Origin of the sequence: Vreelandella arctica, from assembly GCF_037070215.1 — a bacterium.
Lineage (GTDB): Bacteria > Pseudomonadota > Gammaproteobacteria > Pseudomonadales > Halomonadaceae > Vreelandella > Vreelandella arctica.
Genome location: NZ_JBANSN010000001.1, coordinates 229,814 through 286,390, shown reverse-complemented (window position 1 = coordinate 286,390; position 56,577 = coordinate 229,814). Strand labels below are relative to the sequence as shown.

Annotated in this window: 55 protein-coding genes, 5 tRNA genes and 1 riboswitch (2 of these 61 only partly in view); of the genes, 25 read left to right on the top strand and 35 right to left on the bottom strand. The window is 53.7% G+C overall.

Going from position 1 to position 56,577, the window contains the following annotated elements; genetic code table 11:
- The 6 genes from V8L70_RS01295 to V8L70_RS01270 all read right to left on the bottom strand — a co-directional run.
- On the bottom strand, nt 1–838 hold the 5' portion of the coding sequence (locus V8L70_RS01295; protein WP_336268570.1) for a zinc-binding metallopeptidase family protein. 128 nt of this gene lie to the left of the window's left edge; 838 of the gene's 966 nt are visible here — the first part of the coding sequence; it begins with the start codon at nt 836–838; its stop codon lies beyond the left edge, outside the window.
- Between the two features lie 156 nt (nt 839–994).
- Nucleotides 995–1,726: an oxygen-insensitive NADPH nitroreductase gene (gene nfsA / locus V8L70_RS01290; protein WP_176301958.1), complete on the bottom strand. Its 732-nt coding sequence runs from the start codon at nt 1,724–1,726 to the stop codon at nt 995–997.
- 169 nt (nt 1,727–1,895) lie between these two features.
- Nucleotides 1,896–2,876 carry a lysylphosphatidylglycerol synthase domain-containing protein gene (locus V8L70_RS01285; protein WP_336268568.1) on the bottom strand — a complete coding sequence of 327 codons (981 nt, stop codon included), beginning with the start codon at nt 2,874–2,876 and terminating at the stop codon, nt 1,896–1,898.
- A gap of 5 nt (nt 2,877–2,881) precedes the next feature.
- Entirely contained in the window at nt 2,882–4,093 is a 1,212-nt protein-coding gene (gene clsB, locus V8L70_RS01280; protein WP_176301956.1) for a cardiolipin synthase ClsB, read from the bottom strand.
- The gene (locus V8L70_RS01275) at nt 4,084–4,872 is read right to left on the bottom strand and encodes an endonuclease/exonuclease/phosphatase family protein (protein ID WP_348534231.1); all 789 of its coding nucleotides are present in this window, start codon (nt 4,870–4,872) and stop codon (nt 4,084–4,086) included. The genes clsB and V8L70_RS01275 overlap by 10 nt, the downstream gene beginning before the upstream one ends.
- 143 nt (nt 4,873–5,015) lie before the next feature.
- The gene (locus tag V8L70_RS01270) at nt 5,016–5,495 is read right to left on the bottom strand and encodes a metallophosphoesterase family protein (protein ID WP_336268597.1); all 480 of its coding nucleotides are present in this window, start codon (nt 5,493–5,495) and stop codon (nt 5,016–5,018) included.
- A gap of 253 nt (nt 5,496–5,748) precedes the next feature.
- Here V8L70_RS01270 and V8L70_RS01265 point away from each other — a divergent pair, with 253 nt between their 5' ends.
- Nucleotides 5,749–6,516: a class I SAM-dependent methyltransferase gene (locus V8L70_RS01265; protein WP_176301955.1), complete on the top strand. Its 768-nt coding sequence runs from the start codon at nt 5,749–5,751 to the stop codon at nt 6,514–6,516.
- Between the two features lie 73 nt (nt 6,517–6,589).
- Here V8L70_RS01265 and V8L70_RS01260 read toward each other — a convergent pair whose 3' ends face one another.
- The 6 genes from V8L70_RS01260 to hemA form a co-directional block, all read right to left on the bottom strand.
- Entirely contained in the window at nt 6,590–8,269 is a 1,680-nt protein-coding gene (locus V8L70_RS01260) for a methyl-accepting chemotaxis protein (protein ID WP_336268567.1), read from the bottom strand.
- Between the two features lie 109 nt (nt 8,270–8,378).
- Nucleotides 8,379–9,134 carry a HesA/MoeB/ThiF family protein gene (locus V8L70_RS01255; protein ID WP_336268566.1) on the bottom strand — a complete coding sequence of 252 codons (756 nt, stop codon included), beginning with the start codon at nt 9,132–9,134 and terminating at the stop codon, nt 8,379–8,381.
- Between the two features lie 4 nt (nt 9,135–9,138).
- Nucleotides 9,139–9,639 carry an Lrp/AsnC ligand binding domain-containing protein gene (locus tag V8L70_RS01250; protein ID WP_336268596.1) on the bottom strand — a complete coding sequence of 167 codons (501 nt, stop codon included), beginning with the start codon at nt 9,637–9,639 and terminating at the stop codon, nt 9,139–9,141.
- A 178-nt stretch (nt 9,640–9,817) separates the two neighbouring features.
- Nucleotides 9,818–10,678 carry a peptide chain release factor N(5)-glutamine methyltransferase gene (prmC, locus tag V8L70_RS01245; protein ID WP_336268565.1) on the bottom strand — a complete coding sequence of 287 codons (861 nt, stop codon included), beginning with the start codon at nt 10,676–10,678 and terminating at the stop codon, nt 9,818–9,820.
- Entirely contained in the window at nt 10,678–11,766 is a 1,089-nt protein-coding gene (gene prfA / locus V8L70_RS01240) for a peptide chain release factor 1 (RefSeq protein ID WP_008957335.1), read from the bottom strand. Before prfA ends, prmC begins: the two co-directional genes overlap by 1 nt.
- Nucleotides 11,763–13,076, bottom strand: coding sequence for a glutamyl-tRNA reductase (gene hemA, locus V8L70_RS01235; RefSeq protein WP_336268563.1), 1,314 nt, complete (start codon nt 13,074–13,076; stop codon nt 11,763–11,765). The genes prfA and hemA overlap by 4 nt, the downstream gene beginning before the upstream one ends.
- Nucleotides 13,077–13,331: 255 nt before the next feature.
- On the opposite strand from hemA, the gene V8L70_RS01230 reads away from it, so the two are divergent.
- The 9 genes from V8L70_RS01230 to V8L70_RS01190 all read left to right on the top strand — a co-directional run bounded on the left by V8L70_RS01230 (nt 13,332) and on the right by V8L70_RS01190 (nt 20,744).
- Entirely contained in the window at nt 13,332–15,167 is a 1,836-nt protein-coding gene (locus V8L70_RS01230) for a tetratricopeptide repeat protein (protein ID WP_336268562.1), read from the top strand.
- 69 nt (nt 15,168–15,236) lie between these two features.
- Nucleotides 15,237–15,884 carry a lipoprotein insertase outer membrane protein LolB gene (lolB, locus tag V8L70_RS01225; protein ID WP_101145631.1) on the top strand — a complete coding sequence of 216 codons (648 nt, stop codon included), beginning with the start codon at nt 15,237–15,239 and terminating at the stop codon, nt 15,882–15,884.
- A 9-nt stretch (nt 15,885–15,893) separates the two neighbouring features.
- Nucleotides 15,894–16,748, top strand: a complete 855-nt coding sequence (ispE, locus tag V8L70_RS01220) for a 4-(cytidine 5'-diphospho)-2-C-methyl-D-erythritol kinase (RefSeq protein WP_101145632.1) — start codon at nt 15,894–15,896, stop codon at nt 16,746–16,748.
- Nucleotides 16,749–16,840: 92 nt separating this feature from the next.
- Nucleotides 16,841–16,915: transfer RNA gene (locus tag V8L70_RS01215), tRNA-Gln, on the top strand.
- 58 nt (nt 16,916–16,973) lie between these two features.
- Nucleotides 16,974–17,915: a ribose-phosphate pyrophosphokinase gene (locus tag V8L70_RS01210; protein ID WP_009287569.1), complete on the top strand. Its 942-nt coding sequence runs from the start codon at nt 16,974–16,976 to the stop codon at nt 17,913–17,915.
- Between the two features lie 96 nt (nt 17,916–18,011).
- Nucleotides 18,012–18,653: a 50S ribosomal protein L25/general stress protein Ctc gene (locus V8L70_RS01205; protein WP_101145633.1), complete on the top strand. Its 642-nt coding sequence runs from the start codon at nt 18,012–18,014 to the stop codon at nt 18,651–18,653.
- 154 nt (nt 18,654–18,807) lie between these two features.
- A complete protein-coding gene (gene pth / locus V8L70_RS01200; protein ID WP_101145634.1) occupies nt 18,808–19,395 on the top strand; it encodes an aminoacyl-tRNA hydrolase in 588 nt (195 codons plus the stop codon).
- Nucleotides 19,396–19,499: 104 nt separating this feature from the next.
- Entirely contained in the window at nt 19,500–20,591 is a 1,092-nt protein-coding gene (gene ychF, locus V8L70_RS01195) for a redox-regulated ATPase YchF (RefSeq protein WP_007113453.1), read from the top strand.
- A 76-nt stretch (nt 20,592–20,667) separates the two neighbouring features.
- Nucleotides 20,668–20,744 (top strand) — tRNA-Met (locus tag V8L70_RS01190).
- A gap of 80 nt (nt 20,745–20,824) precedes the next feature.
- Here the strand turns inward: V8L70_RS01190 and V8L70_RS01185 are convergent.
- Nucleotides 20,825–22,144, bottom strand: coding sequence for a M18 family aminopeptidase (locus V8L70_RS01185; protein ID WP_101145635.1), 1,320 nt, complete (start codon nt 22,142–22,144; stop codon nt 20,825–20,827).
- A 139-nt stretch (nt 22,145–22,283) separates the two neighbouring features.
- Here V8L70_RS01185 and V8L70_RS01180 point away from each other — a divergent pair, with 139 nt between their 5' ends.
- Nucleotides 22,284–24,404 (top strand): carboxy terminal-processing peptidase, encoded by a 2,121-nt coding sequence (locus V8L70_RS01180; protein ID WP_336268559.1) that lies wholly within the window; start codon nt 22,284–22,286, stop codon nt 24,402–24,404.
- Between the two features lie 101 nt (nt 24,405–24,505).
- On the opposite strand, the gene V8L70_RS01175 is transcribed toward V8L70_RS01180, so the two are convergent.
- The 4 genes from V8L70_RS01175 to V8L70_RS01160 form a co-directional block, all read right to left on the bottom strand.
- Nucleotides 24,506–24,871, bottom strand: a complete 366-nt coding sequence (locus tag V8L70_RS01175) for a metalloregulator ArsR/SmtB family transcription factor (protein ID WP_336268558.1) — start codon at nt 24,869–24,871, stop codon at nt 24,506–24,508.
- Nucleotides 24,872–25,106: 235 nt separating this feature from the next.
- Nucleotides 25,107–25,182 (bottom strand) — tRNA-Asn (locus V8L70_RS01170).
- Nucleotides 25,183–25,249: 67 nt separating this feature from the next.
- Nucleotides 25,250–25,325: transfer RNA gene (locus tag V8L70_RS01165), tRNA-Asn, on the bottom strand.
- Between the two features lie 58 nt (nt 25,326–25,383).
- Nucleotides 25,384–25,459: transfer RNA gene (locus V8L70_RS01160), tRNA-Asn, on the bottom strand.
- Between the two features lie 181 nt (nt 25,460–25,640).
- Between V8L70_RS01160 and miaB the strand changes: the two genes are divergently transcribed.
- From miaB to lnt, 5 genes are all read left to right on the top strand, one after another.
- On the top strand, nt 25,641–26,984 hold the full coding sequence (gene miaB, locus V8L70_RS01155; protein WP_336268557.1) for a tRNA (N6-isopentenyl adenosine(37)-C2)-methylthiotransferase MiaB: 1,344 nt from the start codon (nt 25,641–25,643) through the stop codon (nt 26,982–26,984).
- Nucleotides 26,985–27,081: 97 nt separating this feature from the next.
- The gene (locus V8L70_RS01150; protein ID WP_101145637.1) at nt 27,082–28,161 is read left to right on the top strand and encodes a PhoH family protein; all 1,080 of its coding nucleotides are present in this window, start codon (nt 27,082–27,084) and stop codon (nt 28,159–28,161) included.
- Nucleotides 28,158–28,658: an rRNA maturation RNase YbeY gene (gene ybeY / locus V8L70_RS01145; protein ID WP_101145638.1), complete on the top strand. Its 501-nt coding sequence runs from the start codon at nt 28,158–28,160 to the stop codon at nt 28,656–28,658. Before V8L70_RS01150 ends, ybeY begins: the two co-directional genes overlap by 4 nt.
- 150 nt (nt 28,659–28,808) lie before the next feature.
- Nucleotides 28,809–29,708, top strand: coding sequence for a CorC family transporter (locus V8L70_RS01140; RefSeq protein ID WP_101145639.1), 900 nt, complete (start codon nt 28,809–28,811; stop codon nt 29,706–29,708).
- A 63-nt stretch (nt 29,709–29,771) separates the two neighbouring features.
- Nucleotides 29,772–31,253 carry an apolipoprotein N-acyltransferase gene (gene lnt / locus V8L70_RS01135; RefSeq protein ID WP_336268556.1) on the top strand — a complete coding sequence of 494 codons (1,482 nt, stop codon included), beginning with the start codon at nt 29,772–29,774 and terminating at the stop codon, nt 31,251–31,253.
- A 117-nt stretch (nt 31,254–31,370) separates the two neighbouring features.
- Here lnt and V8L70_RS01130 read toward each other — a convergent pair whose 3' ends face one another.
- On the bottom strand, nt 31,371–32,432 hold the full coding sequence (locus tag V8L70_RS01130; RefSeq protein ID WP_336268555.1) for an NAD(P)-dependent alcohol dehydrogenase: 1,062 nt from the start codon (nt 32,430–32,432) through the stop codon (nt 31,371–31,373).
- Nucleotides 32,433–32,680: 248 nt separating this feature from the next.
- On the opposite strand from V8L70_RS01130, the gene V8L70_RS01125 reads away from it, so the two are divergent.
- Complete coding sequence (locus V8L70_RS01125; protein WP_336268554.1) at nt 32,681–33,610, top strand: AraC family transcriptional regulator; 930 nt, start codon at nt 32,681–32,683, stop codon at nt 33,608–33,610.
- 14 nt (nt 33,611–33,624) lie between these two features.
- Here the strand turns inward: V8L70_RS01125 and V8L70_RS01120 are convergent, their stop codons facing one another.
- On the bottom strand, nt 33,625–34,050 hold the full coding sequence (locus tag V8L70_RS01120; RefSeq protein ID WP_336268553.1) for a VOC family protein: 426 nt from the start codon (nt 34,048–34,050) through the stop codon (nt 33,625–33,627).
- A 133-nt stretch (nt 34,051–34,183) separates the two neighbouring features.
- Between V8L70_RS01120 and V8L70_RS01115 the strand changes: the two genes are divergently transcribed.
- On the top strand, nt 34,184–35,068 hold the full coding sequence (locus V8L70_RS01115; protein ID WP_336268552.1) for a LysR family transcriptional regulator: 885 nt from the start codon (nt 34,184–34,186) through the stop codon (nt 35,066–35,068).
- Nucleotides 35,069–35,097: 29 nt separating this feature from the next.
- Nucleotides 35,098–35,331, top strand: coding sequence for a DUF3820 family protein (locus V8L70_RS01110; RefSeq protein ID WP_022522550.1), 234 nt, complete (start codon nt 35,098–35,100; stop codon nt 35,329–35,331).
- Here the strand turns inward: V8L70_RS01110 and V8L70_RS01105 are convergent.
- A complete protein-coding gene (locus V8L70_RS01105) occupies nt 35,328–35,675 on the bottom strand; it encodes a hypothetical protein (protein WP_336268545.1) in 348 nt (115 codons plus the stop codon). The two genes, V8L70_RS01110 and V8L70_RS01105, sit on opposite strands and share 4 nt — an antisense overlap.
- Before the next feature lie 120 nt (nt 35,676–35,795).
- On the opposite strand from V8L70_RS01105, the gene V8L70_RS01100 reads away from it, so the two are divergent.
- On the top strand, nt 35,796–36,563 hold the full coding sequence (locus V8L70_RS01100; protein ID WP_336268544.1) for a DUF1499 domain-containing protein: 768 nt from the start codon (nt 35,796–35,798) through the stop codon (nt 36,561–36,563).
- A 41-nt stretch (nt 36,564–36,604) separates the two neighbouring features.
- Here V8L70_RS01100 and V8L70_RS01095 read toward each other — a convergent pair whose 3' ends face one another.
- The 5 genes from V8L70_RS01095 to V8L70_RS01075 form a co-directional block, all read right to left on the bottom strand.
- Nucleotides 36,605–36,967: a ribbon-helix-helix domain-containing protein gene (locus V8L70_RS01095; RefSeq protein WP_008957361.1), complete on the bottom strand. Its 363-nt coding sequence runs from the start codon at nt 36,965–36,967 to the stop codon at nt 36,605–36,607.
- 121 nt (nt 36,968–37,088) lie between these two features.
- A complete protein-coding gene (locus tag V8L70_RS01090) occupies nt 37,089–37,658 on the bottom strand; it encodes a DJ-1/PfpI family protein (protein WP_008957362.1) in 570 nt (189 codons plus the stop codon).
- 115 nt (nt 37,659–37,773) lie between these two features.
- Entirely contained in the window at nt 37,774–39,873 is a 2,100-nt protein-coding gene (locus V8L70_RS01085; protein ID WP_336268543.1) for a methyl-accepting chemotaxis protein, read from the bottom strand.
- A gap of 59 nt (nt 39,874–39,932) precedes the next feature.
- Nucleotides 39,933–41,078 (bottom strand): ABC transporter substrate-binding protein, encoded by a 1,146-nt coding sequence (locus V8L70_RS01080; protein WP_336268542.1) that lies wholly within the window; start codon nt 41,076–41,078, stop codon nt 39,933–39,935.
- 328 nt (nt 41,079–41,406) lie between these two features.
- The gene (locus tag V8L70_RS01075) at nt 41,407–42,021 is read right to left on the bottom strand and encodes a flavin reductase family protein (RefSeq protein WP_008957365.1); all 615 of its coding nucleotides are present in this window, start codon (nt 42,019–42,021) and stop codon (nt 41,407–41,409) included.
- A 109-nt stretch (nt 42,022–42,130) separates the two neighbouring features.
- On the opposite strand from V8L70_RS01075, the gene V8L70_RS01070 reads away from it, so the two are divergent.
- The 3 genes from V8L70_RS01070 (at nt 42,131) to V8L70_RS01060 (ending at nt 43,834) form a co-directional block, all read left to right on the top strand.
- Complete coding sequence (locus V8L70_RS01070; protein WP_336268541.1) at nt 42,131–43,078, top strand: D-2-hydroxyacid dehydrogenase family protein; 948 nt, start codon at nt 42,131–42,133, stop codon at nt 43,076–43,078.
- A gap of 86 nt (nt 43,079–43,164) precedes the next feature.
- The gene (gene arfB, locus V8L70_RS01065) at nt 43,165–43,581 is read left to right on the top strand and encodes an alternative ribosome rescue aminoacyl-tRNA hydrolase ArfB (protein WP_101145656.1); all 417 of its coding nucleotides are present in this window, start codon (nt 43,165–43,167) and stop codon (nt 43,579–43,581) included.
- 31 nt (nt 43,582–43,612) lie between these two features.
- Entirely contained in the window at nt 43,613–43,834 is a 222-nt protein-coding gene (locus V8L70_RS01060) for a DUF1289 domain-containing protein (protein WP_336268540.1), read from the top strand.
- An 11-nt stretch (nt 43,835–43,845) separates the two neighbouring features.
- Here the strand turns inward: V8L70_RS01060 and V8L70_RS01055 are convergent, their stop codons facing one another.
- The 7 genes from V8L70_RS01055 to V8L70_RS01025 all read right to left on the bottom strand — a co-directional run bounded on the left by V8L70_RS01055 (nt 43,846) and on the right by V8L70_RS01025 (nt 51,740).
- Nucleotides 43,846–44,910, bottom strand: a complete 1,065-nt coding sequence (locus V8L70_RS01055) for a proline racemase family protein (protein WP_176301921.1) — start codon at nt 44,908–44,910, stop codon at nt 43,846–43,848.
- Complete coding sequence (locus tag V8L70_RS01050; protein ID WP_336268539.1) at nt 44,910–46,100, bottom strand: alcohol dehydrogenase catalytic domain-containing protein; 1,191 nt, start codon at nt 46,098–46,100, stop codon at nt 44,910–44,912. The genes V8L70_RS01055 and V8L70_RS01050 overlap by 1 nt, the downstream gene beginning before the upstream one ends.
- A 173-nt stretch (nt 46,101–46,273) precedes the next feature.
- A complete protein-coding gene (locus V8L70_RS01045) occupies nt 46,274–46,852 on the bottom strand; it encodes an NnrU family protein (protein WP_336268538.1) in 579 nt (192 codons plus the stop codon).
- A 141-nt stretch (nt 46,853–46,993) separates the two neighbouring features.
- Nucleotides 46,994–47,962 (bottom strand): magnesium transporter CorA family protein, encoded by a 969-nt coding sequence (locus tag V8L70_RS01040; protein WP_336268537.1) that lies wholly within the window; start codon nt 47,960–47,962, stop codon nt 46,994–46,996.
- A gap of 167 nt (nt 47,963–48,129) precedes the next feature.
- Nucleotides 48,130–49,554: a sensor domain-containing diguanylate cyclase gene (locus tag V8L70_RS01035; RefSeq protein WP_336268536.1), complete on the bottom strand. Its 1,425-nt coding sequence runs from the start codon at nt 49,552–49,554 to the stop codon at nt 48,130–48,132.
- 63 nt (nt 49,555–49,617) lie between these two features.
- On the bottom strand, nt 49,618–50,997 hold the full coding sequence (locus tag V8L70_RS01030; RefSeq protein ID WP_336268535.1) for an SLC5/6 family protein: 1,380 nt from the start codon (nt 50,995–50,997) through the stop codon (nt 49,618–49,620).
- Nucleotides 50,987–51,094, bottom strand: a riboswitch (TPP riboswitch). Its footprint overlaps the gene before it by 11 nt.
- A 43-nt stretch (nt 51,095–51,137) precedes the next feature.
- Complete coding sequence (locus tag V8L70_RS01025; RefSeq protein WP_336268534.1) at nt 51,138–51,740, bottom strand: peroxidase-related enzyme; 603 nt, start codon at nt 51,738–51,740, stop codon at nt 51,138–51,140.
- A 190-nt stretch (nt 51,741–51,930) separates the two neighbouring features.
- Between V8L70_RS01025 and V8L70_RS01020 the strand changes: the two genes are divergently transcribed.
- Complete coding sequence (locus V8L70_RS01020; RefSeq protein WP_336268533.1) at nt 51,931–52,623, top strand: hypothetical protein; 693 nt, start codon at nt 51,931–51,933, stop codon at nt 52,621–52,623.
- Nucleotides 52,624–52,723: 100 nt separating this feature from the next.
- Here V8L70_RS01020 and V8L70_RS01015 read toward each other — a convergent pair whose 3' ends face one another.
- On the bottom strand, nt 52,724–54,223 hold the full coding sequence (locus V8L70_RS01015) for a CoA-acylating methylmalonate-semialdehyde dehydrogenase (protein ID WP_336268532.1): 1,500 nt from the start codon (nt 54,221–54,223) through the stop codon (nt 52,724–52,726).
- Between the two features lie 277 nt (nt 54,224–54,500).
- On the opposite strand from V8L70_RS01015, the gene V8L70_RS01010 reads away from it, so the two are divergent.
- Nucleotides 54,501–55,556 (top strand): zinc-binding metallopeptidase family protein, encoded by a 1,056-nt coding sequence (locus V8L70_RS01010; protein ID WP_336268531.1) that lies wholly within the window; start codon nt 54,501–54,503, stop codon nt 55,554–55,556.
- Nucleotides 55,557–55,560: 4 nt separating this feature from the next.
- Here the strand turns inward: V8L70_RS01010 and V8L70_RS01005 are convergent, their stop codons facing one another.
- On the bottom strand, nt 55,561–56,571 hold the full coding sequence (locus tag V8L70_RS01005; protein ID WP_008957379.1) for an alpha-E domain-containing protein: 1,011 nt from the start codon (nt 56,569–56,571) through the stop codon (nt 55,561–55,563).
- A 4-nt stretch (nt 56,572–56,575) separates the two neighbouring features.
- Nucleotides 56,576–56,577: a 2-nt sliver of a circularly permuted type 2 ATP-grasp protein gene (locus tag V8L70_RS01000; protein ID WP_101145667.1), read on the bottom strand. Its footprint extends 1,480 nt past the window's final position; just 2 of its 1,482 coding nucleotides fall inside the window; its start codon lies off the right edge, out of view; only part of the stop codon is in view: it crosses the right edge, with 2 bases visible at nt 56,576–56,577.

Sequence of the window (56,577 nt, the reverse complement as noted above, 5' to 3'; positions counted from 1 at the left end):
CGGTGAGCGCCGCTGCCACGTAAATCAAGCGATCGGCATCTGGCTCCGCATATGGCTCCCACTGATGACTGGGCAGCTCTGGTGAAGAGAGATTGGATGCTGCAAAGCTATCGGCGATATCGGTTAAATGCAGCAAATGCGCGGCCGTCTCGGCCCAATCCTCATGGGGGTGTGCAGATGCGTAAGTGGTTAAATAATGCTCTTTCCAATCAGGGGGCGGTCCGTTTTGATAGTGACGTTGGAGCGCAGCGGTGTAATCCTGGCGCTCGTCACCAAACATTTCCCGGAAAGCAGCAAGAAAATCTTCGCGCAGGCTAAGCCGCCACCAAAGCATATGCGATATTTCATGGCGCATGTGGCCAATCATGGTGCGGTAAGGCTCTTCTAACGCCTCACGCCGTGTTGTCACCAGAACAGGATCTACCTCGGCCACGCTGATGGTGACGACACCTTCAATGTGCCCCATGGGCACGGGCTTTTTGCCTTCCGCTAGAAGATGAAAAACCGGCGGCGCGCCTGGGTCTTCGGGGCGGAACCAGTGCCAGCGGCCCAGGTTATCCAGCACCCAGCGCTTCGCCGCTTCGGTTTGGGCCCAGTTCGGAATCGCGTTAGGAAGGCTGGGATCGGGCGCCAGCGCAGTCATCGCACAAGAGCGGCAAAAAGCGCCTTGTTCGGGGGCTATCCAATTACAACCGATGATGTCTCGATTAATACAGAACGGCGGCATAGGCACAAAAGCCCGGGCCTGGGGATCATAGGCGACGGGGACACCGTCAGCCGTCGTAAGATTGTCGAACCAAAGAGAGCCGGAACCGACGGGGTTAGCAAATACGCGCATGCGGTGGAGCTCCTGAAAACGAGGAAAAGAGATCATCAAATAAACTGTTGAGCTTTCTCTTCTCCTAAATCCTAATAAAAAGTGCTGCGCTTATTTATTCATTGCAATACTGTTCATTTCAAAGCCATTTCTTTTCCAAGCTATTTCATTTCAAGGCTACTTCATTTCAAAGCCACGCTTGATCAAGAAGTCACGCATATGCGGGCGCAGCTTGGTATCGAAAAGTGGCTTGAGATTATGCGACCAATCGGTATTTTTATTACTGCTGCTACGCGCTTGATAGTAAGCCTGCATAGTGGCATCAAAGCGTTTCACCTGCTCACCGTCTTCAGTGTAGTAGTCTTCTTTTAGAACCGCTTCCACTGGTAGGCGCGGTTTTACTTCAGGATCATGGTCCGGGTAGCCAAGACACATACCAAACACGGGATAAACATGCTCAGGTAGGCGTAATAGATCACTAATTGCTTGGGGATTATTACGTATGCCGCCGATATAGCAGATACCCAACCCTTCAGATTCAGCCGCCACTGCAACGTTTTGCGCCATCAGCGCCGTATCTACCGTCGCTACTAACAGTTGTTCAGTCATGCCGCGCACTACGTTCGCACCCGTCTTCTCAGATGCCTCAGTAGGCCGTTTCATATCGGCGCAAAACACTAAAAAGTCGGCACAGGTCGCAATGTATCCTTGCCCTCCCGCCAGTTCCGCAATCTGTTCGCGATTAGCCTGATTTTTAACATGGATAACGGTATATGCTTGAACATGGCTGGACGTAGCAGCGCCCTGCCCGGCCTTGATAAGCTCAATGAGCAATTCCCGTGGGATCTGGCGGTCGCTGAATTTACGGATCGAACGGTGGGATTTAAGTAACTCAATAACGTCGTTCATGGTACCTCGTCTTGGCATATTGGCTGTCGCTAGTAAGCGCTAAAACCACCTAGCATAACTCCCTTATCCTATCGGCTATGCCAAAACCTCACCAGTTTTTGCCAGCATCGAATGCCAATCGCTCTTCTGCCGATGGTTGCACCATAGCTACCTTTTAAGCGCCCTCTTTTTAGTGTCGTGACTCTGATTCTCTTTGTTGTTTCTTGCTCCAGCGCTCCAGCAGTAGATACACCATGCACGCCAGCCCCAGCGGGAACAAAAAATAGAGCGCGCGATAGCCGATCAAAGCAGCAATAATCTCGCTCGTTGACACTTGATGTTGCAACAAAGCGATGAACACAGCTTCAAGCACACCCAGGCCTGCGGGAATATGGGTCACCACCCCCGCAATACTGCTGACAAGAAGAATACCGAGAATAGTAGGATAGAAAACGCCCTGGGGTAGCAGTAGGTAGACAAGCGCGGCCATCAAGGACCAATTAGCTGCGCCTAACAACATTTGGAGCAGAGCTAGTCGTAGCGAAGGGAGAACGATTTCATGACCCCGCCATAGCCAGGTGCGTCGCCGTGAATAACGACACGCTGACAGATAGAAAAGGCAAACAAGCAATAAACCCGCCCCAATAAACTGCAACCCTAGCGTGCCAACTTGCCAGTGCGCAGGCAACTCAATCAGCCTAAGCGTAAATAGCGTTCCGGCAAGCAGCATATAGCCCAGCCAATTGGTGGTTAAGCTCACACTCAGCACACGCGTCACGGTCGCCACTTTCAAGCCAAACTTTGTGTATAGCCGATAGCGCAAGGCAATGCCGCCAACCCAGGCGCCCAGGTTGAGGTTAAAGGCGTAGCATACGAAGGCTAACGGCAGCACCTCCTTGATCGGCAGCTCATGACCGGTATAAAACTTGCCGAGCAGATCATAACTGCTGAAGACGGCAAAGCTTGTGGCAGTAATACCAAGCCCCATCATGACCAGGGCAGGACTATAGCCGCGCAGCGTTTCGATGACGGCCTGCCAGTCCATGTTCCGGACCAGTGAAAATAATAAGATCGCGACCACCATAAAGAGCAGCAAAGTGACGCCATGCTTCAGCCAACGCCCCCAGGCATTGCGCAGTTTAGCGCTCGCTTTTTTGCTGTTTGACTGCATCCGGCTCACTCCTCTGCACGCTTGTGTTTGTGCTTCCGAGACCTGGGCGCCAACGTTTCCATCCGAGCCACATGAGCGGGTAACCATCCCATTCGCCTGGGAAAATGACGCAGGAAATGAAAACTCACGAACATAAGCGGCGCCCGCCACCAGCGGCCTTTTTCCGCGACTTCGGTTGTTATCCTTTTACAATTGCTCTCGATAAGCTCAGATAGGTGTTTATGGATCTGTTGGTTGAGCCCAGCGTCGCAAACGAACAGATTGGCTTCCAGGTTCAGTGACAGGCTGAGTGGATCGAGATTGCTTGACCCCACCGTTGACCATTCATGATCAACAATCGCGATCTTTCCGTGTAAAGGGTGCTCGGTATACTCGAAAATGCTAATGCCCTGCTGCAACATATAGCTGTAAAGCGAGCTGGAGAACATTCTAGCCCAGGGCATATCGGGACGACCCTGCAAGATCAGCGTGACGTTAACGCCCCGTCGCGCCGCGTTTCGCAATTCATGAAAAAGACGATAACTGGGAAAGAAGTAGGCATTAGCAATGACTAGATGTGACTTTGCCGAACGAAAAGCCTGGAGATAATGCTCTTCGATATCATTACGGTGAAGGCTGTTATCACGAATAGCCAGACGTATAGCGGCGCTGCCAGCGGGGGAAGGCAATGCCCGAATCTGCGGCAGTCCCTGTACCGCTTGATGCTCTACCAGTAGCGCTCCAGCCGCATCACGAATGTCCATTACAATCGGGCCCCGCACTCGCAAGCCATAATCTTGCTTGCCCATGACATATTTGTCGGGCAGGTGATCGGCGCCGAAGTTGATACCACCGATAAAAGCCACATCGCCATCCACCACGACGATCTTTCGGTGAAGACGGCGAAACAGGTTAGTACGCATACCGAACAAGCGCGGTTTGGGGTCATAAACATGCAGGTGAATGCCAGCGTCTATCAGCTCTGTTATGTAGTCGTTGTCCAGATCCGCTGTCCCATAGCCGTCTACCGTGACGTCAATACGTACCTGCCTAGCGGCAGCGTCAAGTAGAGCTTCCTTAAGCTCCTGTCCTACTTCATCATTGAAAATGATGAAGGTTTCAATTAATACTTCTTCGCGAGCCGAACGAATGCAGTCAAATACGCTATTAAAATACTGACTTCCATTGATTAGCAATTCAGCTTCGTTACTCTCCGTCCATTGGAAATTCACAAGCATATCTCGGCAATGAGGGGTACGTGATCAGACAGGTGAGTCCAGGGTTTTCGAGACAATGCGCGGGGATTACGCACTGAAACGTTACGCACATAGATACGATCAAGGCACAATAGCGGCCAGCGCGCCGGAAACGACTTCGCTGGGTGACCATAATGGTGCACGAATGCTTCAAACAGCCCACATTCCGTCAGCACATGGTCTGCCTGACGCCGCCAGTCATTGAAGTCTCCCGCGACAATAACCGGCTCGTCATCCGGCAAGGTGTCGAGCAGTTCACACAGTAGCTTCATTTGCGCTAGGCGATGTCCCTGCCGTAACCCGAGATGAACGCAAACGGCATGCACCCCACTGTGGCCGGGCACATCCAGTTGGCAATGGAGCAGGCCACGTTTTTCGGTGTCCCGAATGGAGACATCCTTATTGTCGTACTGCAGTATCGGGTAGTGGGATAACAGCGCGTTGCCATGGTCGCCATGAGGGTAAACAGCGTTACGACCATAGGCAAAATCTGGCCATAACGTGTCAGCGAGGTATTCGTACTGGGGCACGCTGGGCCAGTCATGAAAGCGAACCGCATGTTTTTGGTGCTCGCCTATCACTTCCTGGAGAAAGACTAAGTCTGCGGATAGGGTCGTTACCGCCTCACGCAGCTCCGGCAGGATATGACGTCGATTAAATACATTGAATCCCTTGTGCACATTGAGCGTCATGACCTGTAACGACGCGACAGGCGTAATAAGTCGTGTCCCCTTTGTTGCAGACTGTTCCTTGGCGCTCACCAAACACTCCCCTTCTGCTCCAAGACATGGCCCGTAGGGCAACCCATCAAGGAAAAGCGTAGCAGGAGAGCCTTGGTCTTGCCTTTTACTGGCCTCTTCTTGAAGCCAATGGCAATCTCTGGAGAGCAACGCGACAGAACAAATTACAACAAATGTATTATCGCCCCGCGTATACCGCGTTGATCAATCCATAATTTGCCTAACGTAATGGGAAGCTTAAACCGACGCTTTCCCGCTGCACCTGGATTAAAGAGCAACTTTCCTGACTGGGTTTCGTTGCGAGATTTGTGAGAATGGCCGTGCAGAACGGCATCGCAAGGAGTCGATGGGTCAAAATCCGCTAAACGATGAACAAGGTGCAGATGATGGTCATTAACCATAATATCCTGATGCACTGGCAAGCTCCCCGCCCATGCAGCCGTGTCGATATTGCCCAGCACGCAGTGAACCGGCGCCAGAGTTTTCAGGTATTCCAAGATCGCTTTGTCCTCTTCTTTGCTGCCCACGTCTCCCAAGTGCAAAATTAGCTCGCACCCCTGCAGCAGGACAAGTGCTTCATCACGCAACAACCCGTGAGTATCGGCAATAAGTCCGACGGGAGAAGCAATGTTGTAACTCGGCATTGATGAGTTCATTAATACGGTTTTCTCGCTTTTTTGCACTTTATTATCGTAACAATTTCGTCGCTTTTATTGATAGAACGCTACGTAACATTACTCAAATAGATCATATTTTTAAATCAACAGAAATATCGCGATGTAATTGTTTTAGTTTTTCGTTATCTATCTAATAAGTTAAGCAACAGCAAGCTATACTATGCTGGCTATCATAATATGACTGCCCTTGATGGAATAATAACGACGCCAGGAAGCCGACATGACCAATATTTCTCCAAACGCACCCAGGCAAGAGTGGAACGCCAATGGCTACGCCCAGAATGCTAATTTTGTACCTAAGCTAGGCAGCGAAGTCGTCAAACTGTTAGCGCCTCAACCTGGTGAACGCATCTTGGATCTTGGCTGTGGCGATGGCGCGTTGACAGAGCGCTTAGTGCAATTAGGGGCCGATGTACTAGGGATTGATGCTTCAGAAGAGATGGTGGAAGCAGCACGACAGCGTGGCATTACCGCGCGCGTGGTCGATGGTCATCAGTTGCCCTTTGATCACGAATTTGACGCAGTGTTTAGCAACGCGGCGCTGCACTGGATGCTTGATCCCCAGGCTGTCTTGGCAGGGGTTAAGCGGGCGTTGAAACCTGGGGGCCGGTTTGTGGCCGAGTTTGGTGGCCATGGCAACGTAGCCGCCATTTGCACCGCGCTGATTGCCGCCCTGCAGTTCCGGGGCATTAGCGCGCGCGGGCGCCATCCCTGGTACTTTCCTACTACACATGAATACGGCCGTATACTGGAAACAGTAGGCTTCAAAGTAGAAAGCATTGAGCTAATTCCTCGCCCCACTCCTTTGCCTACGGGCATGATTGGATGGCTTGAAACGTTTGCCAGCCCATTTTTACATGGGCTTGATGAAGATGTGCGAGAGGCCGTGCTGGAAAATACCTTAACGCTTTTAGGCCACAGCCTACGGGATGAGCAAGGAAACTGGACAGCCGATTATGTCCGTCTACGCGTTTCAGCCCGCGCATAAAACCTGACAAGCATCTAAAAAAAGCCGCCGATAGTAAACGTTCACTGTCGGCGGCTTTTACTTAAACCAAGACCTAGAATTCATCCCATTTGTCAGCGGTGGCCTTTTTGCTTTGCGTTGTTTGCCGGTGTGGCGTTGCTTCAATGTGCTGATTAGTGTCCTGCTCTTGCGTAACATGATGGTGAATTAGCGCACCATTGCTACTGGCACTCTCATCAATGCGGAAAGTAGCCATCAAACCGGCTAGTTCGCGGGCCTGTCTCTCTAAAGAGCTTGCGGCGGAGCTGGTTTGTTGAACGAGAGCAGCATTTTGCTGGGTTCCCGAGTCCATTTCAGTAAGTGCTGCGTTGATCTGTTCAATGCCACTATTCTGCTCTCGCGTCGCGGTCGAAATTTCACCCATCAATGTGGTGACTTGACGAATTGCATCCACTGTTTGATGAATAGTCTGCCCACTGCGCTCCGCTTGTTCGGCACCACCGTTAATTTTCGTGGTGGTTTGCTCAATCAAACTACGAATCTCTTTGGCTGAGTCGGCACTGCGCGTCGCCAATGAACGCACCTCGCTGGCCACCACAGCAAAGCCGCGACCTTGCTCCCCGGCACGCGCCGCTTCAACCGAGGCATTAAGCGCCAAAATATTGGTTTGGAAGGCGATAGAATCAATCACACCGATAATATCGTTGACTTGGCTCGCGCTAGCGGCAATCTCACGCATTAGTTGCACCGTACGCTCTACCTCTTCACCACCTGACTCCGCAGACTGCGACGCTGCGACTGAAAGCTGATCAGCCTCTTGGGCCGTTTCAGCATTTTTACTCACCGTCGTCGACATCTCCTCCATGCTGGAAGCGGTTTGTTGTAATGCTGAAGCCTGCTGTTCGGTTCGCGAAGAGAGATCGTGACTTCCCGCTGAAATATCACCCGCACCACTGAAGACTCGCTCGCTGCTGCCTCGTAATGCTATTACCAGCTGTTTTAACTTCTCCTGCATAGCCGCCAGGCCACTGAACAACTGGCCAATTTCATTACGGCCACGATCCTCTATGTGCCCTGTTAGATCGCCATCGGCAATCCGAGCAAAATACGCACTGGCGTCGCGTAGTGGCCTTACAACGCTACGCATCATTGCCCACCTAATCACCACCGCCGCCAGGAGTGAAATTACTAGCAGGGTAATGGCAATGACACCAATCACAGTGGCTAAGTGGTTCACCTGTTGAAGGACACTAGCGCCGCGTCCTTCGGTATAGGCAATAAATCCACTCATGGCTGCATCAAACTCAGCGCTTAAAGCTCCCAGCTCTTCTTGGCGGCGCTGAATTTGAAAAGGAGCGGCCTCAAGCAATGGGGAAATACCCTCTGTCACAAAGGCTTCATAAGCGCTGATAATGGCATCACGATGTGGTGCCAAAGTGCCTTCAGGGTTGATTGGCACAGCACGAAACTCATTAAAACGTGCCTCTGCTTCAGCGACTGCCTCTACCGCCATGGCAAGGCTTTCCTGCCCTTTTTCGGGGTTGCCTTGCGTGCTAAAACTCGCCGAGCGGTCTAAGAAGGTTTGCGCTCTTAATGAGTGCACTTGTGTGCGGTTGGCTAAGTTGGTGAGTCTTACGTTGGTGGCTGTCAGTTCCTCAAGTGCTTGAGAGCTGTTGTGATTCGCATAGAACCCAAGCCCGCTGATCAACCCAATCATCAGCACCAGCAAGGCTAACGCGGCAGTCAGACTCCATTTAATAGAGAGGTGCTTCATCCGGTGATCCCTTTTTCATTTATAAGTCATTCAATTAGGTATCGGCGAAGCTCAAGACAACTGAAACGTTCCGGGGTAATTTTAGACGTTTGTATAATAAACAATAGACTTAACGGTACTGTGCACACACGCGACAAGCGGGATCACGGCGAACTTGAAAATGTCGCCATTGGCCGCTCAAACCATCAAACGTGGATAACCCCTGGTGGGCAGTGCCTGCGCCGCTTAGCAGCTTAAATGCTTCAACCGCTTGAAAGCAGCCAATCAAGCCTACCAGTGGCGCCATTACCCCACTCTCTGCGCAACTAAGCGCTTCGTCACCACTGTCATCGGGTGGATATAGGCAGGCGTAGCAAGGGCACTCAGCCTTGCAGGGGTCAAAGACGGCCAGTTGGCCTGAAAAACGAATGGCTGCGCCGGAAATCAATGGAACTCCAGCCTTTTGTGACGCCGCATTGACTGCATAACGGCTTGAAAAACGGTCGGTACAGTCCAGCACCACGCCCGCTGAAGCCACTAAGCGCTCAAGCGCTGCGCCTTCTACATGCTGGTCTAACGCCACGACATCGCAGTGCGGATTAAGCGCTTGCATGCTGGCCTGGGCAGAGTGGGCTTTATTTAATCCCACACTTGCCTGCTGATGCGCTATTTGGCGCTGAAGATTAGAAAGTTCGACGTGATCGGCATCCGCGATGGTGATTCGCCCTACCCCGGCAGCCGCTAAATAAAGCGCCGCCGGTGAGCCCAAGCCACCTGCCCCAATAATCACGGCGTGAGCAGATAGCAGGTGCTCTTGGCCCTCGATATCCACTTCGGGCAGCATGATTTGACGGCTATAGCGCAGCAGTGCCTGATCATCCATCATCGGCTTATTTATCCTCAAATTCCTCAAAATCAGGAATGTGTAAATTGAAGTTCTCTTTAACTTCTTCCATTACCACATAGCTTTTTGATTCTTTCACCCCAGGAAGCGTTAACACTACATCGCCCAACAGTTGGCGATAGGCCGACATTTCGGGAATACGGCACTTTAAGATGTAGTCAAACTGCCCTGACACAAGATGACACTCTTGAATCTGGGGTAGTTTCTCGACCGCGCGGCGGAATTCATCAAATACGGCGGGCGATTGTGTTTCTAAACTGATTTCGACAAAGACTAGTAAATTGGCCTTCAAGGCACGCGGATCGAGGATTGCCTGATAGCCACGGATAATGCCAGCTTTCTCCAAGCGTTTAACCCGCTCGAGACAAGGGGTTGTGGATAACCCTACTTCCGAGGCCAAATCAACATACGAAATACGCGCATTGTCCTGCAAGCAGCGCAGGATTTTAAGATCGATACGGTCCAGCGTTCTATTTTTAGGTTTCATGCCAGTGTCCTTCATGCGAGCCCCTTGCTAAGGGTTGTACTAAATGGCGCTGAGTGATCAGACCATTTATATACAAATTCTAATCAACCAGTTAGTTATTAAAATAGCCTCTCAACATCAGCGCTTGAGGATTTGCAGCGGTTGTTGACATTAGCGCTGTCGATTTAACCCGCTGAGTTTAAGTGGCTGTTATTAGGCGCCCTAGGGTAACCCGTTCATGCCCTCCCAGGTCTCGAACACTTTCAACGTTCTGATAGCCAGCACTGCTTAGTGCCATGCGTACTTTTTCCGCCTGTGTATAACCGTGTTCAAGAAGCAGCCAGCCGGACGCTGTCAAATAGTGCCGAGCGGACTGCACCAAGTGCAACAAATCCGCCATGCCATCAGCGTTTGCAACCAGCGCCGAGCGAGGCTCAAAACGCACATCGCCTTCGGCAAGGTGAGGGTCATCGGCAGCAATATAAGGCGGGTTACTAACGATAATATCGAAAAGCGTACCGGCCTCAGCATCGCTTTCCAGCGCGCTAAACCAATCACTCTGCAGAAAATGGGCGTTGGTAATACACAAGTCTTGCGCATTGCTTGCTGCCAGCTCGACCGCCTCGTTACGCACGTCTACACCGAGCACTTGCCAGCCTGGCTGCTCGCTAGCAAATGCTAACGCAATGGCGCCCGTGCCGGTTCCAAGGTCAAGCAGTCGGCCAGTGGGCAGCGTCGCCCGGTTAAGCGCAAGCTCGACTAACGTTTCAGTATCGGGACGGGGAATTAACGTATTGGGAGAGGTCGCTAAACGCAGCCCCCAAAATTCACGCTCGCCGGTTAGGTAGGCCACTGGCGTGCCCTGGGCACGTGCGTCGATGAGTGCATCGAAGCGCGAATGCTCCTGGGAGGAACACATTTTATCGCCCCAGGTGTACAGCCAGGTACGATCCCGCTCAAGCACATGGCACATCAGCACTTCAGCATCCACACGCGGCGAGGTAGACCCCGCCGCCTGTAACCGTTGTGCCGCCTGTTTCAACAGCGCATCAAGCGACATTAGACGTCCTGAAGGGCTGAAAGCTGTTCCGCTTGATACTCGTGAATCAGCGGATTAATCACATCGTCCAACTGCTCGCCACTGACCACTTCATTCAGTTTATACAGGGTCAGGTTAATGCGGTGATCGGTGATGCGACCTTGCGGAAAGTTGTAGGTGCGGATGCGTTCGCTGCGATCCCCCGAGCCTACCAGCGAGCGACGGGCATCGGCCTGCTCCTGACGCTGGGAATCTACCGCATTGCGTTTGAGCTTGGCTGCCAGCAGCGACATCGCTTTGGCACGGTTTTTATGCTGACTGCGCTCTTCCTGGCATTCCACTACCACGCCGGTTGGTAGGTGAGTAATGCGGATGGCGGAATCGGTAGTGTTAACGTGCTGACCACCAGCACCGCTGGAACGGTAGGTATCCACACGCAAATCGGCTGAGTTGATATCGATATCACCGACATCGTCGACCTCAGGCATGACCGCGACGGTGCAGGCAGACGTGTGAATACGGCCCTGAGATTCGGTCGCCGGTACGCGCTGAACCCGGTGGGCGCCGGATTCAAACTTTAGCTGGGCGTAAACACCATCGCCCTTCACCCGGGAGATGATCTCTTTGTAACCGCCCTGCTCGCCGTGGCTGGCGCTGACGATTTCGACCCGCCAACCGCGCTTTTCCGCATAACGCGAATACATGCGGAAAAGATCACCGGCAAAGATGGCAGCCTCGTCGCCGCCGGTTCCTGCGCGTACTTCTAAAAACACCCCACGCCCATCGTCAGGGTCTTTCGGCACCAGCAGACGCTTAAGCTCGATATCTAATTCTTCTAACCGCTCGCGCCCTTCGCTCAGTTCCATCTCAGCCAATTCGCGCATGTCAGCGTCGCTGTCGCGGCTAAGCTGCTCGGCTTCATGCATATTGGTTTCGATGTCACGATAGCGCTGCCACGCGGCCACCAGCTCCTCTAACTCGGAGTATTCTCGTGAGTAGTCGCGGAAGCGCTGCTGGTTATTGATCACTTCCGGATCAGACAGCAGCATCGCCAGCTCTTCAAAACGTTCTGTAAAGCTGTCTAAGCGTTGGCGCAAAGTCTCTTTCATGCGGGCGTATCATCCTTCTGGCGTTTTACCGGGGGCGCAGGCGTGGTTTCAAAGGCTGGCTTAGCAGGCAACAGTAGGCGCGGCGCGGCATTCAGCAAGTCGTGATGCTCCTCTGAGGCGGCATCACGTATGGCTTGAGTCGGCTGGTGCAGCAGGCGGTTGGTCAACTGATGCGCCAAGCGCTCAATGACTTTAGCAGGGTCTTCACCGCGCGCCAGCCGCTCTAACGCTTGATCGCGTGAAAGATCGCGCAGCGCTTCGCCATGCTGGCGATAATCACGGATTAGTTCACCACCGTTGCGAATACGTCGTGCATGCTGCCAACTGCCCACCCCGTGCTCAATCAGCGATTCCGCTTGATCTGCAGCCACCTGGCGATGACGGCGATTCTCTTGAATCACCTCTTCCAGATCGTCGACGGTGTAGAGGAACACATCGGCCAACTCGCCTACTTCGGGCTCGATATCACGCGGCACGGCGATATCGACCATAAATACCGGCCGATGGCGGCGCTTCTTGAGCGCCCGCTCCACCATCCCTTTACCGAGGATAGGCAGCGGGGCCGCGGTGGAAGAGATGACGATATCGGCATGCTCAAGGGCGTCGGGAATCTCTTGCAGGGTAATCGCCGTCCCCCCCAAGGGCCCTGCCACGAGCTCGGCACGTTCGCGGGTGCGGTTGGCGACAGTAAGCTGGCGAACACCGGCTTCGTGTAAATGCCGAGCGACCAGTTCGATGGTTTCACCAGCGCCAATGAGTAACGCGCGTGAACGGCTAAAATCATCAAAAATGCGGCTGGCCATACTGACCGCCGCGTAGGCCACTGAGACAGGGTTTTTGCCAATACCTGTTTCGGTACGTACCTGTTTGGCCACCGCAAAGGTGTGCTGGAACAGGCGCTCAAGCTCACCGCCCAACCCTTTAGACTCACGCGCCTGTTGATAGGCATCTTTCAACTGGCCAAGAATCTGCGGTTCGCCCAGCACCATAGAATCCAGACCAACCGCTACGCGCATTAAATGGCGCGCCGCATCGTTGTCTAGATAGTGGTAGGCACAGCGGGTCAGCTCATCGACGCGTAAGTTATGAAAGCGTCCGAGCCAATTGAGTACCGCCTGCTCGCCAGCCGCATCCGTGACACAGTAAAGCTCCGTGCGGTTGCAGGTCGATAGCACCGCCGCTTCACTAATTTGTGGCAGATTTCGCAATTCAGCCAACGCAATGTCAAGCTGCGCGGGCGAAAAAGCCACCTGCTCACGCACGGCCACGCTGGCGGTACGATGATTTATTCCCAGGGCAAGAAGCGTCATGCGTTATGCGTCTTCGCTAGTGTGTCGGACTTTCGCCGACCGCCGGTCTTAAAGCGGCCGCACCGTCAATTAGGGCTTGCTCAAACAAGTCTTTGGCGTGGTTCAAGCGCTGCCTATAAAATAGGCATAAAGATTGCTGACCACTTTTTCAAGGAGGAACATTCTATCACAGCAGGCTATCATCTGGCCCACACCACTTTGCCGCAGGCAGGCAAGCCGCTATGCTGAGCATTCGGCCACTTAATCGAGAGACGCATGCGACCTCGCTCTACACTTCTCGGCTCTACTGTTCTGAGCTTTTCATTTTTGCGCTTTGCTTTTCCAAGCGCTGCTGTACGGCGTTCGTCGCTGCTACCAGTGGCCGCCGCAGCGTTACTCCTGGGCGGCTGCCAATCGACGTCCAGCCAGCAGAATGGCCCGCTGGGCACATGGGCCGATGACCCAATGCGCGAGGCCCCGCCTATAACGCGAGGGCTAGATGCCGCAGGGCTTAGCACGCTGCTGGGGGCTGAACTGGCTGGCCAGCGAGGCGATTACCGTTCGGCAAGCCAGGGCTATCTTGAAGCGGCGCAGCGCTATCGCGAGCCTGCACTTGCCGAGCGTGCGACGTTCGCCGCCCGCTTTGGCAACGAGGCCTCTTTAATCGAGGCTTCTGCGCTACGTTGGCGTGAGCTGGCCCCACAGGCAGAAGCACCTAATCGCTTATTGGCGGCTTTTTCATTACAGCGCGGTGATTGGCTCGACAGCCTTGAGCAACGTATTGATGTTGTCGAAGCTGGCGGCCACGGAGATTTGGCTGCCTTTGCAGAAATTGCGGTGGCGGAAGAAGCGCCGCTTACCTTAATTGCTCAGCAGTTGCGTGCGCACCTAGCCCAGCCCAACGCTGACCAGTTAGAACATCACAGCGATGTACTGCTGGGCACAGCACTGATTGAAGCCGCCCTTGGCGACACCGCTGTTGCCCAGCGGCGGCTTGATCAAGTCGCGCTGCTGGACCCTGAATCAGCGGCGTTATGGTTGGTAAGAGCACGCCTTGCGCTAGAGACGGAAGACTACTCGACTGCTCAGCGGGCGGCACAACAGGGCTTGGAACTCGCGCCTGACGATGTGCGATTTATTTTGCTACTGGCCCAGGCCGAGATTCGCCTCAACAACATCAGTGCGGCCGAGACACAAACTAACGCACTGCTGGAGAGCCATGGCGGCAACCAGGATCTACGTTTATCGCTGGCACAGCTGTATCTGGAAGAGGGGCACCCCGAACCCGCCCAACGCCTGCTGCAGCCGCTGATTGGCCAGCCAGAGGTGCCGAATCTAGCCTATTACCTGCTCGGGGCGATTACCCAGACCCAAGGCGATACCGACAACGCGCTACTTTATTACCGCCAAGTCAGCGAGGGGGATGAATTTGTGCCCGCTCGCGCGGCTGCGGCGCAAATGCTGATTGAAGAAGATCGTCTGCTTGATGCCCGTGCCTTTCTGCGCATTGAGCGGATGCGCTTTGACAACTATTTTACTGAACTGGTGATGCTCGAAGTCCAGTTACTGGACGAAATGAACCAGCCTACCGACGCCAACGCCTTACTGGATCGTGAAATCACCCGCACACCTGACGATGCCGCTCTGCTTTATGTGCGTGCCATGCGCCGCTGGGAAGCAGGTGACATTGAGGGTATGGAGCGGGATTTACGCCAAGTGCTGCGCACCGACCCAAACAATGCCGAAGCGCTCAATGCGCTAGGTTATACGCTGGCAGACCTTAACCTGCCTGGGCGCCTGCAAGAGGCGTTTGACCTCATTGAGCGCGCTTACGAAGCCGACCCTGACAACCCCGCCGTGCTCGATAGCATGGGCTGGGTGTACTTCCGCTTGGGCCAGCCCGAAGAAGCGCTTCTCTGGCTTGAAAGCGCTTATACCCAACTACCCGACCAAGAGGTCGCTGCCCATTTAGCCGAGGTATTGCAGGCGCTGGGGCGTGAAGAAGAGGCACGCCGCCTGATCCAACAGATTATGCAGCGCACCAACCTGCATCCTCAGATCGACAACTTGCTTGAGCGCTATCCTGAACTAACACCGCCGGTGGCACCCTAACGCTACGTCACCCGACGGCGCCCCATCATGTTACGCTTGCGCCGTCATTACCCAACATGGAGCCCGTTTATGCCGACACTGATGTCCTTTCCGCTACGCTCACCTTCTTTCCCTGCCTATACGCGCTTGTGGGTATTGGGCCTTGCCCTCTTGTTCTTAGCAGGGTGTGCCTCACAGAGCCCAGTGGATGAAAGCGGCAGACAAGCGGGTCAGTGGGAGCGTCAACAGGGTGATGTAGCAGCATTCGAGACTTGGACACTTGTCGGCAAAGCCGGACTGCGCACCCCCCAAGAGAACGTCAGCGCCAACCTGGACTGGAATCAGACCCCTTACTATTTCCGTATGCTGATCAGCGGGCCGTTTGGTGGCGGGCGCAATGTGCTTGAGGGTCGTGAAGGTCGCTTCTCACTCTCCAATAGTGACGGACGCTTTGAAGCAGAAACGCCGGAAGCCTTAATGGAAGAACAGCTTGGCTGGTCACTGCCCGTTAGCGCAATGCCTGACTGGGTACGCGGCCTACCCGGCGAAAATGACAACTATCAGATGGAAACCGATGAACTCGGCTTCCCCAGCCACTTGACACAAGACGGTTGGGAAATTGACTACCGCGACTGGGAACAGTTTGAAGGCATGTGGCTGCCACGCCGGTTAATCATGAACTACGACGATGTACGCATCACGCTGGTCGTTAATCAGTGGCAAGCCAGCGACGAGTAAACCGTTTAAATGAACGCGCAACTTACTTTACCCGCCCCGGCCAAGCTTAACCGCATGCTGCATATCGTGGGCCGTCGTAAAGACGGTTACCACACACTGCAAACGCTATTTCAATTTATTGATCTTAATGATCACCTTACGCTGGCTGCCCGCGATAATGGAGAGATCCATCTAACCCATGAGGTCAGCGGCGTAAACCACGATGACAATCTGATTGTGCGTGCCGCCCGTTTATTGCAGCGTCACAGCGGCACTCGACTAGGGGCGACCCTTTCTATTGAAAAACAGCTGCCTATGGGCGGCGGCTTGGGTGGCGGCAGTTCCAACGCGGCTACCACGCTAGTGGGGCTCAATCACCTCTGGCAGCTTCATCTATCGTTAGACGAATTGGCACGCTTAGGCCTGCAGCTGGGGGCCGACGTGCCTGTCTTTGTGCACGGCCATAGTGCCTGGGCTGAAGGGGTAGGCGAGCAGCTTACCGCAGTGACGCTGGATACCCCTTGGTTCGCCATTATTCATCCCGGCATAAGTGTGTCCACACTTGACGTCTTTCAAGACCCGCAATTGACACGTGACAGCCGCCCCATTACTATGGCGCGCGCACTGCAGGGGGGAGCGCCGGAGTGGCGCAACGACTGTGAAGCCGTCGTAAAGGAACGCTATCCGCCAATTGCGGAAGCCCTTGATTGGCTCGAACAGCACGCACCTAGTCGGTTGACCGGCACGGGCGCTTGTTTGTTTGCTGCTTTTGAGACGCAGCAAGCAGCACAGGCAATCGCGCAATTAGCGGGTCAACGTTGGCCGACATGGGTAGCACGCGGGCTCAACACCTCTCCCCTACATGATGCTCTGGGCTATTTATAACCCCGCTCTGGGCAGTTTATAGTCCCGCTCTGGGCTATTACAGCCCCGCTCTGGGCAGTTAAAAGCGCCCGGTCAGCGCGTTAGGTTATTGCTGGGGTATCGCCAAGTGGTAAGGCACCGCTTTTTGGTAGCGGCATTCCCAGGTTCGAATCCTGGTACCCCAGCCAACCCAACAATGGCCTGCGTTTTTACCCCTGATTCCCAACACTGCAAAGGTGGCTGCGCGTGTCAAAATTGATGGTTTTCGCCGGGAATGCTAATCCCGCACTCGCTCAAAAAATAGCCGAGAGCTTAGACAGCCGTATGGGTAACGCGACGGTGGGTCAATTCAGCGACGGCGAAATTGCAGTCGAGATCAATGAGAACGTGCGCGGTAAGGATGTCTTCATCCTGCAATCCACCTGTGCACCGACAAACGACAATCTGATGGAGTTGATCCTGATGGTCGACGCACTGCGTCGCGCCTCGGCAACTCGTATCACCGCTGTTTTGCCCTACTTTGGCTATGCACGCCAGGATCGCCGTGTGCGTTCCGCACGTGTGCCTATTTCCGCCAAAGTGGTTGCCGACATGATGGTCAAGGCAGGCGTTGACCGTGTGATGACCATGGATCTACATGCTGATCAGATCCAGGGTTTCTTTGATGTCCCGGTCGACAACGTCTACGGCTCACCCATTTTGCTGGATGACATCGAGCGTCAGAATTATAGCGACCTCGTTGTAGTCTCCCCCGATGTGGGTGGTGTGGTTCGTGCACGCGCCATCGCCAAACAGCTGAACGCCGATCTCGCCATTATTGATAAGCGTCGCCCCCAGGCTAATCAAGCCCAGGTGATGCACATTATCGGTGAGATTGAAGGCCGTACCTGTGTCGTGGTCGACGATATGATCGATACCGCAGGCACGCTATGTAAAGCCGGTGAAGCGCTCAAAGATCACGGCGCCAAGCGCGTCGTGGCTTATGCAACGCACCCGATTTTATCCGGCCCAGCGGTTGATAATATTACCAACTCCGTACTGGATGAAGTGGTGGTGACCGACACCATCCCGCTCTCTGACGTTGCTCGTCGAAGCGGAAAAATTCGCCAGTTGAGCGTTGCCGGCCTTATCGCGGAAGCGATTCGTCGGGTCAGCAACGAAGAATCTGTCAGCGCGATGTTCCACTAAACGCCTGACGATATAGCCCCCTTTTGGGGCCACGGAAACGCCATCGTCTGGTCGCGGTCGATGGCGTCTTCCTTACTTAAACCAAGAGGCAATTCCATGTCTGATTTTATCCTGAAAGCCAGCGTTCGTAACGACCTGGGGAAAGGTGCGAGCCGCCGCCTGCGTCGTGCGAACCAGCAAGTACCTGCCGTTGTATACGGTGGCGAAAAAGGCGCGCAGTCTATCTCCGTAGAAAAAACCGCGTTCTACAAAGCGATTGAAGACGAGTCCTTCTTCTCCTCGGTCATCAAACTGATGATCGAAGGCAAAGAAGAGCAAGTGGTTGTTCGTGACCTGCAGCGTCACCCGTTCAAGCCGTTGCTAACTCACGCCGACTTCCTGCGCGTTGACGCTACCCACGAAATCACCATGAACGTGCCGCTGCACGTGACCGGCGAAGAAACGTGTGTAGGCATTAAAGACCAAGGCGGTGAACTGCACGTACTGGCCAACGAAGTGGCGATCAGCTGCTTGCCGAAAGACCTGCCTGACTATCTTGAAGTCGACATTAGCGCACTTGAACTCGGCACTACGCTGCACCTGTCTGACCTTACCCTGCCGGCTGGCGTCACCTCTGTTGACCTGTCCCACGGTGAAGAGCACGACAATGCAGTACTCAGCATCACCAAAGTGAAAGTCCGTGTTGAAGAAGATGAAGACGGTGAAAGCGAAGGCGAAGAAGATTCCAGCGCCGAGTAAATACCCGTTAAGCATCCTATGAGGGCCATGCCTGCATGGCCCTCATGATGCTGACATGATGTTAGAATCAAGCGCCTCGGCGCTTGATTTTTTTTAGGGCTGACGCTGGCGCGATGTCAAAAATTTCTCCTAGAAATGGGTATGAGGTGGGAATATGAGCCAGGTAACGGCCATTATTGGATTAGGAAACCCCGGCGCGGAGTATGACGCCACTCGCCATAACGCTGGCTTCTGGTTGGTCGATGCAATTGCGCGCAGCGCCCATGCAGAGTTGCGCCCGGAAAAGAAGTTTTTTGGCCACTACGCCAAAGTCCGCCTAGGCGACCATGAGCTGCACCTACTCAACCCCGCCACCTTTATGAATCGCAGTGGTGCCGCAGTAGCGGCCTTAAGCCAATTTTTCAAACTGACGCCCGACAATTTGCTGGTCGCCCACGACGAACTTGACCTTCCGCCTGGGCAGGCACGCTACAAAACTGGCGGCGGGCACGGCGGCCATAATGGCCTACGCGATATCATTAGCGCGCTAGGCGATCAAAAGCAGTTTCACCGGGTACGTATCGGCATTGGCCATCCTGGGGAGGCACGCCAAGTCACTAATTATGTACTAGGGCGGCCCGGCAAGGCCGAACAAGAAGCGATCACTCGTGCCATTGATGAGTGCATCACCACGCTGCCATTAGCGCTAGCGGGAGACTGGGCCAAAGCGATGAACCAGTTACACAGCCTTAAGTCAGAATAAACGCTGTCGAAAACTGGCTAGTGACGCCGGTAGCTGACGGCTAGTGCATCTCGTAGAATGGCGATTATATTTACGCCCTACCACCTTATTTTCAGGAATATTTTATGGGTTTCAATTGCGGCATCGTCGGTCTGCCTAACGTCGGCAAGTCCACGCTATTTAATGCACTGACGAAGTCAGGCATTGATGCAGAAAACTTCCCTTTCTGCACCATTGAGCCAAACGTCGGTATCGTTCCGATGCCGGACCCGCGTCTTGATAAGCTCGCCGAGATCGTCAAGCCGCAAAAGGTACTGCCGACCACCATGGAGTTCGTCGACATTGCTGGCCTAGTCGCCGGGGCTTCCAAAGGCGAAGGGCTGGGCAACAAATTCCTGGCCAACATCCGTGAAACCCAGGCGATTGCCCATGTGGTGCGCTGCTTCGATAACGACAATGTTATCCACGTGGCAAATCAAGTCGATCCTCGTGCCGATATCGAAACGATCAATTTAGAATTGGCGCTGGCCGACCTGGATACTGTCGAAAAAGCTAGCCAACGCTTGGTTCGTTCGGTGAAAGGGGGTGATAAAGACGCCATTGCCACCAAGGCGATTCTTGACCGTATTCAGCCCCACGTTGCGGAAGGCTTGCCGCTGCGCAGTTTTGGTTTGAGCGAAGAAGAGCAGCGTCAGGTGAAAAGCTTCGGCTTTTTAACCCTGAAGCCGACCATGTACATCGCCAACGTCAACGAAGACGGTTTCGAGAACAATCCTTACCTGGATATTGTTAACGAGATTGCCGCCGAAGAAGGCGCGTTGGTAGTGCCGGTGTGCAATCAGCTGGAAGCCGAAATCGCTGAGCTGGACGATGAAGAGCGCTCCATGTTCTTGAGCGAGATGGGCATGGACGAGCCGGGCCTTGATCGCGTGATTCGTGCGGGTTACTCCCTGCTAGGTCTGCAAACCTACTTCACAGCTGGTGTTAAAGAAGTTCGCGCCTGGACAGTGAAAGAAGGCGCAACAGCCCCAGAAGCAGCAGGCGTCATTCACACCGATTTCCAGAAAGGCTTTATTCGTGCCGAAGTCGTCGCTTATGACGATTTTGTTTCACTGGGTGGCGAGCAAGGCGCTAAAGATGCCGGCAAGTGGCGCCTGGAAGGCAAAGAGTACATTGTTAAAGATGGCGACGTAGTGCACTTTCGTTTTAACGTATAAACGGCCGCGCCAACATTCTCAGCAATAAAACATTGACTAAAATCAGTGTTATCAGTATCATTCGCCCCCGTTGAAAGGCTACGTAGCTCAGCTGGTTAGAGCACATCACTCATAATGATGGGGTCCCCTGTTCAAATCAGGGCGTAGCCACCAAAGCTTATTGAAAAGCCCGCTGATTCTGTCAGCGGGCTTTTTTTTGCTTTAACTCGGCTGTGGCTATGGGCGCAACACGATCAACTCAACGTGGTGCGGTTTAAAAATTGCGTCAGCGCGCGAGTAAGGTACTCCACATCTTTAGTACCTGCAGTTTCTCGAATGGAGTGCATCGCCCACTGCGGGATACCAACATCAATAGTGGGTACGCCTAACTCGGTCGCGGTAATCGGCCCAATCGTGCTGCCGCAACCCATATCTGCCCGGGTCACAAACGACTGCACCGGGACATCCGCTTCACGACACACATCACGAAACAGCGCGCCGGTAACGCTATTAGTGGCGTAGCGCTGGCTCGCATTAACCTTGATCACCGGGCCGCCATTAATCGCCGGGCCGTGGCGCTCATCGTGCTTGTCGCGAAAATTGGGATGCAGCGCATGGGCGTTATCGCAAGAGATCATCAGCGACGACTGAATCAGCTGAATCAGTGACTCATCACTGCCCTTCTCACCTCCCTTGCCTCCCAGCTGACCATTAATGCGCTTTAGCACATCCGCCAGAAAAGGACCTTGAGCGCCGCTGGCGCTGGCACTGCCCACTTCCTCGTGATCATTGGCTACTAACAGGGCGCCCTGACGACCATCGCTGCCTAATAGCGCTTCCAACCCCATAAAGCAGGAAAGCAGATTATCCAACCGAGCGCTAGCCACTAGCTCCTGCTTGACGCCCACCAACGATGGCGGCTGTACATCGTAAAAACCCAGTTCAAAGTCAACCACTTCTACGGCACTCAGACCGTGCTGCTGCTCTAGCCACTGCGCCACCAATTCGGCTAACGTGGCTGCCTCACTTTGCATCAATACCGGCGCCATTTGTGTCTGCGGATTTATCGGGCGGCCGCTGTTCACGTCTCGATCAAGGTGGATCGCTAAACTCGGTATGGTGGCAATAGCACGGTCGACATTGAGGAGTACGCTTTCCAAGCGCCCATCAGCGTGGCGCACATGTACGCGCCCTGCCAACCCTAGGTCACGGTCAAACCAAGGCGCCATCAGCACACCGCCGTATACCTGCACGCCTAACTGCAGCCAACCCGCAGAACGCTGCGTGGCGTTGGGCTTTAAATGCAGGCCGGGGCTATCAGTATGCGCACCAATCATGCGCAATTCGGTTAATCTAGACTCAGGTAATTGAAACGCAATAATGGCTGAGTCGTTACGGGTAACGTAGTAGCGTTTGCCCGGCGTTAGCTGCCAATTCGCCTTTTCTTCCAGCCGCTGAAAACCGGCTTGCTCCAATCGCGAGGCCATATTGCCTGCAGCATGCCAGGGTGTCGGTGATTGACGCAGAAAGTCACAGAGACGTGTTAAACGATCAGCGTTGAAAGTCTCGGACATGGAAATCCTCTTAACAGTAATGATTGAGTCTCATAGTGCAGGCGACCTGCTACAATACTCCCTCGACCTACGCAACTCATGGGTCACATTGCGTGTCTAGGGAAGAATGAGTGTACACAAATCCGGGAGAGCTTGACTGATGAGCTTGTTTGCAACGCTTTCGCGTTCGGTCGCCCTGGCTGTCATGCTGGTTGTTTCCAGCCCAGCCGCCTTGGCGCAACTCGAGCCGACCGACGAACAACGCCAGGCGGCGGTGGAAATTGCGGACTCGCTCCGCTACGGACACTATGCTGACGTAAATTTTGACGAAGCATGGTCGCAAGACACATTCCAACGCTATTTGGACATTCTTGACGGTCAGCGCGCTTACCTACTGCGCAGTGATATCGAAGCCTATCGCCATCTAGAAACCAGCATGGCAGACGCCATTTTTAATGGCGATCTAGACGACGCTTTTAATCTGTATAACGCGTTTAGTGAACGTCAACGCACTCGCGTTGAGTCGCTACTTACTCAGCTCGACGAAGGCCTTGATTTTAACTTTGAAAGCAATGAACGCTTAGAGATTGATCGTGAAGATGCCCCCTGGGCCTCCCGGCAAAGCGAACTCGACGAGCTATGGCGCAAACGGCTCAAAAATGACGCTTTAACCCTGGCCTTAACCGACCAGGACAGCGAACAGATTGAAACCAATCTGCGTCAGCGCTATGAAGGCCAACTGACCCGCCTGGAGCAAACCGAGCCTGAAGACGTGTTTGGCGTACTCATGGCAGCGGTCACGGGCAGCATCGACCCGCACACCGGCTACCTCTCCCCCCGCCAGGGTGAGTCGTTTGATATTCAGATGAGCCTCTCGCTTGAAGGGATCGGCGCCCTGCTTCAATCGGACGGCGAGTACGTCAAGGTTGCAAGCCTAGTACCCGGTGGCCCAGCAGAGCGCGCAGGCGTTTTGGAACCAGCAGACCGCATCATCGCTGTTGGCCAGGAAGAAGGCGAGATGGTTAATGTCGTCGGTATGCGTCTGGATAACGTGGTTGACTTAATTCGTGGTCCTAAAGGCTCCATCGTTCGCTTAGATGTGGTACCTGCCCAAGCAGTCGATATGACTCGCTCGCAGATCGTTGAAATTACCCGCGATACCGTCAGCCTTGAAGATCAAGCTGCCAGTAGCGAAATCATTGAAGTCGAGCGCAACGGCGAGCCGCACCGCCTTGGGGTCATTAACGTGCCCACGTTCTACGTTGATTTCGACGCTTGGCAAGCCGGTGAAGAGGAGTACCGCAGTACCACACGCGATGTTGCCAAAGAAGTCGAACGCCTTAAAGAAGAGGGCGTAGAAGGTATCGTGCTTGATCTGCGCAACAATGGCGGTGGTGCCCTGCAGGAAGCCAATTCATTGATCGGCTTGTTTATCGACCGCGGCCCCACCGTACAGGTACGCGACGCCCAGGGCCGCATCCAGCTCTACGGCGACAGCGAAGCAGGCACGCTCTATGACGGCCCGTTAGGCGTATTAGTGAACCGCCTCTCTGCCTCTGCATCGGAAATTTTCGCTGGCGCTATTCAGGATTACGGTCGCGGCCTAGTGCTCGGTACGCCTACGTTCGGCAAAGGCACCGTGCAAACGCTTAATGATCTGAGCCATGGCCAGATCAAGCTAACTCGCGCCAAGTTCTACCGTATTTCTGGCGATAGCACCCAGAACCGCGGCGTAGAGCCGGATATCGACTTCCCCAGCCTGATTGACCCCGAGCGTATTGGTGAAAGCAGCTTGGATAACGCATTAGCGTGGGATACCGTTCAGAACGTTCAGTATCGCCGCTATGGCGAACCTGAAAACATGCTGGAGCAACTCATTGCCCAACATGATGCACGTGCGCAGGATAATGCCAATTTCCGCTATCTTGAACGCCAGTCCACACTTGCTCGTCAGCTACGCGAACAGCACACCAGCGTGAGCTTAAACCGCGAACAGCGCGAGCGTGAAATGGAAGCCCAGGAAGCCGAACAGCTCTCATTGGAAAACCAACGCCGCCGTGCGCTGGGCATGGAAGAGCTGGATGAGTGGATGGACGCTCGGACAGACGCCACGGCAGGAATAGGCGGCGAAGAGAGTGATGATGCTGCTGCCTCACAAGAGAGCGAAAGCGAAGAGGATGAAGCACTGGCCGTCGATCGCGCCTACGTGTTGGAATCAGCAGAGATACTTCTCGATTACGTCCATTTGCAGGATTCTCAGCGGTTAGCGGCTAAGCGTTAACACGCACGGTTAAAGCACGCTGAGAAAAAACGCCGACCCCTTTATAAGGGTCGGCGTTTTTATTACGCTATTTTAATCACCTAGCCTGCCTCAGCATCGCGTTAACACAGCGCCGCTCGGCGGGCAGGCCGATCACCCATTCGCGTTAAGCGCTGCGTGAGTGCCGCTAATTGCACAGCGCTGCCTTGGGTGCCCGCCTGAACAATATCGTGGACCCAGGCAGGTAATTGAGAGGCAAGGCGGTAATAGACCCACTGCCCCTCGCGCTGATCGCTAAGCAACCCACATTGACGTAACTGAGCCAAGTGCCGTGATACTTTGGGCTGCGATTCCTGCAGCGCATGGGTCATTTCACACACGCACAGCTCCTGCTCTTGAGCAATTAGCAGCACCAGCATCAAACGCGTTTCATCGCTTAAACACTTAAATACTTGCAGCGCCTGGGGCGCAGTCACGTTGCCCACCATAAACTTCCTAAACTAATGGATTATCAATGTAGTTTACGTCACTAAATCGGTTGACGGTAAGCACCGATAGTTCTAATGGTGAACCAGCTCACACGCCAGACACAACAAAACCGCCTATACATTAGCTGGCAGTGGGTATAGCAAAAGAGAAAAGGAAACACTAGAAATGAACGCTTTCAGTCAACGCAGAGAAAACTAGGCGCTAATGAAAAGCAAATAAGCAGGGGGAATTAATTGGCTCCTCGAGCAGGACTCGAACCTGCGACCCAATGATTAACAGTCATTTGCTCTACCAACTGAGCTATCGAGGAATCATGCACTACCCAGAACGATACGCCGTAAAAAGGCAGCTAAAGAGGTACTAACGATATTACAACTTGGCTCCTCGAGCAGGACTCGAACCTGCGACCCAATGATTAACAGTCATTTGCTCTACCAACTGAGCTATCGAGGAACATCATAAGTTGTCGTGTTTTAAGCAAAGCCCTTCGCTTTAAAGCGGTAGCGAAGATTGGCTCCTCGAGCAGGACTCGAACCTGCGACCCAATGATTAACAGTCATTTGCTCTACCAACTGAGCTATCGAGGAACTGCTCAAACACGGTGCGTAGTATACCCATTGAAATGTGATGGTCAAGTATCGATTATGGCCGAATGCTAGCCCCAGGTTTCTTGTGCCCGTATAATGGGGATATCTAAAAGTGGCATGGCCCACTATCCGACACTCCATTCATCCTCGTCCCTTGACGACTCATAGATGACAGGTACCGATGGCGAAGAAGCTCTTCATCAAAACGCACGGCTGCCAAATGAACGAGTACGACTCCTCCCGCATGGCGGATCTACTCGGCGAATCTCACCAGCTCGAACTCACTGATAATGAGCGTGAAGCCGATGTCATTCTGTTAAACACCTGCTCGATTCGCGAGAAAGCGCAGGAGAAAGTTTTTCATCAGCTGGGCCGCTGGAAAAAACTTAAAGATGCCAACCCCGATCTAGTGATTGGCGTAGGTGGCTGCGTGGCCAGCCAAGAAGGCGAAGCCATTCGCAAGCGCGCACCGCATGTGGACATGGTATTTGGGCCACAAACCCTCCACCGCGTTCCTTCGATGCTGGATGCCCGCAGCAATAATCAGATTGCCGCTGTGGATGTCACTTTTCCTGAAATTGAAAAGTTTGACCATCTGCCCAAGCCCTCCTCCGATGGCGCCACTGCATTCGTATCGATCATGGAAGGCTGCTCCAAGTACTGCACCTTCTGCGTGGTTCCTTACACCCGTGGCGAAGAAGTTTCACGCCCCTTTGAAGCAGTTATGGATGAAGTCATCCACCTTTCCGATCAGGGCGTGCGTGAGATCAATCTGCTGGGCCAAAACGTGAATGCCTATCGCGGTGAAAATCAGCTTGGCGACGAGATCGACCTGGCCGAGCTGATTGCCTGTGTGGCGGCTGTAGACGGGATCGATCGCGTCCGCTTCACCACCTCGCACCCGGTTGAGTTTACCGACAGTCTCGTAGAAGCCTTCGCCGATATCCCAGAGCTGGTGAGCCACCTACACCTGCCGGTACAGTCAGGTTCAGACCGCATTCTTAACGCTATGAAGCGTGGTCATACGGCGGCGGAGTACATTGAAAAGATGGAGCGTATCCGCGCCAACCGCCCGGATATCAGCTTCTCTTCAGACTTCATTATCGGTTTCCCCGGCGAAACGGAAGAAGATTTTGAAGCGACGATGAACCTGATTCACCAGATTGGCTTCGACCACTCGTTCAGCTTTGTTTACTCCGCCCGCCCCGGCACACCTGCTTCTGGCCTGCCGGATGAAACACCGGAAAGCGTGAAAAAGCAGCGCCTGGCAATTCTGCAGGAGCGGATTATTCAGCAAACCGCGCAAATTAGCCGCCGTATGGTCGGCAGCACGCAGCGTGTACTGGTTAACGGCTTTTCGCCCCGCGACCCCGGCCAACTCTCAGGGCGTACCGAGAACAACCGCGTGGTGAACTTCCGTGCCGCCAACCCCACCGAGCTAATCGGCTACTTTGTCGATGTGGAGATCACCGAGGCCTTCCCCAATTCGCTGCGCGGTGAACTGGCCTCACCCGAGCGCTATTAAACGTTCCCTTTGCACCGCCATTAACACAGGTCATTGCCCCGCTTCAGGCGGGGCAGTAAGCTGAACGATACACACACTAACGAGGGGTTCCCCACTCTTGAGCCAGCCAACACCTCAGGCCAATCGCATCATCACCTTAAGCCTTGAACCCAATGATCCGCAGCGCCTTGCTAGCCTTTGCGGCCAGCAGGACGAGCATTTAAAGCTGATTGAAAGCCGCCTGGACGTGACGCTGCGCAACCGAGGCAATGTGTTCCAACTGGCGGGCCCCGCCAATCGCATTAAAGCAGCGGCAAACGTACTGGAACATCTCTACCGCGAAACGGCATCCAGCGAACTTGAAGCCGATACCGTCCACTTATTCCTACAGGAATCGGGGCTTGAAGCGATAGAAGATGAAGAAGATGGTAGCGGTAGCAGCGACGAAGTGATCATGCGCACGCCGCGCACCATGATCAAACCGCGTGGCCTTAATCAGCAGCGCTATGTGTCCAGCATCCGCGAACACGATATCAATTTTGGTGTTGGCCCTGCGGGCACAGGCAAAACTTATCTAGCGGTCGCTGCGGCGGTTGAAGCGCTCAATCAACAGGAAGTACGCCGCATTCTGCTTGTGCGCCCTGCCGTTGAAGCGGGTGAGAAACTTGGCTTTCTACCCGGCGACCTGGCCCAAAAAATCGACCCCTACTTACGTCCTCTTTATGACGCTCTGTACGAGATGATCGGTTTTGAACAGGTGGCCAAACTGATTGAGCGTCAGGTAATTGAGATTGCCCCGCTGGCCTACATGCGTGGCCGCACGCTTAATAATTCCTATATCATTCTGGATGAGAGCCAGAACACTACGCCAGAACAGATGAAAATGTTCCTAACCCGGATTGGTTTTGGTTCTACCGCCGTCATTACCGGCGATGTGACCCAGGTCGATTTACCCAAGGGGCAGCGGTCAGGGCTGATTCAGGTGCTCGACGTATTGAAAGACACCCCAGGCATTGGCGTTACCCACTTTGCCGCCAAGGATGTGGTTCGCCACCCGTTGGTTCAGCGCATTATCGAAGCCTACGACATGTTCGAGTCTCAGCAAGAAGTGGAAGAGCGTGCTCGCCGTGAAGTGCGCCAGCAAGAACGTGATGCCCGCATGCAATCGCGAGAAGGCTCCTGGGATAGTTCGCGATGAACGAGCCTACGATTGATGAGCTAATAATTGATCGTCAGGCAGCGATCAACGAACCCCTGCTACCCTCTCTGACACAGCTCACCCACTGGGTGGGCTGTGTTTTTGCGCACCACCCGGATGACCAGCGTCGGGAAGTGACTATCCGCTTTGTGGATGAGAGCGAGAGCCAGACGCTTAACCGCGACTACCGGGGCAAAGACAAAACCACTAACGTGCTGTCGTTTCCCTTTGAGAGCCCGCCCGGGGTTGAATTACCGCTACTGGGTGATCTCGTGATTTGTCACGCCGTGGTGGCTCAGGAAGCTCGCGAGCAGCGTAAACCGCTTGAGCATCACTATGCTCATATGGTCGTGCATGGCATCTTGCATTTAATGGGCTACGATCATATTGATGATCAGGAAGCAGAAGAAATGGAGCAGTTCGAGCGCGAACTATTGGCTGAGCTGCACATTCCCGACCCATATGCTGACACTACCTCCGATGGCATTAATGGCTAAACGCTTTGGGTTTTTATTATTTGATAGTGGGTGCGTTAATTCAGGTAACAACGAATCTGGTACTATCCCCCGCATCGGTGATAAAACAGCTACCTGACAACGCCGTAAATAAGATAGCAACTGTCTGCCCGCAAACGAGAGAATTGACGCATGAGCGAAGACCGATCGAGCAACCCCAATCAAAAATCCTGGCTCGAGAAAATCTTTGGCGCCCTTTCCGGAGACAATGACGAACCCAGCTCACGCGATGAGCTGATGACGTTTTTACGCCATACCGCAGGAAAACTAAAGCTGGATCAAGACGCCATCATGATCATCGAAGGCGCGCTTGAAATCAGCGACCAGCAAGTACGCGAAGTGCTGATACCGCGTTCCCAGGTGTCCGCCATCGCGCTGGATCAAACCAGCGACGGCTACCTACCCCTCATTCAGGAAACCGGCCACTCCCGCTACCCGGTGATTGGTGAAAACCTGGATGATGTGAAAGGTATTCTGCTGGTAAAGGATCTGTTACCGCTACTCTCCCAAACGCAGGCCCAGCGTGACGCTTTCAAGCTTGATGATATCTTGCGACCGGCGATGTTTATTCCTGAGTCAAAACGCCTTAACAGCCTGCTCAAAGAGTTTCGTGATACCCATAATCACATGGCCATCGTCGTTGACGAATACGGCGGCACTGCGGGCATTATCACCATTGAGGATATCCTTGAGCAGATTGTCGGCGACATCGAAGATGAACACGATACCGACGAAGAGGATGATATCCGCGAGATCGAAAATGGCCGTTTTGCCATTCGCGCGCTAACCCCCATCGAAGACTTCAACGAACGCTTTGACACTGAGTTCTCCGACGATGAGTTCGATACGGTTGGCGGCCTGGTAATGCAGCAGTTCGGCCATCTGCCTCGGCGCGGAGAACATACCATTCTTGGTGGCTGGCGATTTGTGATCCTCAATGCTGACACCCGGCGCATTCGTCTACTCGAAGCCTACCGTGACACGCGTCGTGATGACGAAGAAGACGATGACCAGGAGAACAAGCCAGCCTAGTCGCTGATCGTCACTCTGCTCTCTATCCGCTTTCTCGCACTTTACCGTAGATAGGTTATCGCTATGGGTTTACCCCCCGCGTTTTTGTTACAGCTGCTTGCCGCCCTGGTTGCTGGTGGATTCACCACCCTAACGGCCTCACCGTTTGAACTGTGGTGGCTTGGCCCGGTAGCGATTGGTTTACTTTACACGGGCCTGCACACGTTAACCCCCGCCCAGGCGGCTCTAAAGGGGTGGCTATATGGCGTGGCGCTCTTCGCCAGCGGCACTTCGTGGGTGTATGTCTCTATTCACGATTATGGCTATACCGGTGTACCACTGGCCGTTTTCCTAACTGTGCTGTTCGTGACGATTTTGGCGCTGTTTTTTGCCGGCACCTTCTGGCTCTATCGCCGCTTCACATCCGCTCGGCTCGCGTTTATCAGCTTTGCGGGCGCCTGGGTATTGGGCGAGGTGCTACGAACCTACCTGTTTACCGGCTTTCCCTGGCTGCTACTGGGCTCTGGCTATGTCGATTCGCCACTAGCCGCCTGGGCACCCGTTGGTGGCGTCTATCTGCTTTCTCTATTAGTAGCACTTAGCGGTGCGCTTGGTGCTGAACTACTGCTGCGCCGTCGGTGGTGGGCACTCGCACCACTGGCAGCGATTTGGCTAGTCCCGTTGGCATTGCCTCAGCAGTGGACCACGCCAGTAGATGAGCCCACTCGTGTCGCCCTGTTACAAGGTAATCTGCCGCAGCTGTTGAAGTGGACCCCTGAAGGGCAACGGGAGGCCGCTAACACCTACAGCGAACTAACTCGCGAAGTTGCCGACGACGTTGACCTGATTATCTGGCCTGAAACCGCTCTGCCGATGATGGAAACCCAGGCCCGCCCAGTGCTGGAACGAGTGCAATCTAACCTACCGCCCGATGTCGCCCTGCTCACCGGCATCGTTCAGCGCGACGACCAAGAGCGCTATTTCAATAGCGTCATTGGCGTAGGCAATGTAGAGGGCAGCTACCAGAAAGAGCACTTAGTGCCTTTTGGTGAGTACTTGCCGCTGGAAAGCGTACTCCGCGGGGCGATCGATTTCTTTGACCTTCCAATGTCGACCTTTACCAAAGGCGAGCACGAGCAAACACCCATGCAGGCCGCGGGGATAAATATAGGCAATGCGATCTGCTATGAAATTATCTACCCGCAGTTAGTTGCCCGCCGCGCGCAAGACAGCGGTGTCATCATGACGGTCTCCAACGACACCTGGTTTGGTGCCTCAATCGGCCCCCACCAGCATTTGCAGATGGCCCGTCTGCGAGCGCTAGAGAATGGCCGCTATGTGGTCCGCGCTACCAGCAACGGTATTACGGCGATTATCGACCCCGAAGGCCATATCGTGGAGCGCGCCCCGCAGTTCGAAACCACACTGATAACCGGTGAGTTCTACGCCATGGAAGGTTTGACACCGTTTACCCGCACAGGCAGTTGGCCCGCTTGGCTGCTAGCAGGCTTGTTGCTTTTACCCGGCGTCGTTGCCGCGCGCAGCAAACGTGACGTAAAAAGCTGATACGTAAAAAATCTGATACATAGTACTCGCCCGTAGCAAAATGGCCCGCGTCCTTTGTAGGACGCGGGCCATTTCGTTGTTTCAAGCTAGCGCTATGGGCAAGTGAATGCCAAAAGATTAGGCAGCGCTGTTTTTCAACGTCGCCATATCAATCACAAAGCGATAGCGTACATCGCCTTTTTCCATGCGCTCAAAGCCTTCGTTGATGTTGTTGATATCCAACATCTCGATATCACAGGTAATGCCTTGGTCAGCACACAGCTTGAGCAGCTCTTCGGTCTCGGCAATGCCGCCAATCAGCGAACCGGCAACCACACGGCGTTTGAAGACCAAGTTAAAGGCTTCAATGGCTGGCTCAATAGGTTCAAGCAAACCGACAATAATGTGCGTACCGTCGTACTTCAGCGACTTCAGGTAAGGGTTAAGGTCATGCTGTACGGGTACGGTGTCGAGCATAAAGTCGAAGGTATCAGCCACGGCATCCATCTGCGCCTGGTCGCTGGAAACCACCACGTGGTCAGCACCGTTGCGCTTAGCTTCTTCAACCTTGGCATCTGAGCGGGTGAATACGGTGACTTCCGCACCCAACGCCTTAGCCAGTTTAACGCCCATATGGCCTAAGCCACCCATACCAATCACACCAACTTTATGGCCTTGACCGACGCCATGGTGCTTGAGCGGTGAATAGGTCGTCACACCGGCACAAAGAATCGGCGCTGCTGAGGCTAGATCGATACCATCAGGCATCTGCAGTACAAAGTGCTCACTCACTACGATGGCGTCGGAGTAGCCACCCTGGGTTATGGTGCCGTCTTGGCGGTCTTCGCTACCATAGGTCATGGTGAAGCCTTCCAGGCAGTACTGCTCTACGCCATCTTTACAGGCGGCACAGGTACGGCACGAATCCACCATGCAGCCAACACCGACTAAATCACCGGCTTTAAAACGTGAAACCTTATCGCCGACCGAGGTCACGCGGCCGACAATTTCATGGCCGGGGACGACAGGGTACTGGCTCATTCCCCAGTCATTGCGGGCAAAGTGAAGGTCGCTGTGGCACACGCCACAGTAGAGAATTTCAATCGCCACGTCGTCCGGGCGCGGCTGGCGACGGTCAAAACTGAACGGTGCTAACGGTTTGTCCGCAGCAAATGCTGCATAGGATTTGGCTTGGCTCATCGGTGGGGCTCCATCTTGACTTCGCAACTAGACTTAAAAGCTGTTTTTTTCAAAACCAACTTTCAAAATCAGCAGACATTTCCTCGCGTGCGAGGTATGCCGACAGTATTGGCCTAATCCGTAAGGATAGCGATGAACGAAGCTACGCCATTTTTGCCAATTACTCCGATAGCACGTAATAAAATAACAAAAAATAGCTTAAAATCGCTATGATTATGCAAAAGCCACCAGAAACCAGAGAGAACCCCATGGCCTCCACCGCTCAGGCTGGCAATGCGCTGGCTGCTGTTATTGCACCACTCATTAAAAGCGACGGTATCAGTCAAACGACTCTGCCCGGCGTATCGTTACTCTGTTTAAGCCGCCACCAAGTGCGTACGCCGCTTCTCTATGAACCAAGCCTGACCATTATTGCCCAGGGGCAAAAGATGGGGTATCTGGGCGATCGTGAAATCCACTACGACCCCGGCCACTATTTAGTTCAAACGCTGCCCATGCCGTTTGAGTGCGAAACTTACGGTTCACCGGAAGCCCCGTTGCTGGGTATATCGGTACGCCTGGATCCGGCACTGTTGAGTGAGATGGTGACCGCCATGGGCGAGGCGGTACAACAGAACCAAACGCCACTGCCAATGGCATCAGTCGCCATGAACGATGGTATGCAAGACGCCGTACAGCGTTTGGCGCGCACACTGCATGCGCCTGTTGAATGCAAAACGATGGGCACGGCGCGTATTCGTGACGTGGTATTCGAGGCATTAAAGGGGGAGCAAGGCCAAGCGCTAAGGGCGTTGGTATTGGGGCATGGCAACTATTCGCGCATCGTGCAGGTGCTTTCGAGGCTTCATGCCAATTTTGCTGAAGACTTTAGCATTGAACAGCTGGCAGCCCAGGCCAATATGAGTCCGTCGACATTTCACCAGCACTTTAAGCAAATTACCCGTGCGTCACCGGCTCAGTACTTAAAGCGGCTGCGCTTAATCAAAGCCCAGCAGTTACTTTTGCAGGACAACCACAACGTCAATCAGGCCGCTGCGGCGGTTGGCTACCGCAGCGTGCCTCAGTTTAGCCGCGACTATAAGCGCTATTTTGGCGAGCCTCCGCTTCAACACCGTCGACAGGAACAGGCGTTACAGGCCGGACATCGGGGCGCCATAGCGTTTTACAGTCATTACTGATTACTTGGCAAAGTCTATTTTGCAAAGATCTGGCTCATATCTTTGAACGCCTTGAACTCCAGGGCGTTTCCGCAAGGGTCGAGCAGGAACATAGTGGCCTGTTCGCCCACTTCGCCTTTGAAACGTACGTAAGGCTCAATCACAAATTGTGTATCCCGCGCTTTCAGTCGCTCGGCCAGGGCTTCCCACTCATCCCACTGCAAAATCACGCCGAAATGCGGTACTGGAACGTTGTGACCGTCCACGGGATTGGTATGAGCGCTCTCTTGTCCCGGCGTTTTGGGTTGCTCGTGAATGACTAACTGATGGCCGAAGAAATTAAAGTCGACCCACTGCTCACTGGAACGCCCCTCTTCCAGGCCAAAAACGTCATTATAGAATGCCCGTGCCAGCGCAACATCGTAAACAGGAATCGCCAAATGGAAAGGTGAAAGGCTCATCGTCATCTCCAGCTTAAGTCGGTTTATGGGGATTGAGTGACACTTTGTGCTGCCACGCTGTATTCATCCTAGGGCGACGCATGGGAAAATAAAATCAATAACTATTTGGCTGATTCACAAAAAGGATTTATCAATGATCCGTGAGCTAAAGACGCTGATCGCGGTTGCCCAGGAAGGCACCTTTGCCGCAGCGGGTAACAAAATTGGCCTGACTCAAGCAGCGGTCAGTGCGCAGATGAAACGCCTTGAGGGAGAACTAGGCCTTGCCCTGTTTGAACGCAAAGGGCGTGCCGCCATATTGACCCAGCGAGGGCAAGAGACGTTGAAGCAAGCCCACGCCCTGCTGACGCTCTATAGCACGCTGGGCGTATCCATGTCAGGCCAGCCAGCCACACAACGGATCAATATCGGCGCCATCGCCTCCATCCAGCGCTCGCTACTGCCTGATGCACTCGCGCGCTTTCATCACGCTTATCACGATTGCTGTACCCACGTGGTACCGGGGCTTTCCATGGAACTGGTCAATCAGGTCGACGCTGGCGAACTGGATATGGCAGTGATAATTCGCCCGCCCTTTTCGCTACACAGTGATTTGCGCTGGACACCCCTAGCTCACGAGCCTTTTCGGTTAATCGTGCCGCCGAATATCAACGGCGACCAGTGGCGGGAACTGCTCTCCAACCAACCGTTTATCCGCTATGACCGTGCCTCTTTTGGGGGCAGACAGGTAGAGCGCTTTCTACGTGATAACCACTGCAATGTGCGCGAGGTATGCGAAGTCGACGAACTGGAAGCGATCATTAAGCTGGTCGCCAAGGAGGTAGGCGTGGCGCTGGTTCCCGAGGCCATCGCCCATTCACGCTGGCCAACCGGCGTGCGTGCGATTGATTTAGGCGAGCGTACCTTTCATCGTGATATAGGGCTGATCCATCCTACCAGTGGTCATTTGAGCGAACCCGCCCGAGCGCTTGCCCAATTGATTGGCGAAACGGCAGAACAACCTGATAATTGTGTTTAGCACGCAATCAAAGCCACAGGAGTTAATGCATGAAACCAGAGGATCTGGAAAAGCTAGTCACCCGTACCATGCCCTTTGGCAAGTATGAGGGCCGCCTGATCGCCGACCTCCCCGGCCCCTATTTAAACTGGTTTGCCCGGGAAGGATTTCCTTCTGGCGAGATTGGCCAGCTGCTTCATCTAATGCATGAAATCGATCACAACGGGCTTGGCCCGTTGCTTGACCCACTGCGTAAAACGCCCAGCCAGCGCGGCGAAACTTAACGTTGGCAATCTTCGCGCTCGTTGAGGGCGCTCTGAAACTCAGCCCGGTAAGCCGACTCGTGGAGGGTCGGGTCTTTGGGAAAACGGCCTAAAGCGACAGCTAACTCAAAGAAGCCCGTAGCGGGTAACCCATCGCCCCGGCGGCTGACGACTAAGGCGGCGATAAAAGGTGTTTGTTGCGCGGCGTCTTCACGCATTAACTGCTCAAGCGCTTGGGTAACTTGCCCAATGGTGCGCGGCGGCGTCAGCCCCAGCTCGGTGGCCACCTGCTGGTAGGTCATTGGCAGGGCTTCTTGCGGTGCGCTGAGAAGCAACTGACGTAAAGCGGTTACGTGATCGGTCATGTATATCCTATCGTCAGGTATTAAACGTTCAGATTGCCAATTGGCGTTGTATTTGTGCTAAGAATAGCTGGAAAGGATAGCTCAAAAGAATCGCTGAATACGATGTGACAAGGAGAGAACATGGCAATGCAACTGAAAGCGTCACACCCACGCGGTGGCCGCTGGCCAGGTATACTGGCAGGTTTAGCCATTCTGCTGCTTGTAGTGGCGGTACTGATGATGGCGGGCGCTGGCCCGGCTTATCGGGGCGAACTTATCAGCCTGGGCGAGGCGTTTAACTTACTACGTAACGGCGTCTATGCCGCAGGTGGTGCGGTGGCAGTCAGCATCATTACGCTGCTGCTGAGCATGCTCGCTCGTCGCTTCACATCAGCCTTGATGGCCTCGCTGGTCATTATCGCTGCGGCGGCGCTGCTTTTCGTACCTTGGCAGCACTGGCAACGTGCTCAAGAGGTACCGGCCATTCACGACATCACTACCGACACCCAGAACCCACCTGCTTTTGAAGCCTTAGCCAACGCGCGGCGTGCTGCCCCTAACGCGGTCGATTACCCTGGTGAGACAACCGCCCTGCAACAGCGAGCAGCCTACCCTCACATCAAGCCGATAATTGTAGATGAATCTCCGCAAACCGTACTGGCAGCTGCCCAAGCAGCGGCGGAAGAGTCTGGCTGGCGCATCGCCCGAATTACCAACAATCACATAGAGGCCACTGCAACCACGCGCTGGTTTGGCTTTGAGGATGACGTGGTCATTCGCTTAACCGAGCTGGACAAGGGTGTGCAGGTCGATATGCGCTCGGCGTCACGCCTGGGCGCAAGCGATGTGGGCACCAATGCAGCGCGTATTGAAGAATTTTTAAGTGCGCTGGAAGCACGGCTCGAATAACGGCTCTACTTCCTTCCCAGTCCCCTTCTCAGCCGCCGTTTTTAATGTAAGGAGTCCTGCCTGTTGCCAGCTTCACGCGCTAAAATTTGCTCCGCGTCCAGCGTGGCGATGGGTACTTGGTGCTGGACTGGAATATCGCCGCTCAATTGAAGCGCTTGGTAACGCAGGGCGCAAACGCGTAAAAACGAGGTGAAGTTACCCAAATCGTGCCCGGCATCAATCGATTCATGATACAGCCGGGTAATCATCTGGGCAGTATTCATTCCATCTCGCTGGGCGATCTCTTCAAGAATGTGCCAGAAATAGTTTTCCATCCGCACACTGGTGACCATGCCATCGATACGCAGCGAGTGCGTCGCACTGCGCCACAGCTCGGGATTGGCTTGAATAAAGAGTTTACACATAGGTGTTGCCTCTCGGCGTAATCTGTTCAAACGTGTGTTCAAACTACAAGCATAGCGGGGAAAAACATAGCGCGCCCAGCCGGGGCTGGGCGCAAAGGTAATTATGATAGTGCGGCTAGCTTTACTTATTTAACAGTGCCATAAATTGCGCCAGCCATGCCGGGTGGGCAGGCCACGCGGGAGCGGTGACCAAGTTGCCATCGGTCACCGCATCCGTCACTTCCAAATTGGCGAAGTGACCACCAGCAAGTTCTACCTCCGGCTGGCAGGCCGGGTAAGCGGAGCACTGCCGGCCCTCAAGCACTTTTGCAGCAGCCAAGAGCTGCGCACCATGGCAGATGGCCGCCACGGGCTTGTTGGTCTCGAAAAAGTGCTGAACCATTGTCAAGACTTCCTTGTTGAGACGAAGGTATTCCGGTGCGCGGCCACCCGGTACAACCAGTGCATCGTAATCGGCGGGGTTAGTGCTGGCGAAATCAGCATTCAGTGCGAAGCGGTGCCCAGGCTTTTCAGAATAGGTTTGATCACCTTCAAAATCATGAATCGCGGTTGCCACAGTATCGCCCGAGGCTTTACCAGGGCAGACAGCATCTACCTGGTGGCCGACGGCCATAAGTGCTTGAAACGGCACCATGGTTTCATAGTCTTCAGTGAAATCGCCGGTGATCATTAAAATACGCTTGCTGCTCATCTCAGTACTCCTTTTACCTATTTATCTTATGGTTATTGATCGAGTGTGTGAGCACACGCGAGGCGTGTGAGATGAGACTAGCAAGCGCTTTCCACCAGCAGGTAGTAATTGCTTACTACGTTGTAATTTCTTCCTTCTGTGGGAGTGACAGATGACGCTGTCCTGCCGTATCGCTTACCCGAAAGCGCCCTACCAGTGAATGCATATCACCGGCACGATCATCCAGTGTATGACTGGCCGTCGTGGCTTCTTGTACCAAGCGGGCATTTTGATGCGTCACCTGATCCAATTGCGAAATCGCTTGGTTGATCTGGTCAATACCTGCCGACTGTTCATGGGTCGCCCCAGCGATCTCGGTAACATAGCGCGTCACCTCACCCAGGCTATCAATGATCTCCTGAAGGTGCTTACTGGATGCGTTGACGAGTTGCTCGCCCTCGCTCACCTTAGCAACACTGTCGTCTACTAAATGACGAATTTGGGCCGCCTCCTCAGCGCTGCGTCCCGCTAACTTACGTACTTCCTGAGCCACCACAGCAAACCCGCGCCCCTGCTCGCCAGCCCGGGCGGCTTCCACGGAGGCATTTAGCGCCAACAAGTTAGTTTGGAAGGCAATATCGTCGATGGCTTTAATAATAGAGGTGATTTTTTCACTCGCCTCACGGATATCGCCCATTGCTGCCGTGGTACGCGTTGACACATCCCCTGCGGCACGTGCACGTTGATCAACGTTGCCACTGGCGTCTTTCGCCTGGTCAGCATACTCAGCCGTTTGCTTCACGGTAGCGGTAATCTGTTCAAGACTTGAGGCCGTTTCAGCCAGCGACGCTGCCTGCTGGTCGGTTCGTTGTGAGAGATTTTCATTGCCTGCCGCAATCTGTCGGCTGCTCGCCGCGATGGATTCAGCGCTTTCACGAATTTGCGCCACCATCCCTTCAAAAGTATCCATCATGCTATTAAACGCTTGAGCCGTCTGGCCTACTTCATCGTTGCGTTTAAGCTCAAGACGCTTGGAAAGATCAGCGTTCTCGCCAGCAGCGCCACTGATGCTTTCCATCTGGCGGCGCATTGCCACGAGCGGGCCCAACACACGCACCATTGTGCGCCAGCCAAAGATAGCAAGCAGCGCAATCACAATCAGTGTGACCATAATCAGTAACGAACGGCCAGCATTGGCTAACGTTTCCGCCTGGGTCGCGGCACTGTCAGCCTGTGCCACGGTATACGCTTCAACGTCACTTAACGCCGAGCGCATCTGCGCCATGGCTTGAGCGACATTGGTGAGCGCCGCTTGTACTTGTTCATGGAGTGCAAGCTGCTGCAAACGAAGCGCATAGACAGCGTTATCATCAGACACCATCAGCCCTTGCAGCTCGACAATAACCTCATCAAGGTTATTAATTAGCGCACGCTGCTCTACTTCGGTACTCGGAGCACTAGCGATTGCCGCCAACGACTGACGGGCAAGCCCGACCTGCTGGGCAATTTCATTGTGACGCAAATTGACCAGCGCATCGGAGCTCTCCAATTGCATCATTTGGCGGCCAAGATCCGATAGCTGCGCTAATGCCATGCGCGCGTTACCGCTTAAGCGTCCTACATCCACTTGCGCGGTAAACATATCGTCAAGTAGCTGGGTAGGCAGCGTAGTCATACCATCTTCACGCCAAGCTTCCACCAACTCAAGCTGGTCACGGTCACTGCGCACCTGGGCTAATGCGGTACGACCAGCAATATCTTCAGCGCTAAGCATCACTTGAGAGACAAGCGTTTGCATAGCACTAATACGTTCCGCCATCTGTGTTTGCAAACTCAGTTCTTCACGGCGAATCGCCTCAAGCGCCGTATCGCCTGCCAGTAACGCCTGATAATGACTATCCAATTCATTCAGGCTTTCACCGTGTTCCACCCCACTCAGCCCTTGGCGGGCGTTATGAAAGCGTTCATCCAACGCGGTTTGTGTGGTGATCTCATCAAGGCCTGCTGCGTTCTCAGCAGCAAGTAGATCCGCATGGCGTTGACCAAACGCGCCCATGGTGAGCACCATGCCCCGGCTGGCATCCTGAAGCGGTAATACCTCACCGGTGATATAGCGCTGCGAGTCGATGAGCCGTTGGTTGGTAGTCCAACCTGTTGCTGCTAGCACCACGGCGCCAAGCACTGCCGCTAGGAACAGGCTGATCAACATGGCTCTAATACTTAACGTTTTTTTCATTATCTGATTTCACTTGTGTCAGGGTCTTACAGGTAACTTAAGCCTAAATGCGGACGCTGTTACGGTAACAGGCTCGCCCACTCCACCGACTCAAAACGGCCGTTTGTGATAATGGTTGGCCATACCGCATCGCTAGCCTGATGATCATTGCGCCCAAGGCTGAGCGGCTCCTCCAGGCCAATATCGATGGCGCCTAAGCCCAGCAAGCCATCCACAATGGCATCACGATCCGGATCAGCGCCAGCCGCTTTAACACCTTCTACAAACACCTTCGCGGCGAGATAACCTTCGAGGGAGATAAAATCAGGCTCGCTACCGCGGGCGTGAGTTTCAAGCGCCTGGCGATAAGCTTTAACAGCAGGCAGTTCGGCATCCAGGGGCGGCACAACTTGGGTAATGATGACGCCTTCTGATAACTCGCCAAGCTCAACCATCAGCGCTTGGCTGCCCACAAAGGAGACATTCAAAAACACTGCATCGGGTAGATCGTTGTGGGCTTCACGGATAAAGTCTGCCGCGGGCCCGTAGGTGCCCACAATAATGATGGCACGTGGTGTGACTGGCGCTTGCAGAATGGTTGCCAACCCTTGGTGAATATTGCGCGTACCACGGGTAAATCGTCCATGTGCCAGCGCAGCGGTATTTTCAACGCCATGGGAGGTTAACGCTTGGATAGCGCCATTGTATCCTGCGTCGCCAAAGCTATCGTTCTGGGTAAAAAAGGCAATTTCCTCGGGCAGAACACCCGCTTCCAGCAGCCCATCCACCATCGCGGCGGTTTCCTGCACATAGCTGGCCCGGTAATTGATCACATAGCGGTCGGGCGGTGTCTTGCGCAATACGCCAGCACCTGTGAACGCACCATAAAGCAGCGTTTCATACTCGTTATAGATGGGAATGGTAACGGTGGCCGTCGGCGTACCCACGTTGCCGATCGCCGCCAACACGTCATCTTCTTGAATCAGTTGGCGGGTATTGCTGGCGGCTTTAAGTGGTTGGTATTGATCATCGCGTGCGATCAAGGCAAGTGTTTCACCATTCACCCCGCCTGCTGCATTAACCTCGGCAAAATAGGTCTCGATACCTTTTTGCATACCCAGCCCTAAAGGCGCAGCGCCACCGCTGGAAGGGGCGACAATCCCAAACGTAAGCTCTGCCTGCGTCAATGGTGAAACCAACAGCCCAGCGAATAACGTTATCCTCAACAACCTCGCTTTAATCATTTGTTTTTTAAAACATTTTTTTATTAACAATAGCGTTCCCAGTCGTTGCATTGATCTGCTCCTTGCTAGCTAGATCACTTCTCCACCCTATAAATGGCATGTTGAAAAACAGACAATGGGAACCATCGCATGCCTCCTACATTACCGATCTGTTACCTATTACTATCGGCAGCAGAATATACGACTAAAGGTTAGTTATCGTTAATTGCTAAGTAATTATTATTATCCACTGTGTAGCTACATTGAAACAAAGGGAAAGAATAGAAAAACAACCTTAAAAAATCATGATTTTATGTAAATTAAGCAGCTGCTAATCAGGACGCTCTATCGCAAAACGATCGCTAATGCGGATGTAATCACTGCCCGCTAGGCGACCTACTGGTTTGAGAAGATCCATATCCACATGGCGGCCGTCCCATAGCGCGTCATCAATATGAATAGAAACCACTTGCGCCAGTACTAACGTACCTGCCAAGGGTTGGTCACCGAACCGAATCATATCGAACAGTTTGCAGCCAAACGCCACAGGCGCATTAGCAATCCGCGGAACGCTCACGCCCGGCATAGCAGCCTTTTCAAGCCCGGCCAGGGTAAACTCATCCTCTCCTGGCGGCAGGCTGGCACTAGTGGTATTGAGCGCTTCAATTAACGCTTCACTCCCCACATGCACAACGCATTCTGCAACGTCATTTAAATTACGCACCGTATCTTTAAGCTCACCGCTGCCATTGAGCAGTGGTGAAAACGCCAGCACCGGCGGGTTGACGCTAGCGACATTGAAGAAGGAGAACGGTGCTAAATTAGTATTTCCCTGCTTATCCTGGGTAGACACCCAGGCAATGGGCCTTGGGCAAACAACGCCAGATAACAAGCGGTAAATAACACCGGGGCTTAGGGGGGAATCATCTAACAGATAGTTACTCATTTTGGGCTCCTTGACGGTTAGTGTTCAGGTTAGTATCACTTTATAACAACAAGGCCCACTAGGCCCTGTTTTACTATTACCGATGCGACCAGTTTAAGGAATCCTCTCTATGAAGATTGTCATTGCCGATGACTACCAGGACTGCGTGCGCCGTTTAGATGCCTTCAAGCAGCTAGAAGGCCACGATGTGACGGTGTATCACGACACATTAACCGACCTAGACGGGCTGAGTGAACGGTTCCAGGACGCCGAGGCGTTAGTGCTGATTCGTGAACGCACGCCTATCACGGCAGCCCTACTGGCGCGCTTGCCCAACCTGAAAGTCATTAGCCAAACGGGTGGCGGTGCAGCGCATGTGAATATGGCGGCTTGTCGCCGCCATGGCGTCACTGTCATGGCGGGCACTGGATCGCCTTATGCAGCGGCAGAATTAACCTGGGGTTTAGTCCTGGCGGCAATGCGTCATATACCGGCAGAAGTTGAGAACCTGAAAGCGGGCCGCTGGCAGTGCACGTTAGGTACCGGCCTTAAAGGACGCACACTAGGCATTTTTGGCTACGGAAAAATCGGCAGCCTAGTGGCACGCTATGGTCAGGCGTTTGAAATGAACGTGTTGGTGTGGGGTCGGGAAGGCACCCGCCAACGCGCCGCTGAAGCCGGGTTAGAAGTAGCCGAAAGCCAAGCTGCGTTGTTTCAGCGCTCAGATGTGCTAAGCCTGCACCTTCGCTTGAACGACGAAACCCGCGGTATCGTCACTGATGAATCACTCGCCCAGATGAAACCTACATCTCTGCTGGTAAATACTAGTCGTTCACAGTTAGTGGTGCCCGGTGCGCTTGAGCAGGCGCTTATAGCTGGGCGCCCTGGTCAGGCAGCGGTGGATGTCTTCGATGCGGAACCGGTCATTGAAAACTCGTTGCTGGCATTGCCTAATTTAGTCGCCACGCCTCACCTTGGCTATGTAGAAAAAGATAGCTATGAGCTCTATTTTGGCGATGCCTTTAGCAACCTGCTAGCTTACATGGATGGTCAACCGATTAACAATTTAGCGGGCTAACGGAGCGCGCTAAGTAGGCTAACCATCCCCGTCTCTGTGCCAATTGTGCTAGCCTTATGGGTTCACAAGTAACACAGGGGCCATTAATGCTCACCATTTCTAATAACGTTACCCTGGCTGATTGGGAGATTGATATCAGCCAAATTCGCGCCCAGGGTGCTGGCGGCCAGAACGTCAATAAAGTCGCTTCAGCAGTACATTTACGCTTTGATATTCTGAGCTCTACGCTGCCGCCTCTGTATAAAGAGCGCTTAATGGCGTTATCGGATCAGCGCATTAGCAAAGAGGGCGTGGTAATTATTAAAGCCCAGAGCCATCGAAAGCTTGAACTCAACAAAGAGGATGCGCTGGCACGTTTAAAAGAGCTGATTCAGAGTGCCACCAAGCAGCAAAAAGTACGCCGCCCCACCAAGCCCACCAAAGGCTCGCAGCGCCGTCGTGTTGATCACAAAACCCGTAAGGGAAAAATTAAGTCATTGCGCGGTAAAGTGTCGGCGTCATAATGCGCCAGCCAGTTCTTCAGAGCCTATCTTAATGAGCACATATTCTACCGTCCGCCCACTCTCGCCGTGCGTGCAGATCTGCCAGATCGAGCCATCCACTTCATTGTGCAATGGCTGCGGCCGTACGCTAGATGAAATTGCTGTCTGGGGCGCCATGACCGAGGCCGAAAAAGCCCCGGTATGGGAACGCTTGGAAAGCGAAGGCTATGTCTCTGATGGCCATGTTTCTAAAGACTACGTTTCCAAAGACTAAGTTTTCACAGACTACGACTCTAAAGACAATGCCGCAGGCTGATGACGGTCACTCAAGATATGATGCAACTCACCGCACGCCACCATCGGGTCATCACAGTTGATCACAATATCCGAGCGCGACAACACGTAACTGCGGCCGGTAATGGTATTTTCCACCACTTGGTAAGCGCCTTCCTGATGCGTGCCAATGAAGGTGCCGATAAACCCCGTTTCACGCAGTGAAACCGTCTCTAGTTTGTCGCCTATACTCAAACGCCCTTCATAGTTCATCAATGCCAGGCGTGCCGAGGTACCAGTACCCGTTGTACTACGGCAAATAACGCCAGGATGAACATAGGTGGTTGAGCGTGAACGTATATAACCTTCCGTTACCTTCTCTTCAGGTCCCATAAAGTGCAAAAACGGCAGTGGCCCTACGTCACCCAGCGTGTAGTGGGAAAAGCCTCGCTGCGCTTTAATCGCTTCGACGATTTTATAGGCACACTCGGATAGCGCACGCTCTTCATCACGCGTCAGTTTAAAGCCCAATTCAGTGGCATCCACTAACGCATAAAAACCACCGCTGTAGGCGATGGAGTATGTGACATCACCAATGCCCGGCACATCAATCGTATCGCGATAGGTGTCGATATAGCTGGGCAAGCCGCCACAGGTAACTGACTCCACCACGCCGTTATGCACTTTGGCTTCGATCTGCACCAAGCCTGCCGGCGCTTCCAGCTTAAAGCGCTGTATCCCTTCCTGCTTGGGCACAATACCGCTCTCCAGCACAGCTGTCGCGGTACACAAGGTGTTAGAGCCAGAGTAAATGGGATAGCCCATTACTTCCATAATGATATATCCCGCGACCGCTTCCGGGTGGCTGGGAGGCACTAACAAATCGACTGACATTTCTGGAATGCCGTAGGGCTCTTCAAGCAGCAAGCGACGTAAACCGTCGGCGTCATCGCGCAGGTACTCCATCTGCTCGCGCACAGTGGCGCCAGGCAAAATATCGATGCCACCGGTGACAATACGGCTAACATCGCCACCGGCGTGAGTATCCATTAACTGGATGGTATGGAGGTTAGGCACTAGTGGCGCTCCTGAGCGTCAGAAGAGGAATTTTCGAGGGCGAACGGAGCACCATGAGAGGCCCACTGGGCATCGGGAACAAGCACAATTTTACCCAGATAGTTGCTGTCCCGATTAACAAAATAGCGCTCGGCCGCATGCAGATTGGAAAGCTTAAATGCCGCATGAAGCACAGGCTTTAATTCACCGCTGCGTATCCATGCCACAAGCTGTTCAGCCTCTTCACGGGTGCCGTGGGAAACGCCAAAAATCTGCACTTGGTACAGATAAACGCGCGTCCACATCATTTCGCTCAGATTGCCACCGCTGGCACCAGCAATGGAAAGGCGCGGGTAGCTCTTGCGCCCCTGCATATCAACAATCATGGTGTCGATAAATAGATTGGTCATTTCACCGCCGACCAGATCCATCACCGCATCGATCGGTTTACCGCTGGTCGTTTCCAGCACGCGATCCACAAACGTCGGCAAGTCGCCACGGTCAATCACCGCTTCTGCGCCTAGTGCTTTGAGTGCGTCAGCTTTGTCTAGCTGGCTTACCGCATAGGGAATAGCGCCCACAACGCGGCAGAGCTGAATCAGTGCGGTCCCCACGCCACCGCTGGCACCACTGACCAACACGCGCTCACCAGCACTCACCTTGGCGGCGGTCATCATGTGGTAAGCAGTTTGATACGAACACATGCCCATTGAGGCAAGCTCTGCATCGTGCAGCTCAGGGTTGGGCACGTGATAAAACTGATCAGCAGGGACAGCGATATACTCAGCAAAACCGCCGTCGGCGCCATGGCCGTAGTAGTCAGGGGTGAGGTTAATATCACGGCGCTCGTCGGCGTAGATATTAAAATCGAGCAGCCCTCGCTGGCCAATGCGCTTTGCGTCGACCCCCTCTCCGACCGCCACGATACGACCTGCCACATCGGCCCCTTGAATACGCGGGAAGGTAAGCGTCGGGGTGCCGCCCATGGCAAAGGAAGTTACATCACCTTTATCTTTGGTGGGGTAAAGGCCTTCACGCGCTTTTCGGTCAGTATTGTTCTTTGCCGTAGCAGTCACCTGTACCAGCACTTCGCCCGCCTTGGGCTTAGGTGTAGCGACATCCGGATGGTACTCCAATTTGTCGATACCGCCATGTCCAGTCAATAGCATGGCGGCCATCGTCGGCGGCACCGTGTGTTCAGTTTCGGCCATGAGCTGACTCCTTAATATGGGTATATTGGCGCTCAAATGACAATAACAAACTCTTGCCGAGTCTCAAAAGCCATATAAGCGGCAATGGCGGCAACGCGTGGTTGCGAGGCCGCCAGAAGAACAAAGCACACTTATTAATATTAGCCAATACAGATATTAATTAAACATAAGCATTAGCTAAAGACAGGGACACCAATCAACGCGGTGTGCAAGTAAAAAGCAAAGACGACATACGCCACCAGCCCGATGAGTACGGTAGAAATAGTAGCCATTTTCGTGGTGCTAACTGGCGCAGCTGGCGTTAAACGACCACGCTTTTTGGCAGCTTTAAACGCCAGGATTGCCCAGATAAGAAAGGCTGCAAAAAAAATAATATCGCCTAAGCGGCCGTTGGCTAGCAGGTGAGCAAACGCCCATATTTTCACTGACAGCATCATCGGGTGGCCAAGCTTGGCCTTAATAGCATTATGGGGAACATAAGCCGCCACTAGCATAATAAAGGCAGGCAGCATGAGCAGCGCGACCGCATGGCGCATTCCCATGGGTGGTTGCCACACATAAATGGGGTCAAGGCGCATCTGGCCAAAGCCGTAAATGGCAATTGCCAAACCGATCACAGACACTGCCGAGTAGGCTATTTTCCACGTGGTTTCGCCGAATTTGGCAATTTGCTGCTGACGCCAATTTTCAGCGAAGATACGTACAGAGTGACTGCCTAAAAAAATCAGCAGCCCGATGATCATAATGGTCATGAAAAATGCTCCCAGTGAAAATGCTAGTCGACGGCTTGATGCCTTATAGTCTTGGTCGCTGCAGAGGATGCCACACTCACCCCTCAACCACCTATGCATGCGTCAACTTTTCGTTTCCTGGCGAATCGTTCACTGACGAGCTTAGAACCAGTGTTTGCGTTTAAATAACCAAATCAATATGCCGCCGATGCCCAGCATTGCTCCCAATACAAAAAAGTAGCCGTACTCATAGCGCAGCTCGGGCATATTTTCGAAGTTCATGCCGTAAATCCCAGCAATAAATGTCAGGGGTACAAAAATTGCGGTAATAACGGTGAGAACACGCATGGTGATATTTAGCTGATGAGAAGAAATAGAGATATAGCCATCGACTAAGTCACCACAAATGTCATAGTACATTTGGGTCAAGGTATAGAGACGTTCAAAGCGGTCCGCCACATCGTTAATAGCGTGCAGGGTTTCGCTCTCTTCTCGGGGCAGATGCTCGTAGTCATAAGCCGTCAGTTCTTGAGTAATGCCTTTGTGGTAACTAAAAATGCGGCGCATTTTGACCAATCGAGAGCGATAAGTAATGATTTTGCGCATCAAGACATCGTTGCCGTCTTCTAACAGTTCATCCTCTAGATCGCTTAATTCAGTTTCAAACTCAAGCAGGCTATCGATATAAAATCCGGCTGAGATATACATAACGCGCAGCGCGACCTGCTCCGGCGAATGCGCCAAAAGTGCTCTTCCGTGCTCGTTAAATAGCCGCTCAATGCTTAACGCTTCACCAGGATGGAGCGTAACCAAAAACCGTTCGCCCACAAAAAAACAGACCTGTTGAGGCAAATAGTTCAGCTCGGCATCGAATGAGGAGATGCCGCGATAAATAATCAGCGTATGGTTATCAAACTCTTCTATTTTAGGCGGATGACGCTCTTTATGGGCATCTTGAATCGCCATCGGGTGAAATTCGAATGCCTCTAAAATCGACCGTTCGCTCTGCTGGGTCTCCCCCTGCATATCAATCCAAATATGGCTTCCCGGCGTAGCCCGCCACACAGCTATCAGGCTTTCACCGCCCTCATGGGTCTCGCCTTCAGGCGTGGTCAGAATAGTTCGAATCATGATCGTCCTTGAATATTTCCGGTCTCGGGGTTTGTACGAAAAGTCGCTGAGCGAAGACCAGACTAGGCAAAAATAGGCGAAAAAACGGAGTTTACAGAGTGTAAATGAGTATTTTGAGCCGATTTTTAACAACGTATGGGCGAGCGCAAGCAGTTTTCGTACCAAGCCTAAGAAGCACTATCCAAAGGCTGCACTATACGAACTTGGGCTTTTCCCAAGCGCTTGGCATCATACATGGCAACATCGGCTCGCTTTAATAGCTCGTTGGCCGTTTCAGCACTAGTCGGCATGTACATGACAACACCTATGCTTGCACTGATATTCAGCGCCGCATTGCCAGCAGCAAACGGCTCTTCAATCACCTGTATTAATTTTTTAGCCAACGGCTCAATCGCCATGGACTCACTGCCTTCTAATAGCAAGACAAACTCGTCTCCGGCCCACCGCGCTATATAGTCGGTTTCACGGACGGCCCCCGCCAATCGTTTAGCCATCACACGCAGCAGCTCATCCCCCATGGCATGGCCATGAGTGTCGTTAATCGCTTTAAAACCATCCAGGTCCATGAATAAAACTGCTAAGGGCTTTTGAGTACGCCGAGCGCGGGCCATCGCATCAGGCAGGCGTTCATCCAGGGCGCGTCGATTCGGCAGTTTGGTTAATACGTCTTCACGGGCCTGTTGATCGCGCAAGCGCTCTAGCTGCTGCCGTTCGGTAATATCATGGATAAAAAGACTGCGTCGTTCGCGGCCATCAATGGTCAATGTCTTGATGCGGACCTCGACGGGCAGTTCCTTGCCATCATGGCACCGCGCTGTAAAGGTGATAGGGGCTTGATCACTCTCAGTTGGCAAGCCATTCGGAAAGAGTAGTTGTGTGATTGGCCTTGCCAGCACCGCCTTGCGTGGCCAACCAAACATTAGCTCAGCCGCTCGATTCCAATCCAGAATAACGCCCTGTGAATCAACGCTGATATAGGCGTCATAGGCGGATTCAATGACCAGGTTGAGCTCGTTGGTGCGCCGTTCAATTTGGCACTCCATACTGTAATGAAGCTCGCTCAACGCTCGCTGAGATTCCTGTGCTTTTTTTCTCTCTCGGATCAGCCGCTCACGCAGGCGAATTTCATCAGTCACAATCGCCGCTAAATCTTTCAAAGCCGCCAGTTCCTGCTCACTAAGAGTACGAGGTTTAATATCAATCGCGCAGAGGGATCCCAATGCAAGTCCATTGGAGGTGCACAGCGGAATACCCGCATAAAAGCGAATCCCATTCGGGGCGGTCACATGGGGGTTTTGCGCAAATCTAGGATCCTTGCGTGCATCTTCAACAATTAACGGCTCTGAGGCCGTCACTGTATAAGCGCAAAAAGCCACATCTCGCCCTGTCTCGCGGGTTTCCACGCCCACGCGCGACTTAATCCACTGACGCTCAGCATCAATCAACGTGATCGTTGAGATAGGCACATTTAGTAACTGGGTAACCAACCTGGTGACGCGATCAAACGCCGGTTCATCCGGGGTATCTAATAGTTCAAGCTCATAAAGAGCGGCTAACCGCGCCTCTTCATTAGATGCTATGGGGTAGCTCATTGTCATGTCACCCATTCAGGGAGGTGTAGGTCTACCAGCATATCGCGACCAGCACTTTTCTGCTTACTGCTTATTATTTTTACTCATACTCGCGAGCAACACACTAACCAGCGTAGAGGCGACTATCGCGCCGACAAACGGCCCCAGCGTAGGAATACTGCCTGGAAAACTGGCAGCTACCACTCCCGCGATGAGACTGCCCTGACCGAACCACCCTGGAATAATGGCACCCAGCAATCCTGCAACGCCTCCCGCAACAGCCGAAAAAGGGGTCATGCGCTGCCACAGACCTAGCAGCACAGGCACCACAATGGCAGCACACAGTAAGTCAGCAATCAGGAATAGCCGCAGTACCGACAGCCCCTGCAAAGCAATCACTACCACCGGTATCATCAATGCAATCGTGACCCAGCGGGCAGCGGCGATGGAAACACCCCGCTGTTCGCTGCGCGACACCACCAGGGAAGCGATACCATTTTGTAACGTATCCACACTGGAGGCCACCAAGGTGACTGCCAGCACTAAGGCAGGTAGCGTCAGCCAAGCTGGGGCCTTCGTTAGCAGGGCGAAAAACGGCATCGGCGGCTCGCCAAGGCGAACCCCACTCATTGTCGCCAGCATGCCCAAACCACCAATTAGCATCACGACGACGACGGTCATACCGCCGCCTAGCCAAGCGCCACGGCCCAGGCTTTGATCGTCCCTTGCCGCCCAAACACGCTGCCAATACCCCTGGTGGAAAAGGTTCGCTGCGGTGACGGCGATGACCAGCGTTAACGCAACGCTCAGCGCGCTGGTAACGGGGATTGAAGGCAGCGTTGCCTCGCTAGGCATTGTGGGTAGGCGCCATAACGTAACGCTACCCACCGCCAACAGAAGCGCTAGCAACAGCCATGCCTGCCACCGGTCCGTGGCAAGGCTGGCGCGCAAACCGCCAACCGCCGTATACACCAGAGTGGTGAGGGCAACGCCAATAATCACCAGCGCGGGCGGCACATCTGACAATAGCGCTGTGATGGCCCCTATGGCGGTGAGCTCCGCTGCCAGAAAACAGGCCATATAGCCAACCGACACTAACGTTACCCAGCGCCGCACGCCTGGGCCATAGCACGCTTCTGCAAACTCGGCGATGCTGCGCCCTTCCGGCAACGCACGGCGAATTTTTGGCCCGTAGAGTCCTAACACAATAAACGGCAGTGCCGACCCGAGCGCATAACCTGCTAATGCGAGGGGGCCAACAAAGGCGCCAATTTCGGGCGGGGCAAAGAGTATCCACGCCCCCATGCCGGAGGCAAGAAAGGAGAGACCAAGGGTTGAAGCTGTTTGTGAGTTGCGAGCCGTCACATAATCATCAACGGGGCCATCCACCCAGCGAGCCCGTAGACCTAAATAAGCAAAGCAGCACAGCGCCGCGCCAAGCACGGCTGACGTCAGATATAGCATGTCGCACTTCCTCCGCCGGTACGAACCGGATCAGGTTCCAGGGTCTGCGCAGCGCGCATTCTCAGCCCTTGCAAGCAGGGCTCCCCTGGCGACAGTGAATGAAGACGGTATCGTCAACCAAAAACGCGTCTTAGTAAAGTTTAAGGTGTGTTGGCAGCCTCTGCGCGGGGCACTCGCCCCATCAAATAGAACTCCGCATTGGGCGGCGTACCCGCCAGGGTGACCAATCGATTCGACAGACCAAAAAACGCCGCGATGGCGCCTATATTCCAGCAGTCCTCTTGGCTAAAGCCTTCTTGCCGCAGGCGCGTGCGCCACTCATCGGTCATTTCACCGACATCAATGGCACAATGCATGGCAAAGTCGAGCATGACGCGGTGGCGCTCACTAATCGGTGCCACGCGATGGTTGATGGCGACCTGATCCGCAAGCAGCGGGTCTTTGCTGTATATGCGCACCAGTGCCCCATGCGCCACCACGCAATACAAGCAGCGATTGCGCGCACTGGTAGCGACCACAATCATCTCTTTCTCGGCTTTAGTGAGCGTGTCAGATTCACGCTCCATTAGCGCATCATGGTAGGCAAAGAAAGCACGAAACTCAGCAGGACGATGGGCCAACATTAAAAATACATTAGGCACAAACCCTGCCTTTTCCTGGACGGCCAAAATAGTATGGCGAATATCGTCGGGCAGATCATCTAACGTTTCTGGTACATTAAAACGGCTTAATGGAGCAGACATAATCACCTCTTTATTGTTAAGTTTAACCATCTCATAAAAACGACTTAGCCTTTACGTAACAAAACGCTAACTTAAGTGACTTTTAATTAGCGGCCCTGCTCGCCATACTGATGTAACGACCTGCAATAGCTGGCATAAAAGAACCGCGCGCATAACGCTTAATAATCAGTTCGTTCAAAGGGACACTGACATGAGCCATAACGAAGCAAAAGAACACATCTCCGGTCGTCTAAACGAACTGTTTTCTGACCCCTACCAAGCGTTTGAAAATGATACGGATGAGCGCCAGCTACATATTCGGATCATGCTGCATATGTTACTGGCCCGCCCCATGACGCGGGGCCAAATGACCTTGAGAGTCATTCATGGCTGGGAAAATGGTGGGTTTGAGCCCGACGATCTTCAGCATGTCGACTACACCCTCAGTAACGTTTCTGACTTCAAACGAGCAGTGCAGGATTTTGAACACGCCTCCAAGCACAACACACCTTTACCTGCTGACCAAACCGCCATTCTAGCTGCCCCGCTAGCCGATGCGATTGCAGAGGCCAGAGCAGAAGGTCAAGACCTCGCCAGCGGCATTCGTCATACACCAGCGCGCTGGCCAGCGTTTGAGGGCGGCTTGGCACTCTATACGCTGTTTAAAATGTACCACCGCCTGATTTATGGCGAAGATGACACCTACCGCTGCTCGCAATGCATGACGCCGCTTGGTTTGCGCGAAATACATGAGTTTCACCTTGAAGAAGGTGAGTTCGCGCTGCTGGTGCCGCCAGCCCAGGACTTCATGAACGAACATTCCCTGCTGGTGTTGCATGAAAGCCAACTTGGCCCCACTGAACAACTGTTGGAAGAAAGCTTGCCGTTGTTTGATAACTTTTAAATCACGATATGCCGATTCATCGGCTCGGCTTTGGCCGCACCCGCTATCAATTGACCCCGCTTAATGCGGGGCCAGCATCAGGCATTGAATAGTGCTTCATTTAGCCAAGCGAAATCGTACTATTAATGCCACTGGAAACATTCTCTGGTTCAAACCAACGCGCTGTGACGGTTTTGGTTTGCGTCCAGAAGGCAATCGCCTGTTTGCCGTTAGGCCCTAAATCCCCCAGCTTTGATGCCCGCGAGCCAGTGAAGCTGAAGTAGGCAACCGGTACGGGGATGGGCACATTGATACCAATCTGACCCACGTCGATATCGGTTTCAAAACGACGAGCAATCCAACCAGAGTTAGTAAAGATAGAGGTGCCATTGCCGTTGGGGTTGGCGTTGATAAACTCGATCGCTTCGTCGAGGGTTTCAACACTGACCACACACAGTACAGGCCCAAAAATCTCTTCACGGTAAATGGTCATATCTGCGGTCACATCCGCAAACAGAGTGGGGCCCACGAAATTACCGTTGGGGTAGCCCTCCACTTGAACATTGCGACCATCGACCATCAGTTTGGCGCCCTCTTTTTCACCTGCATCGATTAAACGCAGCACACGATCACGAGCAGCTGGCGACACCAGCGGCCCCAAATCGGCATCTAACTGGGTGCCCGGCCCCACTTTCATTTCACGCGCCGCATCAACGATATCGCTCAGCCACTCACGCGCCTCGCCCACCAGCACCACCACAGAGTTTGCCATGCAGCGTTGGCCCGCCGCGCCAAAGGCTGAGCCCAGCAGGTTGTTGATCGCTTGGCTACGATTAGCATCGGGCATGACCACGCAGTGGTTCTTGGCCCCCATCATTGCTTGCATGCGCTTGCCCGCTGCCGCTGCACGGTTATACAGCAGCGAACCCACATGGGTAGAGCCGATGAACGAGAGCGCTTTGATATCCTGGTGATCAGCAATCTGGTTGGCTACATCAGGGCCACCGTGCACCACGTTGAGCACGCCTGCCGGGACACCGGCTTCGTGGGCTAACTCCACTAAGCGCATGGTGGAACTGGGATCCTGTTCGGAGGGTTTAAGAACGAAGGTATTACCAGTGGCAATCGCCAGTGGAAACATAAAGCACGGCAGCATAATCGGGAAGTTAAAGGCAGTAATACCGGCGCCCACACCAAGCGGCTGGTGCATAGTGTAAACGTCCACCTCGTTAGCGGCATTTTCCGCCAGCTCACCCAACTGCAGCGAGGTAATCGAACAGGCATGCTCCACCACTTCCAAGCCCCGGCCAACTTCCCCTTCCGCATCGGGAAGCGTTTTGCCGTGCTCTTCGGTGATCAGCGCCGCCAACTCTGCGGTATTGTCGCGAATCAGTGCCTGAAGCTTGAGCATAATGCGCATGCGTTTACCCAGCGGTACTTTTCGCCACTCCTTAAACGCCTCTTTAGCGCTGCTGATAGCGCGTTCCACTTCGTCAGTGGTACAGAACGGTACCCGCGCTACCACCTCTTGCGTGGCGGGGTTAACCACATCGCGCCACTCCTGGCTTTGCGACTGCACGGGCTGGCCATCGATATACATGGGAATTTCGCGAACAGACATAGCGTTGCTCCTATTATTAATTGTGATTGTTATGGCTGTGGTTGTTATAAAAATGCGGTATTAAAAAGTGCTTCGCGGTAAGGCAAGAGTACAGGGTATAGCAGCAAGTTGACGTTAACGTCAACCAAGTATCGCATGAGTCAACAAAATCTGCGGCAGGATATCAATTAGCCTTTCCAATGTGTCACAGGGCTGGCTATGCTTCGGCCTATCAGTGTGCCGCAGCCTCGCGGATCGCACATGGCGAACGCTCGTGTTTAAACACAGGGAATTATTTATGCAGGCTTTCAACTGCCGCTGTGGCAATCCGCTTTTCTATGAAAACACCCACTGCCTTAGCTGTCAGTCAGAGGTCGGCTGGTGTCCTGCCTGTAGCAATATCGTGGCCATTGAGCCCTTGGAGAACGGCGGCTATCGCTGTACCCACCCAGGGTGCGATACAGCGCTAATGAAGTGCCACAACTATGCTGTTGAGAACGTGTGCAATCGTATGGTGGTAATGGAACACGGCCAAGCGGATACGCTATGCGACTGCTGCCGTTATAACGCCATGATCCCCGATCTCACTATTGATGGTAACCGCGAGCGTTGGGCAGCACTTGAGGCGGCCAAACGGCGTCTGTTTCATACCCTTGATTTACTGAAACTACCCCATGGCACCCAAGAGGATGCTATTGCAGTGCCGTTGAGTTTCTCTTTTATGGCTGATGCCCTGCCTGACCAAGGACTATGGCGCTCTACCGCCAACCAGGAGAAAGTGTATACCGGCCATGCGGCAGGTCATATCACCATTAACGTTAAAGAGGCCGACGACGTTGAGCGCGAGCGTTTACGGGTCGATATGAACGAGTCCCACCGCACCTTGATTGGCCACTTCCGCCATGAAATCGGCCACTACTACTGGGACGTATTGGTTAAGGATCGCGATGAAGAAACGTGTCGTGCAGTATTTGGCAACCACCACCGGCCAAGCTATGCCGAAGCGTTAGAGCGCTACTACCAACAGGGCGCTCCCAGCGACTGGCCTGAGCATTTTATCTCTGCCTACGCCACCATGCACCCCTGGGAAGACTTCGCCGAAACCTTCGCGTATTACTTGGATATGGTGGCCGTGCTGGATACCGCACTGCACATGGGCATTACCCATGTCGAATATGACGGTAGCCTGGACAGCATGTTGATGGCTTTTCATCAGGTCGGCTTGGCGGTGAACGAGCTCAACCGGGATATGGGTCTGCTCGACCTGTCACCGACGGTGCTCGCCCCCGCCGTGCGCGATAAGCTGGCGTACCTGCATCAACTGATCCAGGCCGCCAGCCCTGTGGAGCGTTAGTCCTTCAATCGTTGTCGTTGTCCCCTGCGTGGCTTTGGCTTTGCGTTTGACTCTGCGTTTGTGCCACTCGGGGGACAGTGTCGTCATTCACAAAGTAGGTCGCACTCAGCGTATCGTGAATGGCGGCAAAGCCAATTTGCAGCTCGTCGATAAAGGCATGCAGCTTGCTCGGCGAATGGGCAAGCGCTTGGATATCGGCATCGACTACGTCCGCGCGAACCAGCGAAACCGTCGCCGCGGGGCGGTCTTGGCGGGGAAGCAAGGTAAGCTCATGGCCTAGTGTTTCGAGGCTGCAGGCAATCGAACGTGGCAGGTTGGGGTCTTGGAGCAAAAAACGCAGCACATCCGGCCCCCGCACTCGTAAACGCACCTGCTGACGGTACATTTGATACGCAGTGAGTGATTTAAGCACACTCATCCACTGCAGGTTTTCAAACGGCAGTAGCTCCTCAGGGTTTTGCGGCAGCAAGCTGGCAGAGCGCACGTCCACAATGCGCGTCGTCATATCCGCCCGCTCCAACTGGCGCCCTAATTCAATAAACGTACGCGCCGGGCCATGACTCAAGGTGCCCTCAATGAGCCCCGTTAACGCTTGGCAACCACGAATCACGCTTTTGAGAAAGCTATCGCGGCGGCGCGGGCTAACGCCATGTTCAGCATGGTCGACGACGCTCAGATAGAGCTGATTAACCTCCTCCCAAATCTCCCGAGGCACCACATCCCGGGTGGTTCTGAGGTTCTCGCGAGCACTGGCGAGGGCGGAGATAATCGAAATATCATTCTCGGTATCGGCACATAAAAAATGTACGACATTGCGCTCATCGAAGTCTGTATGGCGTGCGGTGAAGGCTTCCAGGCTGCCGGTCATTTCGATAAGTGGGGCCCAACCTAACGGCAAGCGTCCCGGCAAATCCAGCATAAGGTGGCTGTTAACGCTCAATAGGCGCGCGGTATCTTCCGCTCGTTCAATATAACGCGCCATCCAGTAAAGATTTTCAGCAACGCGTGACAGCATGGCGTT

Excerpts from the sequence above, each read along its gene's own strand:
- nfsA (WP_176301958.1), bottom strand. The coding sequence starts at position 1,726 with ATGAACGACGTTATTGAGTTACTTAAATCCCACCGTTCGATCCGTAAA.
- V8L70_RS01285 (WP_336268568.1), bottom strand. The coding sequence starts at position 2,876 with ATGCAGTCAAACAGCAAAAAAGCGAGCGCTAAACTGCGCAATGCCTGG.
- clsB (WP_176301956.1), bottom strand. The coding sequence starts at position 4,093 with ATGCTTGTGAATTTCCAATGGACGGAGAGTAACGAAGCTGAATTGCTA.
- V8L70_RS01270 (WP_336268597.1), bottom strand. The coding sequence starts at position 5,495 with ATGCCGAGTTACAACATTGCTTCTCCCGTCGGACTTATTGCCGATACT.
- V8L70_RS01265 (WP_176301955.1), top strand. The coding sequence starts at position 5,749 with ATGACCAATATTTCTCCAAACGCACCCAGGCAAGAGTGGAACGCCAAT.
- V8L70_RS01260 (WP_336268567.1), bottom strand. The coding sequence starts at position 8,269 with ATGAAGCACCTCTCTATTAAATGGAGTCTGACTGCCGCGTTAGCCTTG.
- V8L70_RS01255 (WP_336268566.1), bottom strand. The coding sequence starts at position 9,134 with ATGATGGATGATCAGGCACTGCTGCGCTATAGCCGTCAAATCATGCTG.
- V8L70_RS01250 (WP_336268596.1), bottom strand. The coding sequence starts at position 9,639 with ATGAAACCTAAAAATAGAACGCTGGACCGTATCGATCTTAAAATCCTG.
- prmC (WP_336268565.1), bottom strand. The coding sequence starts at position 10,678 with ATGTCGCTTGATGCGCTGTTGAAACAGGCGGCACAACGGTTACAGGCG.
- prfA (WP_008957335.1), bottom strand. The coding sequence starts at position 11,766 with ATGAAAGAGACTTTGCGCCAACGCTTAGACAGCTTTACAGAACGTTTT.
- hemA (WP_336268563.1), bottom strand. The coding sequence starts at position 13,076 with ATGACGCTTCTTGCCCTGGGAATAAATCATCGTACCGCCAGCGTGGCC.
- V8L70_RS01230 (WP_336268562.1), top strand. The coding sequence starts at position 13,332 with ATGCGACCTCGCTCTACACTTCTCGGCTCTACTGTTCTGAGCTTTTCA.
- lolB (WP_101145631.1), top strand. The coding sequence starts at position 15,237 with ATGCCGACACTGATGTCCTTTCCGCTACGCTCACCTTCTTTCCCTGCC.
- ispE (WP_101145632.1), top strand. The coding sequence starts at position 15,894 with ATGAACGCGCAACTTACTTTACCCGCCCCGGCCAAGCTTAACCGCATG.
- V8L70_RS01205 (WP_101145633.1), top strand. The coding sequence starts at position 18,012 with ATGTCTGATTTTATCCTGAAAGCCAGCGTTCGTAACGACCTGGGGAAA.
- pth (WP_101145634.1), top strand. The coding sequence starts at position 18,808 with ATGAGCCAGGTAACGGCCATTATTGGATTAGGAAACCCCGGCGCGGAG.
- ychF (WP_007113453.1), top strand. The coding sequence starts at position 19,500 with ATGGGTTTCAATTGCGGCATCGTCGGTCTGCCTAACGTCGGCAAGTCC.
- V8L70_RS01185 (WP_101145635.1), bottom strand. The coding sequence starts at position 22,144 with ATGTCCGAGACTTTCAACGCTGATCGTTTAACACGTCTCTGTGACTTT.
- V8L70_RS01180 (WP_336268559.1), top strand. The coding sequence starts at position 22,284 with ATGAGCTTGTTTGCAACGCTTTCGCGTTCGGTCGCCCTGGCTGTCATG.
- V8L70_RS01175 (WP_336268558.1), bottom strand. The coding sequence starts at position 24,871 with ATGGTGGGCAACGTGACTGCGCCCCAGGCGCTGCAAGTATTTAAGTGT.
- miaB (WP_336268557.1), top strand. The coding sequence starts at position 25,641 with ATGGCGAAGAAGCTCTTCATCAAAACGCACGGCTGCCAAATGAACGAG.
- ybeY (WP_101145638.1), top strand. The coding sequence starts at position 28,158 with ATGAACGAGCCTACGATTGATGAGCTAATAATTGATCGTCAGGCAGCG.
- V8L70_RS01140 (WP_101145639.1), top strand. The coding sequence starts at position 28,809 with ATGAGCGAAGACCGATCGAGCAACCCCAATCAAAAATCCTGGCTCGAG.
- lnt (WP_336268556.1), top strand. The coding sequence starts at position 29,772 with ATGGGTTTACCCCCCGCGTTTTTGTTACAGCTGCTTGCCGCCCTGGTT.
- V8L70_RS01130 (WP_336268555.1), bottom strand. The coding sequence starts at position 32,432 with ATGAGCCAAGCCAAATCCTATGCAGCATTTGCTGCGGACAAACCGTTA.
- V8L70_RS01125 (WP_336268554.1), top strand. The coding sequence starts at position 32,681 with ATGGCCTCCACCGCTCAGGCTGGCAATGCGCTGGCTGCTGTTATTGCA.
- V8L70_RS01120 (WP_336268553.1), bottom strand. The coding sequence starts at position 34,050 with ATGAGCCTTTCACCTTTCCATTTGGCGATTCCTGTTTACGATGTTGCG.
- V8L70_RS01115 (WP_336268552.1), top strand. The coding sequence starts at position 34,184 with ATGATCCGTGAGCTAAAGACGCTGATCGCGGTTGCCCAGGAAGGCACC.
- V8L70_RS01110 (WP_022522550.1), top strand. The coding sequence starts at position 35,098 with ATGAAACCAGAGGATCTGGAAAAGCTAGTCACCCGTACCATGCCCTTT.
- V8L70_RS01105 (WP_336268545.1), bottom strand. The coding sequence starts at position 35,675 with ATGACCGATCACGTAACCGCTTTACGTCAGTTGCTTCTCAGCGCACCG.
- V8L70_RS01100 (WP_336268544.1), top strand. The coding sequence starts at position 35,796 with ATGGCAATGCAACTGAAAGCGTCACACCCACGCGGTGGCCGCTGGCCA.
- V8L70_RS01095 (WP_008957361.1), bottom strand. The coding sequence starts at position 36,967 with ATGTGTAAACTCTTTATTCAAGCCAATCCCGAGCTGTGGCGCAGTGCG.
- V8L70_RS01090 (WP_008957362.1), bottom strand. The coding sequence starts at position 37,658 with ATGAGCAGCAAGCGTATTTTAATGATCACCGGCGATTTCACTGAAGAC.
- V8L70_RS01085 (WP_336268543.1), bottom strand. The coding sequence starts at position 39,873 with ATGAAAAAAACGTTAAGTATTAGAGCCATGTTGATCAGCCTGTTCCTA.
- V8L70_RS01075 (WP_008957365.1), bottom strand. The coding sequence starts at position 42,021 with ATGAGTAACTATCTGTTAGATGATTCCCCCCTAAGCCCCGGTGTTATT.
- V8L70_RS01070 (WP_336268541.1), top strand. The coding sequence starts at position 42,131 with ATGAAGATTGTCATTGCCGATGACTACCAGGACTGCGTGCGCCGTTTA.
- arfB (WP_101145656.1), top strand. The coding sequence starts at position 43,165 with ATGCTCACCATTTCTAATAACGTTACCCTGGCTGATTGGGAGATTGAT.
- V8L70_RS01060 (WP_336268540.1), top strand. The coding sequence starts at position 43,613 with ATGAGCACATATTCTACCGTCCGCCCACTCTCGCCGTGCGTGCAGATC.
- V8L70_RS01050 (WP_336268539.1), bottom strand. The coding sequence starts at position 46,100 with ATGGCCGAAACTGAACACACGGTGCCGCCGACGATGGCCGCCATGCTA.
- V8L70_RS01045 (WP_336268538.1), bottom strand. The coding sequence starts at position 46,852 with ATGACCATTATGATCATCGGGCTGCTGATTTTTTTAGGCAGTCACTCT.
- V8L70_RS01040 (WP_336268537.1), bottom strand. The coding sequence starts at position 47,962 with ATGATTCGAACTATTCTGACCACGCCTGAAGGCGAGACCCATGAGGGC.
- V8L70_RS01035 (WP_336268536.1), bottom strand. The coding sequence starts at position 49,554 with ATGAGCTACCCCATAGCATCTAATGAAGAGGCGCGGTTAGCCGCTCTT.
- V8L70_RS01030 (WP_336268535.1), bottom strand. The coding sequence starts at position 50,997 with ATGCTATATCTGACGTCAGCCGTGCTTGGCGCGGCGCTGTGCTGCTTT.
- V8L70_RS01025 (WP_336268534.1), bottom strand. The coding sequence starts at position 51,740 with ATGTCTGCTCCATTAAGCCGTTTTAATGTACCAGAAACGTTAGATGAT.
- V8L70_RS01020 (WP_336268533.1), top strand. The coding sequence starts at position 51,931 with ATGAGCCATAACGAAGCAAAAGAACACATCTCCGGTCGTCTAAACGAA.
- V8L70_RS01015 (WP_336268532.1), bottom strand. The coding sequence starts at position 54,223 with ATGTCTGTTCGCGAAATTCCCATGTATATCGATGGCCAGCCCGTGCAG.
- V8L70_RS01010 (WP_336268531.1), top strand. The coding sequence starts at position 54,501 with ATGCAGGCTTTCAACTGCCGCTGTGGCAATCCGCTTTTCTATGAAAAC.
- V8L70_RS01005 (WP_008957379.1), bottom strand. The coding sequence starts at position 56,571 with ATGCTGTCACGCGTTGCTGAAAATCTTTACTGGATGGCGCGTTATATT.